The sequence below is a fragment of the Lentzea sp. HUAS TT2 genome (assembly GCF_051853195.1).
Lineage (GTDB): Bacteria > Actinomycetota > Actinomycetes > Mycobacteriales > Pseudonocardiaceae > Lentzea.
In genome coordinates this window covers 9,851,334-9,906,238 of sequence record NZ_CP196667.1, presented here as the reverse complement: position 1 = coordinate 9,906,238, position 54,905 = coordinate 9,851,334, and the positions used below count along the sequence as shown (strand labels likewise).

General features: G+C 69.2%; 55 protein-coding genes (2 of these 55 cut by a window edge). 24 read left to right on the top strand and 31 right to left on the bottom strand.

Going from position 1 to position 54,905, the window contains the following annotated elements; translation table 11 throughout:
• A protein-coding gene (locus tag ACSHWB_RS46885; protein ID WP_439659821.1) for an SRPBCC family protein crosses the window boundary here: on the top strand, positions 1–299 show its final stretch. The gene continues 616 nt to the left of window position 1, outside the view; 299 of the gene's 915 nt are visible here — the last part of the coding sequence; its start codon lies beyond the left edge, outside the window; the stop codon is at positions 297–299.
• Here ACSHWB_RS46885 and ACSHWB_RS46880 read toward each other — a convergent pair.
• Complete coding sequence (locus ACSHWB_RS46880; RefSeq protein ID WP_439659820.1) at positions 290–424, bottom strand: hypothetical protein; 135 nt, start codon at positions 422–424, stop codon at positions 290–292. The genes ACSHWB_RS46885 and ACSHWB_RS46880 overlap by 10 nt on opposite strands.
• A gap of 13 nt (positions 425–437) precedes the next feature.
• A complete protein-coding gene (locus ACSHWB_RS46875) occupies positions 438–740 on the bottom strand; it encodes a hypothetical protein (protein ID WP_439659819.1) in 303 nt (100 codons plus the stop codon).
• Between the two features lie 180 nt (positions 741–920).
• Between ACSHWB_RS46875 and ACSHWB_RS46870 the strand changes: the two genes are divergently transcribed.
• Positions 921–1,745, top strand: coding sequence for an extensin family protein (locus ACSHWB_RS46870; protein WP_439659818.1), 825 nt, complete (start codon positions 921–923; stop codon positions 1,743–1,745).
• Positions 1,746–1,837: 92 nt separating this feature from the next.
• On the opposite strand, the gene ACSHWB_RS46865 is transcribed toward ACSHWB_RS46870, so the two are convergent.
• The 6 genes from ACSHWB_RS46865 to ACSHWB_RS46840 form a co-directional block, all read right to left on the bottom strand.
• Positions 1,838–2,464: a DUF4360 domain-containing protein gene (locus ACSHWB_RS46865; RefSeq protein ID WP_439659817.1), complete on the bottom strand. Its 627-nt coding sequence runs from the start codon at positions 2,462–2,464 to the stop codon at positions 1,838–1,840.
• A 276-nt stretch (positions 2,465–2,740) separates the two neighbouring features.
• Positions 2,741–3,253, bottom strand: a complete 513-nt coding sequence (locus tag ACSHWB_RS46860) for an ATP-binding protein (protein WP_439659816.1) — start codon at positions 3,251–3,253, stop codon at positions 2,741–2,743.
• 201 nt (positions 3,254–3,454) lie between these two features.
• Entirely contained in the window at positions 3,455–4,078 is a 624-nt protein-coding gene (locus tag ACSHWB_RS46855) for a DUF4360 domain-containing protein (RefSeq protein WP_439659815.1), read from the bottom strand.
• A 424-nt stretch (positions 4,079–4,502) separates the two neighbouring features.
• Positions 4,503–5,783 carry an ATP-binding protein gene (locus tag ACSHWB_RS46850; protein WP_439659814.1) on the bottom strand — a complete coding sequence of 427 codons (1,281 nt, stop codon included), beginning with the start codon at positions 5,781–5,783 and terminating at the stop codon, positions 4,503–4,505.
• Positions 5,780–6,445, bottom strand: a complete 666-nt coding sequence (locus ACSHWB_RS46845) for a response regulator transcription factor (RefSeq protein ID WP_439659813.1) — start codon at positions 6,443–6,445, stop codon at positions 5,780–5,782. Before ACSHWB_RS46845 ends, ACSHWB_RS46850 begins: the two co-directional genes overlap by 4 nt.
• Before the next feature lie 6 nt (positions 6,446–6,451).
• Positions 6,452–6,700 (bottom strand): hypothetical protein, encoded by a 249-nt coding sequence (locus ACSHWB_RS46840; protein ID WP_439659812.1) that lies wholly within the window; start codon positions 6,698–6,700, stop codon positions 6,452–6,454.
• A 139-nt stretch (positions 6,701–6,839) separates the two neighbouring features.
• On the opposite strand from ACSHWB_RS46840, the gene ACSHWB_RS46835 reads away from it, so the two are divergent.
• A complete protein-coding gene (locus ACSHWB_RS46835; RefSeq protein WP_439659811.1) occupies positions 6,840–7,025 on the top strand; it encodes a hypothetical protein in 186 nt (61 codons plus the stop codon).
• A 63-nt stretch (positions 7,026–7,088) separates the two neighbouring features.
• Here ACSHWB_RS46835 and ACSHWB_RS46830 read toward each other — a convergent pair whose 3' ends face one another.
• The 3 genes from ACSHWB_RS46830 to ACSHWB_RS46820 form a co-directional block, all read right to left on the bottom strand.
• Positions 7,089–8,294, bottom strand: a complete 1,206-nt coding sequence (locus ACSHWB_RS46830) for a glycoside hydrolase family 88 protein (protein ID WP_439659810.1) — start codon at positions 8,292–8,294, stop codon at positions 7,089–7,091.
• A gap of 212 nt (positions 8,295–8,506) precedes the next feature.
• The gene (locus ACSHWB_RS46825; protein ID WP_439659809.1) at positions 8,507–9,436 is read right to left on the bottom strand and encodes a GNAT family N-acetyltransferase; all 930 of its coding nucleotides are present in this window, start codon (positions 9,434–9,436) and stop codon (positions 8,507–8,509) included.
• Positions 9,437–9,497: 61 nt separating this feature from the next.
• Positions 9,498–10,481, bottom strand: coding sequence for an alkaline phosphatase family protein (locus ACSHWB_RS46820; RefSeq protein ID WP_439659808.1), 984 nt, complete (start codon positions 10,479–10,481; stop codon positions 9,498–9,500).
• Between the two features lie 109 nt (positions 10,482–10,590).
• Between ACSHWB_RS46820 and ACSHWB_RS46815 the strand changes: the two genes are divergently transcribed.
• A complete protein-coding gene (locus ACSHWB_RS46815) occupies positions 10,591–11,475 on the top strand; it encodes a Ppx/GppA phosphatase family protein (RefSeq protein WP_439659807.1) in 885 nt (294 codons plus the stop codon).
• On the opposite strand, the gene ACSHWB_RS46810 is transcribed toward ACSHWB_RS46815, so the two are convergent.
• The gene (locus tag ACSHWB_RS46810) at positions 11,472–11,822 is read right to left on the bottom strand and encodes an STAS domain-containing protein (RefSeq protein ID WP_439659806.1); all 351 of its coding nucleotides are present in this window, start codon (positions 11,820–11,822) and stop codon (positions 11,472–11,474) included. The genes ACSHWB_RS46815 and ACSHWB_RS46810 overlap by 4 nt on opposite strands.
• Before the next feature lie 67 nt (positions 11,823–11,889).
• On the bottom strand, positions 11,890–12,276 hold the full coding sequence (locus ACSHWB_RS46805; protein WP_439659805.1) for an ATP-binding protein: 387 nt from the start codon (positions 12,274–12,276) through the stop codon (positions 11,890–11,892).
• A 126-nt stretch (positions 12,277–12,402) separates the two neighbouring features.
• On the opposite strand from ACSHWB_RS46805, the gene ACSHWB_RS46800 reads away from it, so the two are divergent.
• Positions 12,403–12,750, top strand: a complete 348-nt coding sequence (locus ACSHWB_RS46800) for an STAS domain-containing protein (RefSeq protein WP_439659804.1) — start codon at positions 12,403–12,405, stop codon at positions 12,748–12,750.
• A 40-nt stretch (positions 12,751–12,790) separates the two neighbouring features.
• Here ACSHWB_RS46800 and ACSHWB_RS46795 read toward each other — a convergent pair whose 3' ends face one another.
• Complete coding sequence (locus tag ACSHWB_RS46795; RefSeq protein ID WP_439659803.1) at positions 12,791–16,936, bottom strand: HAMP domain-containing protein; 4,146 nt, start codon at positions 16,934–16,936, stop codon at positions 12,791–12,793.
• 137 nt (positions 16,937–17,073) lie between these two features.
• On the opposite strand from ACSHWB_RS46795, the gene ACSHWB_RS46790 reads away from it, so the two are divergent.
• The 3 genes from ACSHWB_RS46790 (at position 17,074) to ACSHWB_RS46780 (ending at position 20,793) form a co-directional block, all read left to right on the top strand.
• Complete coding sequence (locus tag ACSHWB_RS46790) at positions 17,074–18,462, top strand: PP2C family protein-serine/threonine phosphatase (protein ID WP_439659802.1); 1,389 nt, start codon at positions 17,074–17,076, stop codon at positions 18,460–18,462.
• Positions 18,463–18,560: 98 nt separating this feature from the next.
• A complete protein-coding gene (locus tag ACSHWB_RS46785; protein WP_439659801.1) occupies positions 18,561–20,192 on the top strand; it encodes a PHP domain-containing protein in 1,632 nt (543 codons plus the stop codon).
• A gap of 31 nt (positions 20,193–20,223) precedes the next feature.
• Positions 20,224–20,793, top strand: a complete 570-nt coding sequence (locus ACSHWB_RS46780; protein ID WP_439664795.1) for a TMEM175 family protein — start codon at positions 20,224–20,226, stop codon at positions 20,791–20,793.
• Here the strand turns inward: ACSHWB_RS46780 and ACSHWB_RS46775 are convergent.
• Positions 20,765–21,610: a helix-turn-helix transcriptional regulator gene (locus tag ACSHWB_RS46775; RefSeq protein ID WP_439659800.1), complete on the bottom strand. Its 846-nt coding sequence runs from the start codon at positions 21,608–21,610 to the stop codon at positions 20,765–20,767. The genes ACSHWB_RS46780 and ACSHWB_RS46775 overlap by 29 nt on opposite strands.
• 132 nt (positions 21,611–21,742) lie before the next feature.
• Here ACSHWB_RS46775 and ACSHWB_RS46770 point away from each other — a divergent pair, with 132 nt between their 5' ends.
• Positions 21,743–22,687 (top strand): SDR family oxidoreductase, encoded by a 945-nt coding sequence (locus tag ACSHWB_RS46770; RefSeq protein WP_439659799.1) that lies wholly within the window; start codon positions 21,743–21,745, stop codon positions 22,685–22,687.
• On the opposite strand, the gene ACSHWB_RS46765 is transcribed toward ACSHWB_RS46770, so the two are convergent.
• Both ACSHWB_RS46765 and ACSHWB_RS46760 read right to left on the bottom strand, forming a co-directional pair.
• On the bottom strand, positions 22,653–23,261 hold the full coding sequence (locus tag ACSHWB_RS46765) for an alpha-ketoglutarate-dependent dioxygenase AlkB (RefSeq protein WP_439659798.1): 609 nt from the start codon (positions 23,259–23,261) through the stop codon (positions 22,653–22,655). The two genes, ACSHWB_RS46770 and ACSHWB_RS46765, sit on opposite strands and share 35 nt — an antisense overlap.
• 37 nt (positions 23,262–23,298) lie before the next feature.
• On the bottom strand, positions 23,299–23,838 hold the full coding sequence (locus ACSHWB_RS46760) for a TetR/AcrR family transcriptional regulator (protein WP_439659797.1): 540 nt from the start codon (positions 23,836–23,838) through the stop codon (positions 23,299–23,301).
• A 50-nt stretch (positions 23,839–23,888) separates the two neighbouring features.
• On the opposite strand from ACSHWB_RS46760, the gene ACSHWB_RS46755 reads away from it, so the two are divergent.
• Positions 23,889–25,487: an AMP-dependent synthetase/ligase gene (locus ACSHWB_RS46755; RefSeq protein WP_439659796.1), complete on the top strand. Its 1,599-nt coding sequence runs from the start codon at positions 23,889–23,891 to the stop codon at positions 25,485–25,487.
• A 56-nt stretch (positions 25,488–25,543) separates the two neighbouring features.
• Here the strand turns inward: ACSHWB_RS46755 and ACSHWB_RS46750 are convergent, their stop codons facing one another.
• Complete coding sequence (locus ACSHWB_RS46750; protein WP_439659795.1) at positions 25,544–26,341, bottom strand: DUF2382 domain-containing protein; 798 nt, start codon at positions 26,339–26,341, stop codon at positions 25,544–25,546.
• 128 nt (positions 26,342–26,469) lie between these two features.
• Positions 26,470–27,171 (bottom strand): SDR family oxidoreductase, encoded by a 702-nt coding sequence (locus ACSHWB_RS46745; RefSeq protein WP_439659794.1) that lies wholly within the window; start codon positions 27,169–27,171, stop codon positions 26,470–26,472.
• A gap of 84 nt (positions 27,172–27,255) precedes the next feature.
• On the opposite strand from ACSHWB_RS46745, the gene ACSHWB_RS46740 reads away from it, so the two are divergent.
• Positions 27,256–28,086 carry a LysR family transcriptional regulator gene (locus ACSHWB_RS46740; RefSeq protein WP_439659793.1) on the top strand — a complete coding sequence of 277 codons (831 nt, stop codon included), beginning with the start codon at positions 27,256–27,258 and terminating at the stop codon, positions 28,084–28,086.
• Between the two features lie 210 nt (positions 28,087–28,296).
• Here the strand turns inward: ACSHWB_RS46740 and ilvD are convergent, their stop codons facing one another.
• From ilvD to ACSHWB_RS46720, 4 genes are all read right to left on the bottom strand, one after another.
• Positions 28,297–29,985, bottom strand: coding sequence for a dihydroxy-acid dehydratase (ilvD, locus tag ACSHWB_RS46735; RefSeq protein WP_439659792.1), 1,689 nt, complete (start codon positions 29,983–29,985; stop codon positions 28,297–28,299).
• Between the two features lie 19 nt (positions 29,986–30,004).
• Positions 30,005–31,174 carry an alginate lyase family protein gene (locus ACSHWB_RS46730; RefSeq protein ID WP_439659791.1) on the bottom strand — a complete coding sequence of 390 codons (1,170 nt, stop codon included), beginning with the start codon at positions 31,172–31,174 and terminating at the stop codon, positions 30,005–30,007.
• 152 nt (positions 31,175–31,326) lie between these two features.
• Complete coding sequence (locus tag ACSHWB_RS46725) at positions 31,327–32,796, bottom strand: DUF1996 domain-containing protein (protein ID WP_439659790.1); 1,470 nt, start codon at positions 32,794–32,796, stop codon at positions 31,327–31,329.
• A 93-nt stretch (positions 32,797–32,889) separates the two neighbouring features.
• Complete coding sequence (locus ACSHWB_RS46720; RefSeq protein ID WP_439659789.1) at positions 32,890–33,789, bottom strand: DUF4142 domain-containing protein; 900 nt, start codon at positions 33,787–33,789, stop codon at positions 32,890–32,892.
• 137 nt (positions 33,790–33,926) lie between these two features.
• Between ACSHWB_RS46720 and ACSHWB_RS46715 the strand changes: the two genes are divergently transcribed.
• The 7 genes from ACSHWB_RS46715 to ACSHWB_RS46685 all read left to right on the top strand — a co-directional run bounded on the left by ACSHWB_RS46715 (position 33,927) and on the right by ACSHWB_RS46685 (position 40,921).
• Entirely contained in the window at positions 33,927–34,685 is a 759-nt protein-coding gene (locus tag ACSHWB_RS46715; RefSeq protein WP_439659788.1) for an SGNH/GDSL hydrolase family protein, read from the top strand.
• Between the two features lie 142 nt (positions 34,686–34,827).
• The gene (locus ACSHWB_RS46710; RefSeq protein WP_439659787.1) at positions 34,828–36,222 is read left to right on the top strand and encodes an ABC transporter substrate-binding protein; all 1,395 of its coding nucleotides are present in this window, start codon (positions 34,828–34,830) and stop codon (positions 36,220–36,222) included.
• A complete protein-coding gene (locus ACSHWB_RS46705) occupies positions 36,219–38,036 on the top strand; it encodes an ABC transporter permease (RefSeq protein WP_439659786.1) in 1,818 nt (605 codons plus the stop codon). Before ACSHWB_RS46710 ends, ACSHWB_RS46705 begins: the two co-directional genes overlap by 4 nt.
• The gene (locus ACSHWB_RS46700; RefSeq protein WP_439659785.1) at positions 38,033–38,725 is read left to right on the top strand and encodes an ABC transporter ATP-binding protein; all 693 of its coding nucleotides are present in this window, start codon (positions 38,033–38,035) and stop codon (positions 38,723–38,725) included. The genes ACSHWB_RS46705 and ACSHWB_RS46700 overlap by 4 nt, the downstream gene beginning before the upstream one ends.
• Complete coding sequence (locus ACSHWB_RS46695) at positions 38,722–39,375, top strand: ABC transporter ATP-binding protein (protein ID WP_439659784.1); 654 nt, start codon at positions 38,722–38,724, stop codon at positions 39,373–39,375. The genes ACSHWB_RS46700 and ACSHWB_RS46695 overlap by 4 nt, the downstream gene beginning before the upstream one ends.
• On the top strand, positions 39,372–40,622 hold the full coding sequence (locus ACSHWB_RS46690; protein ID WP_439659783.1) for a choice-of-anchor P family protein: 1,251 nt from the start codon (positions 39,372–39,374) through the stop codon (positions 40,620–40,622). The genes ACSHWB_RS46695 and ACSHWB_RS46690 overlap by 4 nt, the downstream gene beginning before the upstream one ends.
• The gene (locus ACSHWB_RS46685) at positions 40,619–40,921 is read left to right on the top strand and encodes a hypothetical protein (protein ID WP_439659782.1); all 303 of its coding nucleotides are present in this window, start codon (positions 40,619–40,621) and stop codon (positions 40,919–40,921) included. Before ACSHWB_RS46690 ends, ACSHWB_RS46685 begins: the two co-directional genes overlap by 4 nt.
• Here ACSHWB_RS46685 and ACSHWB_RS46680 read toward each other — a convergent pair.
• Positions 40,908–41,675, bottom strand: coding sequence for a methyltransferase domain-containing protein (locus ACSHWB_RS46680; protein WP_439659781.1), 768 nt, complete (start codon positions 41,673–41,675; stop codon positions 40,908–40,910). The two genes, ACSHWB_RS46685 and ACSHWB_RS46680, sit on opposite strands and share 14 nt — an antisense overlap.
• A gap of 127 nt (positions 41,676–41,802) precedes the next feature.
• Between ACSHWB_RS46680 and ACSHWB_RS46675 the strand changes: the two genes are divergently transcribed.
• Both ACSHWB_RS46675 and ACSHWB_RS46670 read left to right on the top strand, forming a co-directional pair.
• Positions 41,803–43,140: a cellulose binding domain-containing protein gene (locus ACSHWB_RS46675; RefSeq protein WP_439659780.1), complete on the top strand. Its 1,338-nt coding sequence runs from the start codon at positions 41,803–41,805 to the stop codon at positions 43,138–43,140.
• A gap of 154 nt (positions 43,141–43,294) precedes the next feature.
• Positions 43,295–44,311 carry an MFS transporter gene (locus ACSHWB_RS46670; RefSeq protein WP_439659779.1) on the top strand — a complete coding sequence of 339 codons (1,017 nt, stop codon included), beginning with the start codon at positions 43,295–43,297 and terminating at the stop codon, positions 44,309–44,311.
• Here the strand turns inward: ACSHWB_RS46670 and ACSHWB_RS46665 are convergent.
• From ACSHWB_RS46665 to ACSHWB_RS46655, 3 genes are read right to left on the bottom strand one after another with little or no spacing between them, the layout of a single operon-like run.
• A complete protein-coding gene (locus ACSHWB_RS46665) occupies positions 44,305–45,249 on the bottom strand; it encodes a DUF1152 domain-containing protein (protein WP_439659778.1) in 945 nt (314 codons plus the stop codon). The genes ACSHWB_RS46670 and ACSHWB_RS46665 overlap by 7 nt on opposite strands.
• Complete coding sequence (locus ACSHWB_RS46660; RefSeq protein WP_439659777.1) at positions 45,189–45,887, bottom strand: LLM class flavin-dependent oxidoreductase; 699 nt, start codon at positions 45,885–45,887, stop codon at positions 45,189–45,191. Before ACSHWB_RS46660 ends, ACSHWB_RS46665 begins: the two co-directional genes overlap by 61 nt.
• A complete protein-coding gene (locus ACSHWB_RS46655; RefSeq protein WP_439659776.1) occupies positions 45,859–46,659 on the bottom strand; it encodes an NmrA family NAD(P)-binding protein in 801 nt (266 codons plus the stop codon). The genes ACSHWB_RS46660 and ACSHWB_RS46655 overlap by 29 nt, the downstream gene beginning before the upstream one ends.
• Positions 46,660–46,798: 139 nt before the next feature.
• On the opposite strand from ACSHWB_RS46655, the gene ACSHWB_RS46650 reads away from it, so the two are divergent.
• On the top strand, positions 46,799–47,656 hold the full coding sequence (locus ACSHWB_RS46650; RefSeq protein ID WP_439659775.1) for a bile acid:sodium symporter family protein: 858 nt from the start codon (positions 46,799–46,801) through the stop codon (positions 47,654–47,656).
• A 218-nt stretch (positions 47,657–47,874) separates the two neighbouring features.
• Here ACSHWB_RS46650 and ACSHWB_RS46645 read toward each other — a convergent pair whose 3' ends face one another.
• The gene (locus tag ACSHWB_RS46645) at positions 47,875–49,389 is read right to left on the bottom strand and encodes a M28 family metallopeptidase (RefSeq protein ID WP_439659774.1); all 1,515 of its coding nucleotides are present in this window, start codon (positions 49,387–49,389) and stop codon (positions 47,875–47,877) included.
• Positions 49,390–49,487: 98 nt separating this feature from the next.
• Here ACSHWB_RS46645 and ACSHWB_RS46640 point away from each other — a divergent pair, with 98 nt between their 5' ends.
• Positions 49,488–50,231 (top strand): RIO1 family regulatory kinase/ATPase domain-containing protein, encoded by a 744-nt coding sequence (locus tag ACSHWB_RS46640; protein ID WP_439659773.1) that lies wholly within the window; start codon positions 49,488–49,490, stop codon positions 50,229–50,231.
• Here the strand turns inward: ACSHWB_RS46640 and ACSHWB_RS46635 are convergent.
• Positions 50,148–50,936, bottom strand: a complete 789-nt coding sequence (locus ACSHWB_RS46635; protein ID WP_439659772.1) for an ABC transporter permease — start codon at positions 50,934–50,936, stop codon at positions 50,148–50,150. The genes ACSHWB_RS46640 and ACSHWB_RS46635 overlap by 84 nt on opposite strands.
• Positions 50,933–51,877, bottom strand: coding sequence for an ATP-binding cassette domain-containing protein (locus ACSHWB_RS46630; protein WP_439659771.1), 945 nt, complete (start codon positions 51,875–51,877; stop codon positions 50,933–50,935). The genes ACSHWB_RS46635 and ACSHWB_RS46630 overlap by 4 nt, the downstream gene beginning before the upstream one ends.
• Positions 51,878–51,975: 98 nt before the next feature.
• Here ACSHWB_RS46630 and ACSHWB_RS46625 point away from each other — a divergent pair, with 98 nt between their 5' ends.
• Together ACSHWB_RS46625 and ACSHWB_RS46620 are read left to right on the top strand one after the other, a co-directional pair.
• Positions 51,976–52,725 carry a TetR/AcrR family transcriptional regulator gene (locus tag ACSHWB_RS46625; protein WP_439659770.1) on the top strand — a complete coding sequence of 250 codons (750 nt, stop codon included), beginning with the start codon at positions 51,976–51,978 and terminating at the stop codon, positions 52,723–52,725.
• 207 nt (positions 52,726–52,932) lie between these two features.
• Positions 52,933–53,691, top strand: a complete 759-nt coding sequence (locus ACSHWB_RS46620) for an anti-sigma factor family protein (protein WP_439659769.1) — start codon at positions 52,933–52,935, stop codon at positions 53,689–53,691.
• A 67-nt stretch (positions 53,692–53,758) separates the two neighbouring features.
• Here the strand turns inward: ACSHWB_RS46620 and ACSHWB_RS46615 are convergent, their stop codons facing one another.
• Positions 53,759–54,905, bottom strand: the 3' portion of a protein-coding gene (locus tag ACSHWB_RS46615) for a nickel/cobalt transporter (protein ID WP_439659768.1). Its footprint extends 245 nt past the window's final position; the window shows 1,147 of its 1,392 coding nt (coding positions 246–1,392); the start codon falls outside the window, past its right edge; the stop codon is at positions 53,759–53,761.

Here is a 54,905-nt window from a genome sequence, read left to right as displayed (position 1 = left end):
GCAACGTGTCGTCGTTCCTCGGCCGCAAGACCGAGCTGGTCTACGAGCTGACCCGGGACGACCCCAGCGGGCTGCAGTTCGTGGGGCGCAACGACACCGCCACCTCGACCGACGACATCTCGATCAGCGCGGGACCGCAGCCCGGCACGGCCAGGATCGCCTACCGCGCGCACGTCGAGTTCAACGGGCTGGCGAGGTTCGGGGCGCCGGTCGCGAAGCTCGCGCTGGAGAAGCTGGGCAACGACACCGAGAGGAGCCTGACCCGCGTGCTCGGGCCCGTGCACGCGACTCAGTCGTAACGGATCGCGTCGAGCCAGGCCTGGTCCGGCTGCGCCGTCATGCCGAGGTGCTCGCCGCAGGACGTGCAGCCGCTCTCCCCCAGGCTGACCGGGTCCAGTGGATCACCAGCCGCCAGGGGACGCACTCGGTCCGGAACGTCACCGGCGACAGCACGACCCGCTCCGCCCGGCGCGCCTCCACGGTGAGCCGGGCGGGTTCGCGAGCCCGTTCGCCGTCGGGAGCAGAGCCTCCGGCCGCAGCGCCCGCAGGACCACCCTCCTGCGGCTGCGGCTCTCCACGACCAGGCGCAGCAGGAGCGCCACGACGATCCACACCGTCAGCGGCCACCAGCGCCACGAGACCTGGACGGTGTTCGTCGCGAGGTTCCCGAGCAACGCCAGAGCCGGTGCGAGCAGCGCCACCGAGACCGCGGACAGCCCTCCACGCCGCGCACCAGCCAAGATCGACCTCTCCCGCGCGGCGGTCTGGCACGCGCCGACCGCGCCGGTAAAGGCAAAGGAAAAACGCAGGTCAGGCCCGATTCCACCGTTCGGCCGCTGTCCCTAGACTCCGTCGGGCCGATGGGTGAGACAGGCTCTTCCCCCTGCCGCCCCCGGCTTGGACACAGAGGGAGTACTGGGGTGTTCGAGAACAACGTCACCAGGCGCGGCTTCGTCACGGGCGCGGCGGCGGTCGCCGGTCTCGCCGGCCTGTCCACCATCGCTCCGGGCCTGGCCAGTGCCGCCCCCGAGACCAACGACCAGCACCGCGAGTCCGAGTTCGCACCCGCGGTGGGCGCACTCGCGTTGATGACGTTCCAGAAGATCGACGGCACTCCCGTCTACTACTGGCGTTCCAACCGAGGCAACACGACCGCGCGCAACTGGCAGGCCACCGACGCGTTCTACAACGCGCTCGTCGCCTGGGTCCGCGACCTGCGCTCGCTCTCGTCGAGCTACGGCTCGATCAGCTACATCGTCTCGGCGGGCTTCTACGTCGACAAGCCCGGCCAGCACGGCGCCGGCACCGCCATGGACCTCGACCACGTGCGCTGGTCCAACGGCAACGTCACCTCGCCACTCGACCAGCACCACGCCTCCGGCACCGCGGCATTGCGCAAGCGCTACCTCGCAACGGAAGCCGTGTGCCGCCGCCGGTTCCGCTACGTGCTCGACGGCTGGTACAACGCCGACCACCGCGACCACATCCACTCCGACTTCGGCGGCATGCCGGTCCGCGTGCTCAAGGACTCCGAGGCGGACACGAAGTTCGTGCAGGGCACGTGCAACAACTTCCGCGGCTCCGGCCTCGCGATCGACGGCATCTGGGGCCCTGCCACGACGAGCGCGTTCAACGGTCTCAAGTCGGCGCTCGGCGTGACCGGCGACCCGCACACCAGCACGTCGGTGTGGCAGGGGATGTTGTCGAAGATCGCGACGAAGGGGTTCGCGAACCAGAACATCTGATCTGGGAAGAGGGAACGGCAAGGCCGGAGCCCATGCCTCCTGGGCTCCGGCCTTGCCGTGCGAGGACGCCGTCTACCTCCGGACCACCGGACCTACTTCGGGCACTTCTTCCACGCGAAGTGGTAGATGGTCTCGATCGACCCATCGGTCGAGTCCATCGCCATGAAGCTGGTCTTCTTCGGGTCGGACGTGCCCTTGTCCACCCGCAGCTCCGTGTTGATGTTGAAGTTCCGCTTCGCCCCGCACGGGTGGTAGATGATCGAGGCGACGTCGGTCTTGTGGGTGACCTGCCAGTCGTCGCTCAGCGCGCCGTTCCAGGTCTTGGACCGCTGGTCGTTGTCCGACATTCCCTGGAAGTAGTAGCTCGCTTTCTGTGTTCCCTTCGCGCCCTTTTCCAGGTGGGCGAAACCTCTGTAGTCGGCCTGTGCGATGCCGTAGGTGAAGCCGCCGGGAACGTTGACCTTGAGGTTCAGCTGGCAGTTCTTCCGGAAATCGGTCGGCGCCGAGGTCGGGCCCACCTGCGCCAGGTAGTCGCTGTAGGTGACCGTGAACGCCTTGTTGTCCGGGGAGACGGCGATCGCGGCGGTGCCGATGCGGCAGCCGGAGCCGTTCACGGTGACGACGTCGATGGTGATCTGGCCCGTCGGGGGCGGGTCGGCGACCGGGGGAACGACGATGGTGGACAGAGCCAGGCCGGCTGCGGCCAGCGTGCTAATCATGGGACACCTTTCCGAATGTGCAGGACAGTTCGGGCGGCGTGGTACGAGACCGTATCGGAAAGGATGTTGACGAACCGTCCGCCAACCAGAGCAACATTGACGCGTGAAAGCGCTCTCAAATATTCCGAGCTGCCGTGGGTGAATTGCCGTCCACTTGCAGGGAACGCTGTTCAGGAACCCGGAAAACAATTCGTGAAGCGTTTACGTCGGGAACCTGACGAAAACGCGACAAGGGCGCGTCCACTGACGGACGCGCCCTTGCGGGTGAAGTTCGAGTCAGCGCTGGTGGCCGTTGCCCATCGAGCCGCCGAGGCCGAACAGGATGCGCTGGATGAGCTCGGGATCGACGTCCGGCTCGTCGCCCAGCGCCTCGGCCGCGGGGGAGCGGCGCTTCTCGCGCCTGGGCAGCGGTACCGCGTTGGCGTTCACGCCGGTCGGCAGCTGCATCTCGCACCAGATCAGCTTGATGCCACCGCCGAGCTGGAGCTCTCCTGTGCGCAGGTCGGGCGAGGTGGGCGGCATGATGAACCTGGCTGCCTCCAGCTCGACGACGAGGTAGTCGCCGCTCAGTCGCAGTCGCAGCGTGATGAGCCGCGAGGTCTTGGGGTCTGCCGATTCCACGGCTGCCTCGACCAGTGCGCAAGCGACGGCCGAGCACTCCGCGGTCATGTTGCGCAGGCGCCACTCCCCGAGAGTGAAGCGCACGAACAGATCCGCGCAGTTCACCGCGGTGGGCAGCGCGATGAGTGTCAGGTCGTCGACCTGGGCGGTCTGGGCGTTCGCCTGCATGCTGCCTCCGTTTCGCGTGCGGCGCGCGAGTCCGCGACAGTCACCCGAATGGCCGTCACGGTGAGCGGGAATCTACATGGGTATACGCGGGAAGCAATGGTCCGGTTGACTCACCCGTCAAAAGTCACGTGTGGGTCACGAGAAGAGGGCCTGATGCTCACTGTGAGTATAGCGTCAGGCCCCCTCCGTGATCATTTCGGGTCAGCATCGCTTCCAGGCGAACTGGTAGCGGGTGCGGACGCTCCCGTCGGTGGAGTCCATCGACACGAACGCGGGCTGGTTCGACGCGTTCGTGAATGCTCGGACCTCGGTGTTCACGTTCAGGTGCCGCACCGCGCCGCACGGCGCGAAGACGATCTCCGCGACGTCGGTGGAATCGGTGAACTGCCAGTTGTCGCTCGTGGGGGCCGCGATGTTGTGCGTGCTCGTGACCGTCGACGACTGGCCGGCGAAGTAGTAGCTCGCGCGCTGCGTCCCGCGCGCGCCTCCGGGTAAGTGCGCGAACCCGCGGTAGTCGGCCTTCGCGATCCCGAACGTGAAGCCCTGCGGGTAGTGCACGCGCAGGTTCAGCTGGCAGTTCTTGCGGAACTGCGTCGGTGTCGATCCGGAACCGGCCTGCGCGGTGTAGTCGCTGTAAGTCACCGTGAATGACGTGTTGTCGTCCGAAACCGCCACCGCGGCCGTTCCGGCGGGGCAACCGGAACCGTTCACCGTGACTACGTCGACCGTGATTTTTCCGGGCGGAACGACATCGGCCGTGCTGGACGCCTCGGGGGCGAAGAGGAGAGAGAGTGTCAAACCCGTAGCTGCCATCGCGCTGAGCATGAGTGGCCTTTCACATTCGAACGGGGATGGCGGCGTGCGGATGACGTTATCTTAAATTCACTTAAGTCGCGGACGACCGACCGGGCGAACTTAAAAATATTTAAAACGGATTAATCGTCTGAACGGTGGATTGGCGACGATCAGCGGTCGGCTAACTTCATGTCAGATCGCAAAAAACGATCGGCCAAGCCTCACTGAATACGCCGGTCCCCACACCTGGAGCCGAGAGCCCCGGCAGATCCACCTCGTTACACCGGTGTGGGAAGGCAAGCGCGCACTGCTCATCGGGTTCCTTCCTCCTGCTCGGGACTCGGTGGTGCGGCAGCGGTGCCGCGCAGCCGGCCGGTGCCCGCCGGCGGCGCTGGACCCGTCCCACGGTCCGCGCCGCCGGCGGCGTTCGTCGTTTCCCGACCCAGAAGGGGTCCTAGAGCCTCCGGAGCCTCAATTGCACGCGTGCACCGCCCAACGGACCGCGGTCGACGTGGAGAGAACCTCCCGTGCGTTCCGCGGCACGGCGGGCGATGTCGAGCCCCAGCCCGGTGGACCCGCCACCGCTGGCCCCGCGCCGCACGGCCCGTTCGGTGTCCGCGATGCCGGGCCCCGCGTCCTCGACCACCAGCGCCACCAGGTCGGCCTGGTGCACGAGCGTCACGGCGAACCGCGTGCCCTCCGGCGTGTAGCGGAAGACGTTGCCCAGCAACGCGTCCAGCGCAGCCGCGAGATCGGTGCGGGCGAGCGGCACGGGCGCGGGCTTGTCGGCCCCGCGGACCGTCCACGGTCGTTCCTGGTCGTCGGCGAGCGCGGACCAGAACACCAGCCGGTCGCGCACCACGCCGGCCGCGTCGGTGCCGCTGTCGTCGGGCTGCAGGCCGGAGCGGGCCGCCTTGATGATCTCGTCGACCTCCCTCTCCAGTCCCTGGACGGCCTCACGGACCCGGTCCGCCCCTGGACCACTCCCGAGGGTGTCCGCGTCCAGGAGAAGGGCCGTGAGAGGCGTTCTCAGGCGGTGCGAGAGGTCGGCGACCACCTCGCGTTCGGCGGCGAGCAGGTGCCGGACGCGTTCAGCCATGGCGTTGAAGGCCTTGCCGACCTCTTTGAACTCGGTCGGCCCCTTCACCGGCACACGGGCCGTGAGGTCGCCCTGGCCCATCCGGCGCGCACCTTCGGCCAGCGCGCGCGTGGCTTTCACGGCCCGTGCGCCCAGCCGGTCGGCCACGAGCACCGAGCCGGCGACCAGGCCGACCGCGACGCCCGCCAGCACCCACCAGGTGCCGATCACGCCGCGGGTGAGCTGCTCGTGCGGTACGAACGCCTCGACGATGGCGATCCCGCGCTCGCTGGTGAACAGCGGCTGCAGGTAGGCCACGCCGTCCGGCCTCTCGACCGTGGACGCCGTCGCGCGGTTGCGGGCCTCCTGCAGGTCCACCGCGGTGATGTGCGAGTAGCCGTAGGTGTTGGACGGGGCGTTCAGGTGCACCGCCAGCCGCTGCTGACCGCCGTACCGGGTGCTCCTGATCACCTGGCGGATCTCCTGCGGTTTGAGGGTGATCAGCAACGTCCGCGTCATCGCGTTGGCCTCGGTCTCCGCCTCGCTCAGGGCGCGGGTGTACGCGGAGCTCTTCACGATGATCGCCAGCGGGACGAGGAACGCCAGCGCCACCATGCTGGTCGCCGCGAGAGCGACCAGCACCAGTGAACGTCTCATCGCGGGTCGACCAGACGCACGCCGACCCCTCGAACCGTGTGCAGATAACGGGGCTGCGCGGCCCGCTCACCGAGTTTGCGGCGCAGCCAGGACAGGTGGACGTCGAGCGTCTGGTCGTCCCGGTTGGACGGCCAGAGACTCGACAGGATCTCCGCCCGCGGCACCACTTCCCCCTGCCGTGCCGCGAGGTAGGAGAGCAGCTCGAACTCCTTGTGCGTCAAGGAGAGCTCCTGGCCGTCCACAGTGGCCCTGCGGAGGTTCACGTCGATCTCCAGGCCGCCGATGACGAGCTGCTTGCTGTCGCGGGCGCGCCGGAGCACCGCCTGCAGGCGGGCTTCGAGGTGCTCGGCCGCGAAGGGTTTGACGAGGTAGTCGTCCGCGCCCGCGTTGAGCAACCGGATGATCTCGGTCTCGTCGTCGCGGGCGGTCGCGATGACCACCGGGGTGTTCGTGACGCCTCGGATCATCCGCAGCGCGTCGCCACCGTCGAGGTCGGGGAGCCCGAGGTCGAGCACCACGACGTCGTAGGAGTTGGCGGTGACTTCGCGCAAAGCCTCGATCGCGAGCGCGACACCGTGCACGATGTGGCCCTGGCCGGTGAGAGCGCGTGTGATCGCGGCCCGCACCACCGGGTCGTCTTCGACGAGCAGCACTGATGCCATGAGCCGCTACAGGAGGATTGTCGCAGTGAGACGGTCGGTCGGATACCTGGTCGCCTGGGCTTTGGTGACCACGGTCGCTATCGGCCTGTCCTGGTTCGGGATCCGATGGGCGATGGAACCCGCACCGGTCGCCGCGCTGGAGTCCACGACGAGCTCGGCCGTCCTGCCCATGCCGACCATCACCTCGGTCAGCGTCCCGGTGCCCGCAGAACCCGGGCCCTCCATCGACACTCCGCCTGTCACGCCTTCGTCCACCAGGGCTCCTGTCGTCACGTCATCCGTTCCGGTTCCTCCCAGTAGTACGGATGCGCGCCCCTCCCCGGCTCAACTTCCGCAGGGGGAATGGCAGGCGGACGGTTCCTACGTCCACGCGTTCCACCTGCGCGGAGGGGACGTGGTCGTGCGTTACCGCCCGTCAGGGGTGGAGGCGCTGTCGGCCACACCCGCCGACGGGTACTCGGTGCGCGTGGAACAGCCAGGCGGGCCGCTGGTGGTGAACTTCCGCAACGCCGCCGGCCGGTTGTCCAGGCTGGAAGCCACCTGGAACGACGGCCCGACGGCGAAGGTGATCGAGCAGTAGCACGCGGGGACCTTTCGTACTGTCTGACAGTACGAAAGGTCCCCGCGTGCCGTTGAAAAGGGATTACAGGGCGATGGCCTTGGCGATCTGCGTGGGCTTGAGAACGCGCAGGATCGCCTCGTACAGGTAGTAGTCGCCGTACGGCAGCGAGACCTCCACGCCGTCCTCGGACGGCCGGTTGCGGGTGCCGCGGGCCATGATGGCCTCTGCCCGCGTCGACTTGGTCGTCAGACACGTGCCGATCAGGCCGTCGAGGACCTTCAGCGCCCGGTCGCGGTAGCGGACCGTGCCGGTGGCCTTGGCCAGGTCGAGCAGGCCGCACGCCATGATCGCGCCCGCCGACGAGTCCTTGATGTCGTTGACGCCCAGTGGCGAGCGGTAGTCCCACACCGGCACGCTGTCCGGCGTGAGCACCGACAGCGCGTAGTCGGACAGCTTGCGCGCGGTGTCGCGGAACTCGCGCAGGCCCGTGCGGCGGTACATCGTCGTGAAGCCGTAGATGCCCCACGCCTGGCCGCGCGCCCAGCACGACGTCGGGCTGTAGCCCTGCACGGTGTTCGGGCCGATGGCCGCGCCGGTGTCCGGGTTGAAGTCGAACACGTGCGGGGTCGAGCCGTCCTGGCGGACGAAGTGCGTCTGGGTGGTCCTGGCGTGGGCGATCGCGATGTCGAGGAACTTGCGGTCGCCGGTCTGCTCGGTGGCGAACGCGAGCAGGTCCAGGTTCATCATCGTGTCGATGATGACGCGGCCCGCGTTGCCCGGCGTGCCCAGCGCACCCCACGCGCGGATGTACTTGCCGACCGGGTTCCAGCGCTGGATCAGCGTGTTCGCGGCGTCGATCGCGCCGTCACGCCACTTGGTGTCACCGGTGAGCCGGTACGCCGTGACCCAGGACGGGTAGAAGAGGAAACCCAGGTCGTGGTCGCGCGGCTGGAGCCGGCGCGGTGCCAGCCTGTCGTTGGCGGCCTCGGCGAGCGCGCGGAACTGCGCGTCGCCGCTGTCGAGGTGCGCGAGCCACAGGGTGCCCGGCCAGAAACCGCCGATCCAGCCGCCGTCGGCGACGTAGGTCCACTTCTCGGCCCTGGTGATCTCCGGGAACGAAGTGATGCCCGGTGCGACCGCCTTCAGCTTGGTGTTGCCGTAGTCGAGCGCGGCACGGAGGGTGGCGGGCGAAGCGGCGGCTTCTCCCGCACCGATGGAGACTCCTGCTCCGGTGAGCAGGGGAGTGGCGGCTGCGGACGCCAGAAGGGTGCGTCGAGACAGATTCACGAGACCGTCCAGTCCCTTTCTCGTATTGCGCCCGGAGTCACCCTGCCAGATCGGATCAACGCGTGTAAAGGTGCGTCAAAAATTGATTCCCTTGTCTTGTCCTGGGCTGCTGAACAGCGTAAAGGGTGTGGTTCGGCACTGATCAGATATATGAACTTCCTGGACTTCGACGTTGTAGAACGAATTGTTCACAAGGATGAACAATGCACCGTTCAGACGCGGTGCAGAACCGCGTCCAGATGGCGGGGGCTCAGGCCGTGCCGCCGCTTGAAGGCCGCGTTGCCCCTGCCGCCCTCGAGCGTGGACTTGCCCAGGCGGATCGCGAGCCGGACCGACTCGGCGAACAGCACGCCGTACGGGCTGTAGTTGCCGTCCACCGCGTAGTCCACGCCGCACGTCCAGGTGTGGAAGCGGCTGGTGTCGGTGAGGCAGACGCCGGCCGCGACGAGCCTGCCGTGCTGGCGCACCTCGATCACGTGCGCCAGGTCGCCCAGCGCCGTCACGAACCGCGCGAAGGCCGGGCCGGGGTGGTACCGGTTGTTCTCGAAGCGGCTGGCGGTCTTGACGCACAGCAGCGTGATCTCGTCGAGCGACGCGTGCTCGACGGGGAGCGTCTCGACGGTGACGCCGGACTCGGCCGCTCTGCGCTCGTTGCGCCGCAGGTTCGCCCTGGCGCGCGGGCTCAGGCCCGCGAGGTAGTGCTCGTAGGTGCTCAGGCCGGCGGCCCACCTGTCGGTGAGGTGCCGCGCCGGCAGGCCCGCCGCCCGCAACGCCTGCGACAGGTCGTTGCCGCGCTGGACGTTCATGAACCCGCACCAGCGCGCGCCGAGCATCGACGCCGTGCGGATCATGGCGTCCAGCAGCCTCGGCAGGACCTCCGCGGTGGCGGGCACGTGCGCGTCGTAGCAGTGCCAGGTGTGGCTGAGCAGCGCGGGCTCACCGGCCGCCTCCGGATAGACCTCGTACATGCGGCGCAACGGGTTCACGGCCGTCTGGAGGTAGGCGGGCATGACGGCGATCGGCTTGTCGCCCGCCCGCGCCACGAAGTACGCGAACGCGTCGACCGTCGTCAGCGGCGACTGCTCGTAGGCGCTGACGTACGCGTGCCGGTAGAAGACGGGAGCACCCGCGTCGCGGACCACCGCGTCCCAATCGGCAGCATCGATTTTCCTTATGCTGCTGGAGAATTCGACGCGCACGCACTCACTGTACGGCTTGCCACACGGCGAAGGGGACGTCGATCTCGTCGAGGCTCAGGCCGCCGTGCTCGAAGCGGACCGACGGGTCCGGAACGGGGAACCGGGGCGACGCGGCCACCGCGACGACGGGGCCCGCCTCCGGCTGCGGCAGCCCGAGGTCGGTGGCGTGGTGCACCGTCGCCGAGTCGCCCAGAGTCGTTGCCACGCGGTCGAAAACGGCCTCCAGGCGGTCCGCCTTCGGGTAGAGCCACCGGGTGCGGCCCGCGCCGCCGGACGGGATCACGCACTCCTCGCGCACGATCGCGTCCCACGCCTCGACGAGCTCCGGGTCGGGGTCGACGGGGACCATGCCGTGGTCCGAATGCGCCACGACGGTCCAACCCTGTGCGGCCCAACGGGAAGCGTGCGCGTCCAGACGGAGCATGGCCTCGTGCACCGACTCGTCGTACCCGTGGCGGTGCACGTGGTCGCCGACGTTCACGTACGTCCAGAGGAACCTGGCGTCCTTGAGCGCCTTGTCGAGATCGGCCACGACGTTCGCGACGAGCAGCGGCGGGTCCTCTGCCTGGGCGGCGAGTTTGTGCTTGGCCTGCGCGGGTATCCGGGTGCACCCCCGCAGCAGCGCCTGCGCCCAGGTGCCCTCCAGCAGGTCGAGCTCGCGGGCCAGCACCGTCGCGCCGTGCCGCTCCAGCACGGTCGTCAGTGCCGGGATCGCCGGCATGCCGTTGATGGCGTGCACGAGGCCGGAACCGTTGCGGTACACCGTTCCCGGCACGCGGTGGACGTCGGCGGGAACGCCGGTCAGCGCGGTCAGCAACGCCGTCGCGGTCGTCGAGGGGACCGTCGAGGACAGCGTGGAGACGGAGGCGGACAGCCAGGACTGTTTGGCCACGTCCGAGGAGAGACCGTCCACGGCCAGCACGATCACGCCGGAATGTGCCGTGCCGAGGGCGTGTTCGAGCCGGGAAGGGATCTCCGCCAGTGACATTCGGTGACTGTAACGCATCTCATCGGGTCAAGATTGCCTGTTCGGGGGCTGAGTTCCGCACAATGGCTGCCGATGGGGTAAAGAAGACTTGATGAAGGGGAGGTGGCGGATGCCGGTCGGAGTTCTGGACGTCGGGTGCTTCAGCGCACACCTGGTGGTCGTGGAACGAGACCTGATGCGTCCGCTGGTGTCCCACAAGGTCCGGCTGCGGCTGGACCGCGAGCTCGACTCCACCGGGGCGATCAGCGACGCCGGTGTCGAGTCGCTCTGCGTCGCCGTCCGCGCCGCCCGCAAGAAGGCGCGCGACGTCCCGTTCCTGTCCTTCGCGACGTCCTCCGTGCGCGACAGCTCGAACTCCGCCGAGGTCATCCGCAAGGTGGCCAGACGCACCGGTGTCGACCTGAAGGTGTTGTCCGGCAAGGAGGAAGCGCGTCTCTCGTACGCCGCGGCCCGGCACTGGTTCGGCTGGAGCGCGGGTCCCATGGTCGTGCTGGACGTCGGCGGCGGCACCGTCGAGCTGGCCGCCGGTTCCGAGGCCGAACCCGAGCGCGCGGTCTCGTTGCCTTTGGGGGCAAGGACTTTGACCCGCACCGGGCTCACCGTCACGGACATGCGCGCCGAGGTGGCGCAGCGGCTGGAGACGGCGTTCCCCTGGGGTGAGAGCGCTCGCGCGGTCGGGTGCTCGAAGGTGTTCGAGCAGCTGGCCCGCCTCGCCGGCGCGCGCAACGGTGCCTACGCGCCGCGTCAGTTGCGGCTCAAGGACCTGGAGAAGTGGATCCCGCGGCTAGCGAAGCTCTCGGTGCGCGAACGCGCGGCCCTGCCGGGGATCTCCCGCCACCGGGCCCAGCAGTCGCTGGCGGGCGCGGTGGTCGCGGAGGGGTTGATGAAGGTGTCCGGCCACGACGTCGTGGACATCTCGCCGTGGTCCACCAAGGAAGGTCTGTTGCTCTCGCTGGTGGAGCGCTCTCGCGCGCGGAGCTCGTCGGCCGCCTAGCAGGCGCTCAGTGCCGTGACCGCGTCGTCAACGTCGTTGAACAGCAACAACAACTGGTCGACCGCCGTCATCTCCAACGGCCGCAGCACGATCCTGCTGTCGCTCACGACGCCGAACTTGACGCCGAGCTCGTCGGCCTGGGCCTGGGTCTCCACCAGCGCCCGGATCCCCTCGGATCCGAAGAAGCGCACTTCCCGCAGGTCGATCACCAGTGCGGGTGGCTTGTGGTCGAGCAGCTCGGCGAGTCTGCTGGTCACCGGGGCCGAGGACATCATGTCGATCTCGCCGGTCACAGCGACGATCGGAATGGACTGGACATAGGTAGTTCTCTGGCGAAGTTGGTTCATGAAGACTCCCGTCCGAACCGACCGTACGCGCCCTCGTGCAACGTCCACAACCTGAAGCGGGGCGTGGTCAGGACTCCAGCTGGGCCCACACGACCTTGCCGTCGGTGCGCGGCGTGGTGCCCCAGCGCACGCTCAGCGCCTGCACGAGCTGCATTCCGCGCCCGCGCGCGCTGCTCGGATCCACCGGTCTGAGCTGAGGCATTCTCGGCGACTTGTCGTGCACCTCGACGAGCATTCCGGCCGCCTTCCGGCTCACCGTGAGTGTGATCGGTCCCTCACCGTGGTCGATGCCGTTGGACACGAGCTCGGTCACGACGAGCTGCGCGTCGTCGGTGAGGTCCTCCGACAACTGCCACGAGGCAGCCGCCTCGCGCACCACCTGACGTGCGCGAGCGCACGAACCGCCCTCGGCGGTCAGGATCACCCGCACCTCTGCCAGTGGGTCGTTCAACACAAGGCGCATCGTCGCACATCCGGCGCGTCGTTCGGATCTTTCAGCCCCCCGGTGGTCGCATGGTCGGACGTCGTGCTGCACGATTTGGGTCGCACGAGTCGGGCGTGGCGGAAGGAAACGGCGACGATGGAGCTCAACGTCGGCAGCGAGATCCAGCGGGGATGGCGAGTGCTCGCCGTCGCCGGGGAGCTGGACATCGACACCGTCCCCCTGCTTGCTGCCCGGCTCGACGCGGACGTGACCGGGTCGCACGCCGTGCTGGACCTGGCCCAGCTGGCCTTCATGGACTCCACGGGGCTCGCGCTGGTGCTCGACTGGCACCGCAGGCTCGCGGAGGCCGGCGGGCAGCTGCGCGTCGCGGCCGCCCAGGGGCCCGTGCGGCGGCTGTTCGAGCTCGCCGACGTGGCCGAGGTGCTGAGCCTGCACGAGACGGTGGACGTGGCCGTTCAGGAGGCCGTGGACTCGGCCCGCTGAGACCGCAGGGCCGGGCAACGGCGCCCGGCCCTGCCTCTGATCAGGCCTCTCCGGACACACCCAGGTAGTAGGCGATCAGCCGGATGAGGTGTTCGGTGTCGACCGGCTTCGTCACGTAGTCGGTGGCGCCCGAGGCCAGTGACTTCTCGCGGTCGCCCTTCATGGCCTTCGCGGTGACGGCGATGACCGGGAGATCCGCGTAGCGCTCCATCGCGCGGATCGCCGAGATCGTGGCGTTGCCGTCCAGCTCGGGCATCATGATGTCCATCAGGACGATGGCCACGTCGTCGTACTGCTCCAGGGCCCGCACGCCCGTGATGCCGTTGTCCGCGAAGATCGCTTCCAGGCCGTGCAGCTCCAGCACGCTCGTCAGCGCGAAGACGTTGCGCAGGTCGTCGTCCACCACGAGCACCTTCTCGCCGTGGAAGCGCATCGAGGTGGACGAGGCGAGCACGGGAGCGGGCGTGACGATGGGCGTCGGCTCGGGCAGGACGATGGCGTCCGACACGACCTTGCCCAGCGGCAGGCACAGGGTGAACGTCGACCCGATGCCCGGTTCGGAACGCACGCGCAGAGCACCGTTGAGCAGCTGAGCCAGCTCACGGCTGATGGACAGGCCCAGGCCCGTGCCGCCGTACTTGCGCGACGTCGTGCCGTCCGCCTGCTGGAACGCCTCGAAGATGACGGCGAGCTTCTCGGCCGGGATGCCGATGCCGGTGTCGTGCACGTCGAACGCCACGGTGGACGGGTCGTCCATGCGCACGTGCAGGCGGATGCCGCCGTCGTGGGTGAACTTCACGGCGTTGGACAGCAGGTTGCGCAGGATCTGCTGGAGGCGGTGCTCGTCGGTGTGCAGGGTCTCCGGCACGTTCGGGTCCACGCGGACGGAGAACTCGAGGTTCTTCTCGGCCGTCAGCGGCAGGCACAGGGTCTCGACGTAACGCACCAGCTCGTCGAGGCGCACCGGGTCCTCATGCAGCTGCATGTGGCCCGCCTCGACCTTGGTGAGGTCGAGGATGTCGTTGATGAGCTGCAGCAGGTCCGAACCGGACGAGTGGATCGTGCGGGCGAACTCGACCTGCTTGGGGTTGAGGTTGCCGTCGAGGTTGTCCGCGAGCAGCTTGGCCAGGATCAGCAGCGAGTTCAGCGGGGTCCGCAGCTCGTGGGACATGTTGGCCATGAACTCGGACTTGTACTTCGAGGCGGTCTGCAGCTGCCGCGCCCGGTCCTCCAGCTCCTCGGAACCGGCGCGCAGCTCGGTCGTGAGGCGCTGCGACTCGACCAGCAGGGCGTCGGTGCGGGAGTTGGCGAGCAGCGTGTTCACGTTGACGCCGATGGCCTCCTTGAGCTGGTCCAGGAGGTCGAGGTGGACGTCGGAGAACTCGTTGAGCGACGCCAGCTCGATCACGCCCAGCGTCTCGCCCTGGAACAGGATCGGCAGGATCACCAGGTTGACCGGGGTCGACTCGCCCAGCGCGGAGGAGACCGTCAGGTAGCCGCCGGGGACGTCGGTGACCAGGATCGTCTTCTTCTCGACCGCGGACTGGCCGACCAGCGACTGGCCCATGGCCACGCGGGTCGTGCGGGCGGAGTCCAGGCGGAAGCCGTAGGAGGCGGTGAGCTCCAGCGTCTGCTTGGACTCGTCCTCCTCGATCTGGAAGAACGCGCCGTGGTGGGCGCTGACCAGCGGCGTCAGCTCGCTCATGATCAACGACGCCAGAGCGCGCAGGTCGCGGTGACCCTGCATGAGACCCGAGAGCCTGGCCAGGTTCGTCTTGAGCCAGTACTGCTCGCGGTTGGCCCGGGTGGTCTCCTTCAGGTTCGCGATCATCTGGTTGACGTTGTCCTTGAGCTCCGCGAGCTCACCGGACGCGTCCACGGTGATCTGCCTGGTCAGGTCGCCCGCGGTCACGGCGGTGGCGACGGCGGCGATCGCGCGGACCTGGGTCGTCAGGTTGGACGCCAGCTGGTTCACGTTGTCGGTCAGCTTCGACCACGTGCCGGCCACGCCGTCGACCTCGGCCTGGCCGCCGAGCTTGCCCTCGGTGCCGACCTCGCGGGCGACACGGGTGACCTCGTCGGCGAACGATGACAGCTGGTCGACCATCGTGTTGATCGTGGTCTTGAGCTCCAGGATCTCGCCGCGCGCCGAGACGTCGATCTTCTTCGTCAGGTCGCCCTGCGCGACGGCCGTGGTGACCTGGGCGATGTTGCGGACCTGGTTGGTCAGGTTGTCCGCCATGAAGTTCACCGAGTCGGTGAGGTCCTTCCACGTGCCGGCGACGCCGGACACGCGCGCCTGGCCGCCCAGGATGCCCTCGGTGCCGACCTCGCGGGCGACACGGGTGACCTCGTCGCCGAACGCGCGCAGCGTGTCGACCATGCCGTTCAGGGTCTCGGCGAGGGCCGCGACCTCGCCCTTGGCCTCGACGGTGATCTTCTTCGAGAGGTCGCCGGTCGCGACGGCGGTGGCGACGGCGGCGATGTTGCGGACCTGGTTGGTCAGGTTGTCCGCCATCAGGTTGACGTTGTCCGTCAGGTCCTTCCACGTGCCGGCGACGCCCTGCACGCGCGCCTGACCGCCCAGCCGGCCGTCGGTGCCGACCTCGCGGGCGACGCGCGTGACCTCCTCGGCGAAGCTCGACAGCTGGTCGACCATGACGTTCAGCGTGGACTTGAGCTCGAGGATCTCGCCGCGCGCGTCGACGGTGATCTTCTGCGACAGGTCGCCGTTCGCGACGGCCGTGGCGACGTGCGCGATGTTGCGGACCTGGTTGGTCAGGTTGTTCGCCATGAAGTTGACGTTGTCGGTCAGGTCGCGCCAGGTGCCCGCGACGCCTGGCACCGTCGCCTGGCCGCCCAGCCGTCCCTCGGTGCCGACCTCGCGGGCGACACGCGTGGCCTCGTCGGCGAAGCTCGACAGCTGGTCGACCATCGTGTTGATCGTGGTCTTCAGTTCGAGGATCTCGCCGCGGGCGTCGATCGTGATCTTCTGCGTCAGGTCGCCCCGCGCGATGGCGGTGGTCACCGAGGCGATGTTGCGGACCTGGGTCGTCAGGTTGTTCGCCATGACGTTCACCGACTCGGTGAGGTCGCGCCACGTGCCCGCGACGCCCGGCACCTGCGCCTGACCGCCGAGGCGGCCGTCAGAGCCGACCTCGCGGGCGACGCGGGTGACCTCGTCGCCGAAGCTCGACAGCTGGTCGACCATCGTGTTGATCGTGGTCTTGAGCTCGAGGATCTCGCCGCGCGCGTCGACGGTGATCTTCTGCGTCAGGTCGCCGAGCGCCACGGCGGTCGTGACCTGCGCGATGTTGCGGACCTGGGTCGTCAGGTTGTCCGCCATGAAGTTCACGTTGTCGGTCAGGTCGCGCCACGTGCCGGCGACACCGGGCACCTTCGCCTGACCGCCGAGCTTGCCGTCCGTGCCGACCTCGCGGGCGACGCGGGTGACCTCGTCCGCGAACGACGACAGCTGGTCGACCATCGTGTTCAGCGTGTTCTTCAGCTCCAGCATCTCGCCGGAGACGTCCACGGTGATCTTCTGCGTCAGGTCGCCGTTCGCCACCGCCGTCGCGACCTGGGCGATGTTGCGGACCTGGTTGGTCAGGTTGTTCGCCATCGAGTTGACGTTGTCGGTCAGGTCGCGCCACGTGCCGGCCACGCCGGGCACCTTCGCCTGACCACCCAGGCGGCCGTCCGTGCCGACCTCGCGGGCGACGCGGGTGACCTCGTCCGCGAACGACGACAGCTGGTCTACCAGGCCGTTCACCGTCGAGCCCAGTGTGGCGAACTCACCGCGCAGCGTCTGGTCCGACATGCGCTTGGTCAGGTCGCCCTCGGCGACGGCGGCGAGCACGCGGCTCAGCTCGCTCGTCGGCCGCATCAGGTCCTCGACCAGGCCGTTCACCGAGTCCGCGATCAGCGACCAGCCACCGGCGGTGCCCGCGGGTGCCACCCGTTCGGTCAGCCTGCCCTCCTGGCCCACCGCCTGGCGGACCCGGCCGAGCTCACCGGCCAGCCACTGGTTGCGTTCCGCGATCTCGTTGAAGACGTCCGCGAGCGCGGAGACCGGCCCGTTCCCCGGCACGACGAGCCTGCGGCGGAAGTTGCCGTCACGCAGGTCTCTCATGGCGGAGAGAACCCGATCGAGGGTCGCGTCCGTCTCTTCGTTGGCCGTGGTCACTCCAAGCCTCCGTGCCTCGGTGGTCGCAGCCAAGCCTGCCACGTTAGGTTGGGAGCGAGGTAACTTGATGCCGCGATGCACGCCAACTACCCGCAGGAGGCCGTGATGATTCGGCCGGCCGCGCTGGGCACCTGCTGATGAGCAGCACCACGGGCATCGACCTCGACGGCTGGCAGCGCCTGGTGGACGGGCTGCGCGAGGCCGTGTTCGTCGTGGACCCCGCCGGGATGGTGCGGGTGCGCAACGCCGCGGCCGCCGACCGGTTCCCCCGCCTGACCCTCGGCGGGCACTTCGACGTGCACGTCGCCGGTCGCCAGCACGACCTCGGCGAGGGCTGGAGTGCCTGGTACTTCACGGACTCCACGCTCGACCACGCCCACCTGAGGCTCGCCGGCGGCACGTCGAGGGAACTGACCCTGAAGACGATCGTGCAGCTCGCGGCCGAGCTGCTGGGCGAGCACTGCGTCGCCGTGGTGCCCGCCACGCGCGACCGGCTCGAGTGGTGGCGGTGCAGCGGCGGCGAGCCGACGGTCGCCCGCGCGCCTCGTCGGGCATCGGCGATCTCCGAGGTGCTGACCGGCACGTCGAGCCTGGCCAGGATCACCTCTTTGGGTGAGGGCAGCTGGGGCGTGCCGGAGGACTTCGACGGCGGCGCGCTGGCCGTGCCGCTGGGGGTCGGCGGCGCGCTGGTCGTGCTGCGCAAGGGCGACTTCGCGCCGAGCGACGTGGAACGCATCCGGTTGTTCGGCAAGCACGCGGCCGTGGCGCTGGAGTCGGCGTCGAAGCTGACGGAGCAGCAGCGGACGATCGAGGTGCTGCGTTCCGCGCTGCTGCCGCTGCCGTTGCCCGAGCTGCGCGGTGTGACGTTGGCCTCGGTGTTCATCCCCGCCCACCAGCGGGCGATGGTCGGCGGCGACTTCTACGACGTGCACCCGCGCACGGACGGCTCGGTGACGTTCGCGCTGGGCGACGTCTGCGGTCACGGCCTGGAGGCAGCGGTCCACAGTGGACGTGTCCGGCAGTCGCTGCAGGCGCTCTCGCTGGTCGAGACGAACCCGGTGCGGCTGCTGCACCTGCTGAACACCTCGTTGCGCGCCACCGGGTCGAAGCTCTTCACCACGATCGTCGTCGGCGAGCTGGTGCCGCTGGCCAACGGGGGAGCGCGGCTCTCGCTCGCGTCCGGCGGCCACCCGGCGCCGATGATCCTGCGGGCGGACGGCAGCGTGCACGAGGTGAGCGCGCCCGGTGCGATCGTCGGCATCCTGTCCGACGTCCGGTTCTCCGGCGAGCAGGTCACGCTCGCGCCGGGGGACACGCTGGTGCTCTATTCCGACGGGTTCACCGAGGCCCGCGCGCACACCGACCGCACGGAGCTGTTCGGCGAACATCGCCTGAAGGCGCTGCTGAAGGAGTGCAAGGGGCTTTCAGCGGAGGAGATCGCCCGGCACTGCGAGAAGGCCGTGCTCAAGTGGCTGGACCAGGACGACCACGACGACCTCGCGTTGCTCGCTGTTCAAGCCCAGTGATGCAAGTTGCTGGCAACAGGCTTGTGAGTGAAATTCCCGGTACAAGGGTTCATCGTCCGTTCGTTTGCCACGCAAGGTCGACCGGTTGAGATCTGCGCATGTCCCACTCTCACGATCACTCGCACGGTGATCACACGCACCACCACCACGAGGTAGAGCCGGTCGAGGGCAGCTGGCTCGACCCCGAGGACGACCGCCCGTCGTCGGTCGAGCGCCGCAAGTTCCTGGCAGGCCTGGGAATCGCGGCGGGTGCCGTCGGAGCCGTCGCCGCCGGTACCGGCAAGGCAGAGGCGCACGTGCCCGTCAACCCGTGGGGCGGGGGCGACCGCTGGTACGCCGGCGACCACCACATCCACACCCAGTACTCCGACGACGGCCAGTACACGATCGCGCAGCAGGTCGGGAAGGCGCACGAGTTCGGCCTCGACTGGGTCGTCATCACCGACCACGGTGGCGTCGCGCACCAGAAGTTCTCGATCGACCAGATCACGCCGGACATCGAGCGCGTCCGCCGGTCGCAGCGCGACGTGCTGGTCTACCAGGGCCTCGAGTGGAACATCCCGGGCGCCGAGCACGCCACCGTGTTCATGCCGCCCGGCAAGAACACCGTCGACATCCTCAAGGCGTTCGAGCTGTCCTACGACGGCCGCATCGCGAACAACACCGAACCGCTCGCCCTGGCCGCGCTGCGGTACCTGGAGGCGCAGGTCCTCTCCGGACGGACCGAGATCGCCCTGATGTTCGCGAACCACCCGTCACGGCGCGGCGTGGACAGCCCGCACGAGATCCGCGGCTGGCGAGACGCGGCCCCCGGCGTCGCGGTCGGCATGGAGGGCGCGCCCGGCCACCAGGCCGCCGGCCTGCCGAAGTCCGCGGGCGGCCCCGGCCGTGCGCGCGGCTACTACGACACGCCCGCCCCGCTGCCGGAGTCGTTCCCCGGCTACCCGGCGGAGTCCTACCGCACGCACGGCGGTTTCGACTGGATGACCGCCAAGGTCGGCGGCCTGTGGGACTCCCTGCTCGCCGAGGGACGGCCTTGGTGGATCACCGCGAACTCGGACGTGCACCAGGTGTTCGGCGACACCCTCACGCCCGGCAAGCAGGACTACGCCACGACCGGGTCGAAGGGCGCGCCGATCGACTCGGGCGTCAAGCAGACGAACTACGGCGACTTCTTCCCCGGCCAGTACGGCGCGAACATCGTCGGCTCCCGGACGAAGTCCTATGTGGACATCATGCGCGGCCTGCAGGCCGGCAAGGTGCTGACCGTGCACGGCCGCCTGATCGACGGCCTGGAGCTGCGCGTGCGATCGCGCGACGACCTGCGCGGCGTGACGCTGGGCGGGCGGACGTTCGTGCGCCGCGGCGGCGACGTCGAGGTGACGATCGAGATCGACCGTGCCTCCGGACCGAACTTCTCGGGTGCGAAGCCCGTGCTGGCCAAGGTCGACCTGATCTCGGGTCCGGTCACCGGGCCGTCGGTGGACCGGGACCTGTTCCTGGCGCCGGAGACGGCCGTCGCGAAGACGTTCGAGGTGCCGCGGACCGGCAAGATCCGGTTCACGCACACGTTCAAGAACGTCGAGCGGTCGTTCTACCTGCGGTTGCGGGGGAGTGACGGCAAGCGGCTCACCTCGTCCGGTGACCCGGTGGTGGACGAGCTCGCGAACTCGGACCCGTGGGCGGACCTGTGGTTCTACGCCAACCCGGTGTTCGTGGACGTGATCTGAGTCCTCTCAGGACTACGGTGGTCGGGTGTCCATGAAGCGCGAGCCCGACCGCCTGGTCCTCTTCACCGACGCCGTCGTCGCCATCGCGATCACCCTGCTGGTGCTGCCGCTGGTGGAGATCACCTCGGAGCCGGGCACCGAGTCCGCCCAGGAGCTGGTCTCCCACCACTGGCCGCAGATCTTCAGCTTCCTGCTGAGCTTCGCGGTGATCGCGCACCTGTGGTTCACCCACCACCGGCTGTTCGAGAACGTGAAGCAGTACAACTCGCTGCTCGTGTTCCTGAACATGGCCTGGCTGTTGACGATCGTCGTGCTGCCGTTCCCGACGGAGCTTGCCGGACGGCCGGGAGTGGACCACTTCACCCAGTACTTCTACATCGGCACGATCACCGTCAGCAGCGCGTTGCTGACCGCGATCACGCTGCTCGTGCACGGCACCCCGGCGCTGGCCGTGGAGGCGCGCGGGCTCTCGCGGCCGGTGGTGCTGCGGGCCGTCGTGCCGACGGTGGTGCTGCTGATCGCCCTCGTGCTGTCGCCGTGGATCAGCTACTGGGGACTGCTGCTGTTGCTGGTCAGCCCGCTGGCGCAACGGATCCGATGACGGACAGCAGCTGCAGCTTCTCGTAGCTCTCTGTGCCGGGCGTCGCGGTGTAGACCAGCAGGAAGTGGTTCTGGTCGGGGTCGAGCAACGTCTGGCACTGCAGTTCCAGCGCGCCGACGCTCGGGTGGACGTACCGCTTGAACTCCTTGGGGCGCAGGCCGATCTCCTGGGCGGCCCACACGGTCCGGAACTCCTCGCTGCGCGCGAGCAGGAGGTCGGTGTAGTGCGCGGCGCGCGAGCCGGGGCCGTGGCGGGTGAGGGCCTCGCGCAGCCCCGAGGCGAACATCCTGCCGAGGAACTCGTGGTCGGCCGGCTCGTACAGCGCGCGGGAGTCCGGATCGGTGAACCACCGGTAGCCGATGCTCCTGGCCGGGCCGGTGTGCCGGGTCGCGTCGCCGGTGAGCGCGATGCCGAGCGCGGTCTGGCGGAGGGTCTCGCCGAGCTCCGTGACGATCTCGGCCGGGGTGTCGTGCAGGCGGTCGAAGATCCGCGCGAGGCCGGGGCTGACGTGTTCGCTGATCGCGCCGCGGGACGGCGGGCTGTGGCCGGCGAGCCGGAACAGGTGGTCGCGCTCGTCCAGCGACAGGTGCAGGCCCGCCGCGATCGCCGCGATCATCTGCTCGGACGGGTGCGTGCCGCGTTCCTGTTCCAGGCGCGCGTAGTAGTCCGTGGACATGTTGCAGCGGGCGGCGACCTCCTCGCGGCGCAGGCCGTTGGTCCGACGCCGCGGGCCGCGCCTCAGGCCGATGTCCTCCGGCTGCAACGCCTCCCTGCGGTTGCGCAGGAACGCCGCCAGGCCTGCCCGGTCGATCGCCATGCCGGCTCCTCTCGTCCCCTCGATCCTCCCGCGTGCGCGCCGCCGTAGCCACGGAGCGAGAGGTCCTGGATACGGGCATGCTGGTCCGGCCACTGTGGAGGAACAACACCACCACGAGCAGGGGAGTGCACGATGACCAGGAAGTTCGACGTCGAGGTCCCGGACCTGTCCGGCAAGCGCGCCGTCATCACCGGCGCCAGCGACGGTGTCGGACTCGGCATCGCCGGGCGGCTCGCGGCGGCAGGGGCCGAGGTCGTCATGCCCGTCCGCAACCCGCGCAAGGGCGAGGCCGCGCTCGCCGCGATCCGCCGGCAGACCCCGGACGCCGACGTGTCGCTGCGGTCGCTCGACCTCTCCTCACTGGCCTCGGTCACCGCGCTCGGCGAGACGTTGCTGGCGGAGGACGAGCCGGTCCACATCCTGATCAACAACGCGGGTGTCATGACCCCGCCCGAACGGCAGACGACCGCGGACGGGTTCGAGCTGCAGTTCGGCACCAACCACCTCGGCCACTTCGCCCTGGTTGCTCAACTCCTGCCGCTGCTGAAGGCCGGTCGCGCCCGCGTGACCTCGCAGATCAGCATCGCCGCCAACCAGAACGCCATCAACTGGGACGACCTGAACTGGGAGCGTTCCTACAGCGGCGGCAAGGCCTACAGCCAGTCGAAGATCGCCTTCGGGCTCTTCGGGCTGGAACTGGCGAGGCGCAGCGAGGCGGGTGGCTGGGGCATCACGAGCAACCTCGCCCACCCCGGCGTCGCGCCGACCAGCCTGCTCGCCGCCCGTCCCGAGGTCGGCCGCGCGAGCGACACCGTGGGCGTGCGTGCGATCCGGGTTCTGTCCTCGGTGGGTGTCCTCGGCACGGTCGAGTCGGCTCAGCTGCCGGCACTGCTCGCGGCGACGTCACGCGAGGTCGGCACGTTCTACGGCCCGACCCGCTTCGGGCACCTGAGCGGCCCGCCCGCGCCGCAGGCCCTCTACAGCCGCCTGCGGGACGCCGACGAGGCCCAGCGCGTGTGGCGGGTGTCCGAGGAGCTGGTCGCTAGCGGACTCCGTGCGGGCGGAACTGGACGCTGATCCGCGGCCCGACGACCTTCGAGGTCTTCGGGATCGCGTGCTCCCACGTGCGCTGGCACGAGCCGCCCATCACGAGCAGGTCGCCGTGCCCGAGCGCGTACTTGTGGGTCTCACCGCCACCGCGCGGCCGGAGCAGCAGCGCGCGTGGCGTGCCGACGGACAGGATCGCGACCATCGTGTCCTCGGTCTGGCCGCGGCCGATGGTGTCGCCGTGCCACGCCACGCTGTCCCGCCCGTCGCGGTAGTAGCAGAGCCCGGCGGTGGTGAACGGCTCCTGGAGCTCGGGCAGGTAGTGCCGCGACAAGGCCTCACGGGCGGTGGTGAGGACGTCGAACGGCAGCGCGCCGCTGTAGAAGCAGAGCAGGCGCGGCACGTCGACCACGGTGTCGTACATCTGGCGGCGTTCGGCCCGCCACGGCACCTCGTCGACGAGCTGGTCGAACAGCGCGTCGGCGCCCGCGAGCCAGCCGGGCTGGACGTCGATCCAGGCGCCGTGGCCGAGTTCGGTGCGGCGCGGGGCGAGCGGGGCCAGTTCCGGCTCCGTCTCCAGGTCGAACAGCGATCCCTGGCGCATGAACCGCAGGATAATCGAACGTGTGTTCTAAGGCCAGTCAGGGCTTGAGCACGGCCCACACGGCGTCCGCGACGAGCTCGCGCGCCTGCTCCAGCTCGAACACCCCGAGCAGGAACCGGCGCACCGACTCGTGCGCCGGTCCCATCGCCACGGGTTCCAGCGCCCACGGCGGGACCGTGCGCAGCTCACCGGCCGCCATCCGGTCTAGGAACCAGGCCAGCACCGGCGCGAACTCCGCCGTCTTCGCCGCCGGGTCGGCGTGGTCCGGTGCGGCGTAGAGGAAACGCGCCCGGCTGGGGTTCTCGACGACCCAGTCGAGGTAGCTCAGCGTCAGGCCGCGCACGCCCTCCTCGGCCGAGCCGGCCTGCAGCGCGGGCAGCATCGCGGCGACACAACGGGAGTAGCTGTCGGCGTAGAGCTGCGCGAACACGCCCGCGCGGCTGCCGAAGTGGTGGTAGATGCTGCCGTTCGACATGCCGGACCGCTCGGTCAGCGCCGCGATCGTGACGGCGTCGAGGCCGCCTTCCCCGACGAGCTTGAGCGCCGCGTCGAGGAGAGACTGTCGTCGGTCGGACATGAGGGTTAGAGTACCGCTCTGGAGCGACGCTCCAGAGAAGGGGAGAAGCAATGGCGCTGTCGATTCCCGGCCTGCTGCGCGACCGGGTCGCCCGCACGCCCGACGCCGAGGCGATGCGGTACCGCGACAACGGTGGCTGGGTCTCGCTCACGTGGGCCGAGCTGCAGGAACGGGTGGCCGCGGAGGCGTTCGGACTGGCCGGGAGGGGCCTGCGCAAGGGCGACCGCGTCGCGTTGATGGGGCCCACGACGATCGAGTGGATCGTCACCGACCTCGCCGTGCTCGCCGCGGGTGGCGCCACCACGACGATCTACCCGAACAGCACGGCCGCGGAGGTCGCGCACATCATCGGCGACTCCGGCAGCCGGATCGTGGTCGTGGAGACCGACGAGCACGCCGCGATGATGCCGGACGGCGTCGAGGTGCTGCGGTTCGGCGCGATCCCGCGGGACTCGGGTGACTACGACGCGCTGATCGGTGAGCTGGGACCGGACGACCTGGCGACGCTGATCTACACCTCGGGCACGACCGGCACGCCCAAGGGCGTCGAGCTGACCCACGAGAACTGGCTGACGACGGCGGAAGCCGTTGCCTCCCTGGGCATTCTGCAGCCGACGGACCTGCACTTCCTGTGGCTGCCGCTGTCGCACGCGTTCGGCAAGGTGCTGACGATGGCGATGATCGCCGCGGGCGTGCCCACCGCCGTCGACGGCAGCGTCGAGCGGATCGTGGACAACCTCGGCGAGCTGCGGCCGTCCATCGTGGCCGCCGCGCCGCGCATCTTCGAGAAGATCCACGGCCGGATCGTCGCGGGGGCGCGGGAGAAGGGCGGCGTCACCGAGAAGATCTTCCGGTGGGCCGACCGCGAGCACGGCCCTGTGACGCGCTGGCTCGCGGATCGCCTGGTGTACCGCAAGTTGCGCGACCGCGTGGGCGGCCGGATCCGCTACTTCGTGTCGGGCTCGGCACCGCTCGCGCCCGAGATCGCGGAGTTCTTCGCGCGCGCCGGCATCACGATCCTGGAGGGCTACGGGCTCACCGAGTCGTCCGCGGCGACGTTCTTCAACCGGCCGGGCATGATCGCGATCGGCACGGTCGGGCCGCCGATCCCCGGCATGGAGGTCAAGATCGCCGACGACGGCGAGGTGCTGCTGCGCGGCCCCGGCGTCATGCGCGGCTACCACAACCGGCCGGACGCGACCGCCGAGTCGCTGGTAGACGGCTGGCTGCACACCGGCGACATCGGCGAGCTCGACGACGCGAGCCGGTTGCGGATCACCGACCGCAAGAAGGAGCTGATCAAGACCTCCGGCGGCAAGTACGTGGCGCCGACCAGGATCGAGAGCATGATCAACGCCGCGTCGCCGTACATCAGCAACGTGATCGTGCACGGCGACCGGCGCAAGTACTGCGTGGCGCTCGTGACGCTCGACCCCGACACCGCGGCGGGACTCACGGACGCCGAGACCGAGGTCGGCAACGCGGTCAGGACCGTCAACGCGCAGCTCGCAAGGCACGAGACGATCAAGCGGTTCGCCGTGCTGGAGCACGACTTCAGCGTCGAGGACGGGTTGCTGACCGCGTCGCTGAAGCCGCGCCGCCGCGAGATCGAGAGGCGCTACAAGGACGTTCTCGACAGCCTGTACTAGCGGGCACCAGTGAGCCGCCCACCGACGGAAGTGGTGGGCGGCTCACTGGAGGTTCGTCAGCGGCGGCCGCGCGGTTCGTCGTCGCGCTCGACCTCGACGCGTTCCTTGCGGACCTCGCCCTTGATGTCCTTCTGCTCGGTGACGGAGTCCTTCTCCAGCCGCACCCGTTCGACGGCCTCGGTGCGCTTCTGCACCACCGGTTCCTCGCGGTGCAGCGTGACCTCGGCCTGTTCGTCGGTGAACGCCCTGCCGGTGTTGCCCTGCGCGGGCTCGCGGACGACCCGGACCTCCTCGTGCGTCACGGGCACGGTGATGTTGCGCTGCTCGGTGACCGTGTGCTTGACCAGCCGCACCCGGCCCGTCTCGACGCTGCGCGTGCCGACGTCGAGCTTCTCCTCCGAGAGCGTGACCTCCGCCGCGTCACCACGGCCGGTGGCGCGCTGCCCGGAACCCTGCTGCCCTGAACCCTGCTGCCCGGCGGCCTGCTTGCCGTTGCCGCCCTTGCCACCGAGCCGGTCGTGCTCACCGGTCTTCGCCTGCGGGATCATCCCGTAGTGCCGGTAGAGCGCCTCCTGCTCCTGGTCCGACATGTGGTCGCCCGAGGTGTGCATGCTCGGCGACTCCTTCACCTGCTCCTTGGTGACGGGGACGGTGATCGCGCCGCCCGCCACCTGTCCCTGCTGGATCGGCACGAAGCTCTCCTTCATGCCGAACAGTCCGGTGTGGACCTCGGCCCACATCGGCTTGCCGGTGCCGTCCTCGAGCCACACCCGTTTGACCGAACCGATCTTCTCGCCCCGGTTGTCGATCACGTCGCAGTCGTACAGAGCCTCAACGTGCGTCTGATCGATCATCGTGTCGTCCCTCCGCGTTGGCCGTTGCCTGTGAACGCGAGGTACCCACCACTGTGGACTCAATCGCAGGGCACCACCGACCGGGTGACCGCGCCCGCCTGGCGGTTCAGCCGACCGGGCGACCCCGGTCACCAGGCGATGACGCCCTCGTCGTCGAAGAAACCACCGCGCGGCCCGTCGTCGGGCAGGGTCGCGAGCCGGAGCGCGATCGCGGCGCCCTGCTCGGGCGTCCGCGGTGAGGCGAAGCCGGTGAAGTCGGTCGCGACGTAGCCGGGGCAGCAGGCGTTGACGATGACGTTCGTGCCGTCGAACGCCCGCGCGTACTGGACGGTGATGCTGTTGAGCATCGACTTCGACGGCGCGTACGCGGCCATGATCGGGCCGGTCCGCAACGCGAGCGAGCCCATGTTGCTCGACACGTTGACGATCCGCGGCGAGGGGGAGCGGCGCAGCAGCGGGAGCATCGCGTTCGTGACGCGGACGACCCCGAACACGTTGGTGTCGAGGACGGTCCGGACGACGTCGAGGTCGAGCGTCGTCGGGTCCTGGGCTCCCGAGTCCGTCCGGCCGCCGATGCCGGCGTTGTTGACGAGCACGTCGAGCCGTTCGATGGTGGCGGCGGCCTCCGCGACGCTGTCGTCGGAGGTGACGTCCAGCGCGACGCCGAACGCGTCGATCCCGTTGGCGCGCAGGTGTTCGACGGCGTCCTTGCGGCGGACGTCGTCGCGCGCGCCCACCCCGACCCGGAAGCCGAGCGCTCCGAGCCCTTCGGCGATGGCGAGGCCGATTCCCTTGTTCGCGCCGGTGACCAGCGCAGTCTTCTTGTCCACGTCCTCATGCTCGGTCTGCCGCGCGGTCGCTGTCCAAGATCGATTCAGTAAGCTGTGATACCTCACGGGTATTAGGCTCGGTCCGTGGACGATCTGGAGACCCGCGAGCTCAGGTACTTCGTGGCCGTCGCGGAGGAGCTCCACTTCGGCCGTGCCGCCACCCGTCTCGGCATCGCCCAGCCGCCCCTCTCGCGGGCGATCCACCAGCTGGAACGACGCCTCGGCGTCCAGCTGCTCGACCGGGACCGCCGTGGCGCCGCGCTCACCGGCGCGGGCCAGGTGTTGTTGCGGGAGGCCAGAACGGCACTCGACGCGGTCGCTGCCGCCGCCCGACGCACCCGCCGCGCCGGGGACCCCGCGAGGCCGTTGGTGCTCGTGACGAAGGCAGGGGCGTCGCACGAGCTGTTGCGGACGCTGCTCGACGCGCTGGCGGACCCGGTCGAGGTCCTGCTGTGCGAGGTGGGGGAGCAGGCCCACCGGCTGCGCGACGGGCAGGCCGACATCGCGCTGATGCACCGGCCGTTCGACGACCTCGCCGGGTTCGACACCGCCGACCTGCACACCGAGAGCCAGGTGGCGATCGTCCCTGCGGCGCACCCGCTCGCGGCCCGCGAGAGCGTCACGCTGGCGGAGGTCAGCTTTGTACCGGACCTGCCGATCGCCCGCTGGCCCCGGCTAGACGGCACCTACCCGGACGGGCCGGGACCCGAGGTGCGCACCCAGTCGCAGCTCGCCCAGCTCGTGGCGCTCGGCAGGACCCTGCTCGTCATCCCCGCCTCCAGCCGCGCCTGGCAGTGGCCGGAGCACGTCGCGGTGCCCGTGACCGACGCGCCGGACGTGACGACGGTGCTCGCCTGGCCGCCGGGCTCGCCAGTGGAGTCACTGGTCCGCTCGGCGGCCGGGCTTCGCGTCTGAGCATCTGGCCGGCACAGCCCGTTGCACCCAGTCCCCGAAAGTGCCCCAGGGGCCTTCGCGCGCTCTCTTTTCTGCGGCACGCGGGGGCCCCGCGTGTGTTCTGAGAGTACGTAGGGTCCCCGCGTGAGGTTCTAGAGTTGAGCCGGGTGTGCTCAAGTTCTGGGTTGGGGGCGTAGCCTGCCGGTTCGGGCAGGGCTTCTGAACAGGTGCTTAGTCGCAGACCGCGCCGCGTGAGGCGGAGCCGACCAGCTTGGCGTACTTGGCGAGCACACCGCGTTCGTACCGCGGGGGCAGCGGCGCCCAGCCCTCACGGCGGCTGTCCAGGTCGGCCTCGACGTCGAGCGTGCCCTTGGCGACGTTCAGCGTGATCTGGTCGCCGTCGCGCACGAACGCGATGGGCCCGCCGTCGACGGCCTCCGGTGCCACGTGCCCGACGCAGAGTCCGGTCGTGCCACCGGAGAACCGGCCGTCGGTGAGCAGCAGGACGTCCTTGCCGAGGCCCGCGCCCTTGATCGCCGCGGTGATCGCGAGCATCTCCCGCATGCCGGGCCCGCCCTTGGGGCCCTCGTAGCGGATGACCACGACATCTCCGGCCGTGATGGTGCCGTCCTCCAGCGCGTCCATCGCGGCGCGTTCGCGGTCGAACACCCGCGCGGTGCCGGTGAAGACGTCCGAGTCGAAGCCCGCGGACTTGACCACGGCGCCGTCCGGGGCGAGCGAGCCCTTGAGGATCGTGATGCCGCCGGTGTGGTGGATGGGCTTGTCGAGCGCGCGCAGCACCAGGCCGTCGGGGTCCGGCGGGTTGATGTCCGCGAGGTTCTCGGCGACCGTGCGGCCGGTGACGGTGAGGCAGTCGCCGTGCAGCAGACCGGCGTCCAGCAGCGCCTTCATCACCACGGGCACGCCGCCGATGCGGTCGACGTCCGTCATCACGTGCCGCCCGAACGGCTTCACGTCCGCGAGGTGCGGCACGCGCTCGCCGATGCGGCTGAAGTCGTCCAGCGACAGTTCGACGCCGGCCTCGTGCGCGATGGCGAGCAGGTGCAGCACCGCGTTGGTGGAGCCGCCGAACGCCATGACGACGGAGATCGCGTTCTCGAACGCCTCGCGCGTCATGATCTGCCGCGCCGTGATGCCCTTGCGCAGCATCTCGACCACGGCCTGCCCTGACCGTCGCGCGAACCCGTCGCGGCGGCGGTCGGTGGCCGGGGGAGCGGCACTGCCGGGCAGCGACATGCCCAGCGCCTCGGCCGCGCTGGCCATGGTGTTCGCCGTGTACATGCCACCGCACGCGCCCTCGCCGGGGCAGATCGCGCGTTCGATCAGGTCGACGTCCTCACGGCTCATCAGTCCGCGCGCGCAGGCCCCGACGGCCTCGAACGCGTCGATGATCGTGACCTCCTTCTCGGTGCCGTCGGTCAGCGTGACCCTGCCGGGCAGGATCGACCCCGCGTAGAGGAACACGCTGGCCAGGTCGAGCCGCGCCGCCGCCATCAGCATGCCGGGCAACGACTTGTCGCAGCCCGCGAGCAGCACCGAACCGTCCAGCCGCTCGGCCATCATCACGGTCTCGACGCTGTCGGCGATCACCTCGCGCGAGACCAGCGAGAAGTGCATGCCCTCGTGGCCCATCGAGATGCCGTCCGACACCGAGATCGTGCCGAACTCCAGCGGGTACCCGCCCGCCGCGTGCACGCCGTCCTTCGACGCCTTCGCGAGCCGGTCCAGCGACAGGTTGCAGGGCGTGATCTCGTTCCACGACGAGGCGACGCCGATCTGCGGCTTCTCCCAGTCCTCGTCACCCATGCCGACGGCCCGGAGCATGCCGCGCGCGGCGGTGCGCTCCAGGCCGTCGGTCACGTCGCGGCTGCGTGGCTTCACGTCCGGTGTCTCGGTCATGAGGGCACGCTAGTCGCTCCTAGGAGGGGTTGGCTGCGTGAGTCAGCGTCTCCCAGGCGATGAAGAGGTTGTCGGTCCCGTGTGGACGATTCGACTCCGTGTAGATCTTGGTGTTCGCCATCGCGATGCCGAGCCTGGTGTTCAGCGCGTTGTAGCTGACCTCCGGCGTCGGCCCGAGCTCACGGCTGAGCGTGCCGCCGCACAGCCACGACGGCATCGGCTCGCCGTTCTGGTACTTGCTGTGCAGGCCCCACGCGTGCCGCATCCGGTCCTTGATCTCACCCCAGATGTCCTGGCCCTGGATCCACGCGGTCTCGGCGAGGTGCGAGGCCGCTGAGAGTCCGTACGCCGTGTGGGCGAAGTCCCGGCAGGTCTCCTGGGTGAGACCGTCGACGAACGTGGACTGGTTGTGCCAGTACGAGATGATCTCGGCCCTGGTGTCGATGCCACTGCCCGGCGGCGTCTTCGGCAGCGCCCCGTCGGTCGTCAGGTAGATGAACGCCTGGATGCGCGTCCGGAAGATGCCGATGGCCTTGTCGTAGGCGGCCCTGTCCTCCAGGAACACGGAGATGCCGATCGACGCCTCCATCATGCTGAGTTCCCAGTTGCCGTTGGTGTTCGCGCGGCCGTTCTGGATCTCCGGCAGGTAGACGGTGCGCAGCATCGTGCCGAACCTGGCGCTGCCCGGCCAGTTCCCGTGGACGTGCTTGATGATCTCGGCTGCCTTGGGCCAGCTCGACGCCGACCACGCGGTCTGCAGCGGGGCGTTGGAGTTGGTGTGGTCGCGGATGGTGCTGGACCAGGCGTCCATGATCTGGATCGCCTTGGTCGCGTACCTCGCGTCGCGCGTGACGTACCAGGCCAGGGAGAGCGTGTACGCGGCGAGCGCGTCCTCACGTTCGTCGGTGCAGCCGTTGTTGGGGTTGCTGACGGGACCGCACTCCACGACGGCGCGGGGCTTCGGCGTGCGGTTCAGGTCGGCGTACTTGGTCGTCATCATGCGGTCGTAGGCGGTCTTCCACGGCTGTGCGCCGGCCAGGACCTTGGTGCGCATGAAGTCGAGCTGGGGCCGGGAGACCACGACTCCCGGGTGGACGAACGTCGCCGGTGCCGCCTGGGCTGAGCCGGTGACCGGGACCAGAAGGGATGCGAGCAGTGCGATCAGCACCGTGCAGGAGCGGGTGACCATGCGGCCAGTGTTAGTGGTCTATACCTTTGTGGTCAACCATCCCGGCACAAGATTCACGGTGGTGAACAAACTCAAGCGGGGCAACGGAAATCCCCCGGTGCGCGGGAGGTGCACCGGGGGATTTCGCCTATCTGAACTGCGAGGTCAGCAGGTCACTCGCGGCACTTCTTGCCGGTGTTGACGCAGTTGACGAGGCGGTTCATGATCTTCTGCGACATCACGTTCGCGAAGTCGTCGTGGTCGGTGAGCGGGTTGTGCTCCTCCTCGGGGAAGGAGTCGACCAGGTACCGGCCGTCCTTCTGGACGTCCAGCGGGATGTTGTAGGTCAGCGAGATGCGCAGCTGGGGAACGGCCTTGAAGCCCTGCTTGCACTTGCCGTTGGCGTCGGGGAACACGATGTGGTCCCGGTGGTTGGCCGAGTCGATGTTCTTGCCGTCCCAGCAGCTCGGGAAGTCGTGCACGCGCTTGACCTTCGAGCCCTGCGGGCAGATCGGGTACTTGTCCATCAGGACCTTGTCCTCGAAGCCGGAGCAGGTCCACGAGGCCTTGGCGTTCTTCGGGCCGTTCTGGCCGGCCTTGGCGTCACCGTAGAGAACGCGGAGGAACTTCGGCATCGCGACGACCTTGCCGGTCGGGCTGCCGCGGAACTGGAGGTCGACGACGGCGGGGCGCTGGATCTCGCCCTCGTTGCCCTCGAGCTCGTTGTCGGCGTTCTCCTCGGGGTTCGGCTGGTTCTTCTTCGCCTCGGTGCCCTCTGCCTGGGCGGCGTCGGCGTTCTCGCCACCGTTGTCGAGACCCTGCTCGCCGGCGGCCTTGTCCTTGACCGCACAGGCGGCGGCCGGGTTCAGGTCGGGAGCCTGCTTGCCCTGGCGGCTGAACGCCAGCATCATCCGGTTGAGGATGGCGGCGCGCTTCTCGCGCGTCGGGCCGACGATGATGTTGTCACGGTCCTGGGCCTTGGTGGAGGCGACCTTCTTCTCGGCCTCCTCGGTCACCTTCTCGATGTTCTCGAGTTCCTTGTCGATCTCCGCCTGGGCGGCGTCCGGCACGTCCTCGGGGAGCAGCGACGCGACGTCGGGGCACTCGAGGGCGGGCGCGGCCTTGGCGGCCTTGTCCTTGTCCTGCTGCGCCTTGTCGTCCTTCTTCGGCGGGGCCTGCTCCTCGGCCGGAGCGGCCTCGTCCGGCTCTTCGTCGATGATGCGCACGACGGGCCAGAAGTACGCGGACTTGTCACCGTTCTTGCAGGTCGTGCCTGCCGCCTGCAGTGACTGGTTGTTGGAGTCCGCGTTCGTGGAGAGGTTGCCGACGTAGTCGTGCAGGTGCTGGGCGCCGTTGCGGACACCAGGCTGTGCGATGAAGTTGTCCGGGTTGAAGTGCCCGTTCTCGTTCCGCCCGCAGTTCACGGTGAACGTGCCTGTGGTGGCGTCGTTCTCCGGCTTCGGTTTTTTGACGTTCGGCTTCACCTTGGTGATGTCGACGAACAAGCTCTTGTCCGCACCGTCGGCGAGCGCGGAGCCATCAGAAGAACTGATGGCCACCACCGCGGCACCGCCCGCGACCACGGCCATCGCCGCAGCCGCGGCGGTGAGCCAGATCGTGGATTTCCTCCGGTGAATAGCCATTTGCCACCTCGTGGTAGTCCGATAAAACGGCATGGTGAAGCTGACGGCGGTATGAGGCCGCTATCTTCGGGATGAACCTGGGTGTGCTGTTTTTTAGAACGAACGAGATTTCCGCCGTGTTTTCTTCGATCGGGATATCATTCGCATCCCCACCAACGCGAGCGCGAGCACTCCGATGGCCGCGAAGAAGACGCCGTTGTTGTCACCGAACACGCCTTGCTCGGCGGTGCGGGTGAACCTGGTGCCCTCCGGCACCGTCGGGATCACGCCGTCGGTCGGGTTGGCCGCCTGGTCCGCCTGGTCGCTCGTCGTGTCCGGAGCCCCGGTGCTGTCTGCGGGCGGCGGAGGCGCGAGCGGTTGTGGTGACTCCAGTCCGGCGAAGTCGACGCGACCCGTTTCCTCGAGCACCTTCATGTGGTCGAAGACGGTGATCATCGCTTGCGTGGAAAGGATGCGGATGAGCTCGTTCTTGGTGCCGGCCCTGATCTGTGCGGCGTAGGCGTAGACCTTGCCGTGGGCCGCGCGGAGCCGGTTGGCGAAGACGGCGTCGAACTCGTCGCCGGTCGCCGCGTCCATCTCGGCGAGCCAGCCCTTCTGCTCGTCCGAGGCCTCGGTGGGCAACGTGTGGCCGAGCAGTACGCCCGCCCGGTTCACCACGTTGTCCAAGAGCGTGTGCCCCTCGATGAGGTGCTTGCAGGCCTCTTGGATCTTGGGCTGGTCGGCCCGCTTGGCCTTGCCCTTCTCGCCTGCGGGCTTCTCCCACAGCCCGGCCTGCTTGACCCGGTTCATGAAGTCCCGGTCAGCCGGCCCGAGCGGCCCCCACTGCGTCTGGACGACCTCGTCGCCCGTGCCGCCGCTGCCGGGCGGCGGGGTGGAGATGGGGGTGGACGGCGTCGTGCTGGGCTGGCCGACAGCGCTCCCGGCGTTCAGGAGCACCGCCAGCGCACAGCCGGCCAGCGCGACCATCAGTCGCGTCGGCTTCGCCAGATCCATGGAGAGTCGCACGACCGGGGATACGGCCAGCAATGCGATGGCGCCTCAGTTCGAGACGTCGCTGTTATCGAAACGTTATCGGCGGCGCCGCAACCCCGGCCGCGTCTGGGCCAAATCCCCCGCATAGGGTCGTGAGCATGAGCAAGCGTTTTGTGGCGTTGGGGGACTCATTCACCGAGGGTGTGGGCGATGACGACGCCAGTCGACCGAACGGTGTCCGCGGCTGGGCCGACCGCGTCGCCGACGTGCTGGGGGCGATGGACCCGGAGTTCACCTACGCCAACCTGGCCGTGCGCGGCCGGCTGATGCCGCAGGTGCTGGGCGAGCAGCTCGACCGCGCCATCGCGATGGAGCCGGACCTCGTCTCTCTCTACGCGGGCGGCAACGACCTCATGCGACCCAAGGTGAACATCGACGCGTTGATGCGTCGATACCGCGAGGCCGTCGCACGGCTCGTGGGCGCGGGCGCGCGCGTAATCCTCTTCACCGGCGTAGACGGTGGTGAGGACCCGGTGTTCCGCAAAATGCGTGGTCGCGTGGCCATCTACAACGAGTACGTGCGCGCGATCGCCGCCGAACACGACTGCGTCCTGGGCGACATGTGGAACATGCGGCAGCTGCGCGACCGTCGCATGTGGTCGCCGGACCGGCTGCACCTGAACTCGCTCGGTCACACCGAGGTCGCGATCTCCGTGCTGGAGGGCCTGGGGGTCGACCACGCGCTGGAGCGGACCCTGCTCGGCGCGGCTCCGCTCATCGACCGCCGCGTCCGGCGCGCGGAGGACTGGAAGTGGGCGCGCGAGCACGTCGTGCCGTGGGTGATGCGGCGGGTGCGCGGGGAGTCGTCCGGTGACGTGATCCGGCCGCGCCGCCCGGAACTACTGCCGCCGTCGTAAGTAGAACGTGTTCCTTGGCGCGGTCGCTTCTAACGAGGTGACCGCGCTTTGGTGACGGCTTTCCGCGTGATTCTTTGCATGTAGAACGCGTTCTAGAACTTGCTTGGGTCTTGATGGATGCAGATCCCTAACGTCTGAACGCATGCGTCGCAGGACCGCACTGATCGCACTCACGATCTGCGCGCTGGTCGCCGGATGCGGAAGCAGGCTCACCGACGAGCAGCGCGCGGCACTCGTCGTGCCCCAGGGAGCCTCCGCCGGCACCCAGGAGGGCGCGGTGACCGGCGAGGACGCCGCGGTGCCCGAGGGGTCCGCGGAACAACCGGGCGCCGCGAACCCGCAACAGCCGAACAAGCAGCCGAACCCGCCCGGCAGCATCGCGGGCGGCTGCCAGGGCACCGGCGGCGCCACGGACAAGGGCGTCACGGCGGGTGAGATCACCATCGCCAACATCTCCGACATCAGCGGCCCGGTCCCCGGCATCTTCCAGTCCGCGCAGCAGGCCACCAAGGCGTTCGTCGAGTACTTCAACGCCACCCAGGGCTCCGTGTGCGGGCGCAAGCTCAAGCTCGTCTCGTTCGACTCGCGCACCGACAGCGGCGGCGACCAGCAGGCCACCTCGCAGGCCTGCGAACAGGCCTTCGCGCTGGTCGGCTCGATGTCGGCGTTCGACCAGGGCGGTGGCCCGGCGGCCGCGGGCTGCGGCATCCCCGACCTGCGCGCCTCGACGGTCACCGCGCAACGCCAGCGCACCCCGGTCAGCTTCGGCGTCGCGTCGAACGTCGTGAACCTCGTGTCGTCCGCCGGCCCCGACCTGGTCAAGTCGAGCTTCCCCGGCGGCATCAACGCGGCGGCGTACCTCTACCTCAACGCCGACGCGAGCGCGCAGAACGCCAAGAGCATGCAGAAGGCGGCGGAGGCGCGCGGGATCAAGTTCGTCTACTCGCAGGCCATCGACATCACCGACGTCAACTACGCGCCGTACGTGGCGAAGCTCAAGGAGACCGGCACCAAGATCGTCTACTGGATCGGGTCGGCGCAGTACGCGGTGCGGCTGCAGCAGGCCATGCGGCAGCAGGGGTACACGCCGGAGGCGTTCATCACGGACCCGTCCGCCTACGACCCGCAGTACATCAAGCAGGGCGGTGCGGCGGTCGACGGCACCGTCGTCTACACGAACGGCGCGCTGTTCGAGGAGTCCAACGCCCAGGTCGCGCTGTACAAGCAGTGGCTCGGCCGGGTGGCGCCCGGTGTGGCGCCCTCGTACTTCGGGATGTTCGCCTGGGCCGCGGCACGGCTGTTCGTGACCACGGCGGCGAAGGTGGGGCCGCAGCTCACGCGCAAGGCGATGCTGGACGCGGTGCGCGGGGTGCACGACTTCACCGCAGAGGGGATGGTCGCGCCGCAGGACGTGGGTGGGAAGCGGACCTCGGCCTGCATGACGCTGGTGCGGCTGAAGGGCGGGGCGTGGTCGCGGCTGGCCCCGGCGTCCGGGTACTCGTGCGGGCAGTTGATCGACACGGGGGTGGGTGGATGACCGCACTCCTGGCCTACACCATCTTCGGGCTCGTCACCGGCGGCGCCTACGCCGTGGTGGCCGGCGGGCTCGTGCTGACCTACAGCACCTCCAAGGTGTTCAACGTCGGCCACGGCGCGATCGGCATGGTCATGGCGTTCCTCTACTGGGAGCTCGCCGAGAACCGCGGCCTGCCCCAGTGGCTCGCGCTGCTGCTCGTGGTCGGCGTGTGCGCGCCGCTGTTCGGGCTGGTGATCGAGCGGTTCATCATGCGACGGCTCGCGGGCGCGCCGGTCGGCATCACCCTGGTGGCCGGGGTCGGCGTGCTGGTCGGGCTGATCGGGGTGGCGCAGGTGATCTGGCCGCCGCAGGCGCGTCCGGTGCGGCCGTTCCTCGACCAGCTGGGCGTCCACATCGGACAGTCCTTCGTCAGCGGGCACGACCTGGTGACGCTGGCCTGCGCGGTGCTCGTCGCGGGCGGGTTGTACGTGCTGCTGAACCGGACGCGGACCGGGCTCGCGATGCGGGCGTGCGTAGACGCGCCGGAACTGGCCTCGCTCTACGGCACGAGGCCGCACCGGCTCTCGGCGCTGAGCTGGGCGATCGGGTCGGCGCTGGCCGCGCTGGGCGGGATCCTGCTGACGCCGGTGGTGCAGCTCGACTACGTGACGATGACGTTGCTCGTGATCACCGCGTACACCGCCGCGCTGGTCGGGCGGTTGCGCAGTCTGCCGTGGACGTTCGCCGGCGCGCTCGGGCTCGGGCTGGTGCAGTCGTACGCGGTGGCCTACCTGCCGTCCTCGCCGTTCTGGATCTCCTTCCGGGCGGCCATTCCGGCGTTGCTGCTGTTCGTCGTGCTGCTCGCGATGCCGCAGTCGCCGCTCAGGATCGGTGGTGTGCGGGGATCTCGCGGCCTGGCGGTGCCGAACGCGGTGACGACCGGGGTGGGGGCCGGGCTGTTCGCCGGAGTGGTCGTGGTGCTGGCGTTGCTGGTGGACTCGGTGGTGGCCGGGCAGCTCGCGCTGGCGCTGGTGTTCGGGATCGTGCTGCTGTCGATGGTGCTGCTCACCGGGTACGGCGGCGTGGTGTCGCTGGGGCAGTTCACGTTCGTCGGCGTGGGGGCGGTGACGGTCGCACGGCTCGGGTCGGCCTCGCCGCTCTCGCTGGTGATCGGGGCCCTCGTCGCGGCGGCGGTCGGGGCGCTGATCGCGTTGACGGTGCTGCGGGTCAGCGGGCTGTACCTGGCGCTGGCGACGCTGGGGTTCGCGCAGCTCATGGACAAGCTCGTGCTGCAGTCGCCGGTCGCGTTCGGGGTGCGGGGCAGTCTGCAGGTGCCGCGGCTGGTCGAGTCCGCGACGGGGCAGATGCTGCTGGCCGCCGGCGTGTTCGTGCTGGTCGGGATCGGCGTGCTGACGATCAGGCGCGGACGGCTCGGACGGCGGATGATCGCGGTCAAGGACAGCTCGGCGGCGTGCGCGACGCTCGGGCTGAACGTGCGCTGGGTCCGGGTCTGGGTGTTCTCTCTGTCGGCGGCGATCGCGGGGCTCGCGGGCGGCTTGTTCGCGCAGCTGCGCGAAACCGTTGCGGCGAGCGACTTCCAGCTGTTCAACAACCTGCCGTTGCTGCTGTTCGCGGTGATCGCGGGCGTGACGTCGGTGTCCGGCGCGCTGCTCGGCGGGGTGCTGCTGATGCTGCTCCCCGTGCTGCAGAGCGGTTTCCCGGCGTTCGCGGGGGTGGCGGTGGTGCTGCTCGGCGTGGCGGCGGCCGGGCTCGCCAGAGATCCGAACGGGCTCGTCAGCTGGGGCTTCCGAGCCTGGTCCTGGCGGCGCGCATGAGCACGTTGCGGGTGGAGGGCGTGACGGTCCGCTTCGGCGAGGTGACCGCGGTCGACGACGTGTCGCTGGTCGTCGAACCCGGCGTCACCGGGCTGATCGGCCCCAACGGCGCGGGCAAGACGACGTTGTTCGACGTGATCAGCGGACTGCGCAAACCGTCGGCGGGGCGGGTGCGGCTGGACGACGAGGACATCACCGCGAAGGGCCCGCACCAGCGGTCGAGGCTGGGTGTCGCGCGGACGTTCCAGCGGCTGGAGGTCTTCGGGTCGCTGACGGTCTGGGAGAACGTCCTGGTGGCGCTGGAGAGCCGGCGCCGGCCCGCGAAGATCGCCGGGGAGCTGCTGGAACGGGTCGGGATCGCGGAGTTCGCGGACAACCAGGCCGACACCGTCCCGACCGGCGCCGCACGGTTGCTCGAACTGGCCAGGGCGCTGGCCACCGACCCGGTGTTGCTGCTGCTGGACGAGCCGTCGTCCGGCCTGGACCGCGCCGAGACCGACGCGTTCGGCGAGCTGCTGCGACAACTGAGCGCGGAGGGCCGCTCGGTCGTGCTGGTCGAGCACGACATGGACCTCGTCATGGGCTACTGCGACCACGTGCACGTGCTGAACCTGGGGCGGCTGCTGGTGTCCGGCACACCGGACGTCGTCCGTGCGCACGAAGGTGTCCGGGAGGCGTACCTCGGATGATCGACCTGATGGACGTCCACGCCGGCTACGGCCGGATCGAGGTGCTGCGCGGAGTGTCGCTGAACGTCCCGCGCGGCACCGTCACCGCACTGCTGGGCCCGAACGGCGCCGGCAAGTCGACGCTGGTCAAGGTCCTCAGTGGACAGTTGAGGGCCACCTCCGGCCACGTCCACCTGGCCGGCGTGCACGTCAACGACGCCGCGCCCGACGAACTGGCCCGCGCCGGCCTGTGCACGATCCCGGAGGGCCGCGCGATCTTCCCGAACCTGACCGTCGCGGAGAACCTGCGGCTGATGCGCGGTGACGCCGACGTGGTCTACGCCCGGTTCCCGAAGCTCAAGGCGCGCCACAAACAACTCGCCGGCTCGATGTCCGGCGGTGAGCAGCAGATGCTCGCGTTCTCCCGCGCGCTGATCACCGACCCGGCCGTGCTGGTGATCGACGAGCTCTCGATGGGCCTCGCGCCGGTGATCGTCGCCGAGCTGTACGAGGTGGTGGGGGAGCTGGCGCGCTCCGGCGTCACGATGCTGATCGTGGAGCAGTTCGCCGAGACCGCCTCCGCCGTCGCCGACCAGGTCGTCGTGATGACGCACGGCGAGATCTCCGCCGACAACGACCTCGCCACCGTCTACTTCGGAGGGACGTCATGAGGTACGCGCTCGTCCTGCTGCTCCTCCTGCTGTCCCCGGCACCCGCCAAGGCCGACATCGGCGGCTTCACGCTGTCCGCCCACGCCGCGCCGGTCTCCGTGCTGCTGCACACCGACCTCATCCCGGTGCCGGCCGAACCGCAGGGCGAGGTGCATCTCTCCTACACGCAGACCGAACTGGGCTCCGGCCCGATCGGCCGGTCGGTCGCCAGCTCGCTGTGGCCCGGCGCGGCCGTGGGCACCGGACTGCCGCAGCTGCTCGGGTTCGCCTACCCGGTGCAGGCCAACGCGGCCTACCCCGGCGGCCCCGCGGACCAGTCCCAGCCGGGCATGAAAGCCGCCGCGGGAGCTGCGAAGGCCGAGTCCTACGCCGGTGCCAAGCAGGAGGTGCCGTTCCTGCTGACCGCCGACGGCCTGTCGTCGAGCAGCGTCAGCTCCGTCAGCGCGTCCGAGGCCCGGTCCACCGCCGTCACGTCCGCGCAGACGATCTCGGTGCTGGCCGGGCTGGTCGTCCTGTCGGGTGTGAAGTTCGAGTCCGTGGCCGTGAGCGACGGCAGCAAGGGGAGCGGCACCAGCACGTTCTCCGTCGCCGAGTTCACCGTGCTGGGCCAGAAGTTCCCGGTCAAGGCCCCGGACGCGCCGCCGGACGGGCTGCTGAAGGCGTTGGAGCCGCTGGGCATCACCCTCGCCTGGCCCACGGCCGCCACGAAGCTCGAGGCCACGTCCGCGACCTCCTCCAGCCGCGGCCTGACCCTCACCGTGGACGTGCTGGCGTTGCGGACCAAGCTCGGACTCGGCGGCATCCTGGACGGCGTCCTGGCCCCGTTGCTGCCCAAGGAGCTCGTGCCGCTGCTCAACCCGCTGCGCAAGATGGTGGTGGTCGTCGGCGACACCGAGGCCGTCGCGAACGCCTCCGCCTCCTCCGGCTCGCTGACCCCGCCCGACGCACCGGCACCGGTGCTACCGCCGCCACCCGTCGCCGACGAGCCACCACCGGCACTGGGCTCACCCCCGGTCGCGGGTGTGACCCCGCCGTCGAAGTCGGTCACCCCGGTCGCCTCCGCCCGCACCAGGCCTCGCTCCCTGCTCGACTTCCCCGGCGTGCCGGCACTGCTGGTGCTCACCGGGCTCGGGGTCGCCGCCGCCGGGGCGTTCGGCATGAAGTCGTTCGGCACCTTCCTGCTGGGCGGCGCCCCCTGTCCCTCCGGGCACCCCACCGGTGTCCCCGACCTGCGGGTGAACCCATGACGATCCAGGACCGGCGCCGGGCGCGGATGCGCAGCGGGCTAGGACTTGTCGGCACGATGCTGATGACCGCGGGCATCGCGGCGATCCTGTTCGCCTGGTGGGGTGTCGCGCACACCGGCTACACGTTCGAGCAGATCCCGTACGTCGTGTCGGGCGGGATCCTCGGTGTCGGGCTGATCGGTGTCGGCGGGTTCCTCTACTTCGGGTCGTGGCTGACGAAGCTCGTGGAGGAGCAGCGGCAGACGACCTACGCGCTCCTGCAGCTGCTGGAGGAGCGCGAACGATCTAGCGTGCCGTAAAGGCGTAGGCGGGCAACGGCACGTTGCCGCTCTTGCGCGAGGTCTGCCGCAGCAGTTCCTTGGCCAGGCCCTCCGGCGCCTCCTGCAGCGCGATGAAGATCTCCCAGTCGGCGTCCTGCAACGGGCTCGTGTCCACGTCGGACACCCGGTCGACCACCCACCCGGCGCGGTCGAGCGCGGCGAGCAGCGTCGCACGGGTGAGCGGCGCGCGGATGTTGCCGTCGGTCTCGCCCATGCGGTCCTGCGCGAGCACGGCCAGCAGGTGCGGGACCTGCTGTGGGTGCGCCGGTTCCGGGTCCCACTCGGCGAAGCAGAGCCGGGTGCCGAGCTCACGGGCCTTCGTCAGCGTCCGTTCGAGACGGTCGGCTGACGCGAAGTACCAGGAGCAGTGGGCGAGCACGACGAGGTCGTAACCGGTTCCGACGTCATCGGTGAGCACGTCCGTCTCGTAACGCATGTCGATGCGCGAGCCGAGCGGTCCGTCGAGCAGATGCTGCGCGGACTGGCCCACGGTGACCGGTGCGCCGTAGTCTCGCGGCGCGACATCGGTCCCGACCACTGTCCCGTTCGGACCCACCCGGTCCGCGAGCACAGCGGTCATGTCGCCCTGGCCGCAACCGATCTCCAGCACCCTGGCGCCCTCGGGGATCTGCCAGGTTTCGGCCAGTTCGAGTCGGTATTCGGTCTGTGTGACCTGGATGTCCGAATCGTGTGCCGAAGCGGCCATGAGCGAGGCGATCTCCTGAGCGTTCATCGCGTCGCAGGGTAAGAGAGCGTTCTCATCACCGCATCTGATTAGCGGTGTTCACACCCTTGAACCATTGGTTTAGACCAGTTAACGTGCTCGGCATCACGTACCCCCTGCACGTGAATGGAGCACGATGAAGAAGTTTCGCTGGCAGATCCTGACCATTGGTCTGGCTGTGGCCACTGTGGTCGGAGGCGTTCTCGCCGCGCCCGCGAGTGGCGCGTCGGGCGTGACGGCGGCGTTCACGAAGACGTCGGACTGGGGCACTGGCTACGAGGCCAAGTACACGATCGCCAACAGCGGCGGGTCCGCGCTCTCGTCGTGGACCGTCGAGTTCACGCTGCCGAGCGGGCAGTCGATCGCGTCGCTGTGGGACGGCAGTTATGCCGCCAACGGCCAGAACATCACCGTCCGCAGCACCTGGAACGGCAACGTCCCGGTCGGCGGCAGCACCAGTTTCGGTTTCACCGTCAAGGGTTCCGGCGCGAGCCCGTCCAACTGCAAGGTCAACGGCGGTTCGTGCGACGGCACCGGCAACCCGCCGACCACGACCACGACGACCACCACCACCACCACGACGTCGAACCCGCCGTTGCCCGGCACCGGCCGTGGCGCGCCCTACCTGTACCTGGGCTGGGGTGACCCGCAGAACGCCACGCAGGTCATGAAGGACACCGGCGTCAAGTGGTTCACGCTCGCGTTCGTGCTCTCCAGCGGTGGCTGCAACCCGGCGTGGGACGGCCAGCGTCCGCTGACCGGCGGCGCCGACCAGCAGACCATCAACGCCATCCGCGCGGCCGGCGGTGACGTCGTGCCGTCGTTCGGTGGCTGGAGCGGCAACAAGCTGGGCCCGAACTGCTCGACCCCCGAGGCGTTGGCCGGCGCGTACCAGCAGGTCATCAACGCCTACGGGCTCAAGGCGATCGACATCGACATCGAGAACTCCGACGAGTTCGAGAACACCGTCGTGCAGGACCGGATCATCGCGGCCCTGAAGATCGTCAAGAAGAACAACCCCGGCATCCAGACGATCGTCACCTTCGGCACCTCGACCACCGGCCCGAACTTCTACGGCAACCGGCTGATCGACCAGGCCAAGGCGCTCGACGCGAACATCGACGTGTTCACGCTCATGCCGTTCGACTTCGGCAGCTCCAACATCCGCACCGACACCATCGGCGCGGCCACGGGGCTGAAGAACAAGCTCAAGTCGACGTTCGGCTGGAGCGACGCCGAGGCGTTCAAGCACGTCGGCATCTCGGGCATGAACGGCCTGTCGGACCAGCGCGAGCTGACCACGGTCGACGACTGGACCGCGATCCGCGACTGGTCGAAGGCCAACGGCCTCGGGCGACTGGCCTTCTGGTCGGTCAACCGCGACCGCGGCGGCTGCGACGGCCAGGTGTCCGCGAGCTGCTCCGGCATCTCGCAGACCGCGCTGGCGTTCTCGAAGATCACCGCCGGCTTCTAGGCGGCTACGAGCCGTCAGCGCCATTTATTCGGTGGCGCTGACGGCCTACTCTTGTGCCATGCGACGACGACATTGATCTTCAACTGATCTGACCCGAACCGCGACGGCGTGGGCGTGGTGTTCGCACCTCATCCCGATCTACGCGCTGTACGCGTTGCTCTTCGCCGACAGCGGGCTGTCGGACGCCTCCATCTCGGTGCTGCTCGCGATCTGGTCGCTGACCTCGGTCGTGTTCGAGGTGCCGTCCGGTGCGCTGGCCGACCGCTTCTCGCGGCGAAGCTCTCTTGTCGCCTCCGGTGTGCTGCAGGCCTTCGGCTACGCGGCCTGGGTGCTGTTCCCGTCGTTCTGGGGCTTCGCCGCCGGCTTCGTGCTGTGGGGTCTGGGCGGCACGCTGCAGTCCGGCGCGTTCGAGGCCCTGCTGTACGACGGGCTGGCGGCCAACGGTGACGAGGAGCAGTACGGGCGCCTCAACGCCCGCGTCGACACCATCGAGCTGATCGCCCAGGTGCCGGTCGCGATCGTCGCCACCGCGCTGTTCTCCTTCGGCGGCTACGAGCTGGCCGGCTGGGTGTCGGTCGCGATGTGCCTCGCGTCGTCGGTGATCGCGTTGAGGTTCCCCGAACCTGAACGCGGTGACGAGGACGACGACGAACTCGGTTACCTCGCGACTCTGCGCACCGGTCTGCGCGCGTCCGTCCCGATCAAACGTGCTGTGCTCGCAGTGGCCTTCGTGTACGCCCTCGACGCGTTCGAGGAGTACTTCACGCTGCTGGCCCAGGACTGGGACGTGCCGACGGTGTGGGTGCCGATGGCGACGATCGGCGTGCCGCTGATGGGTGCCGCCGGTGCTTCTCTCGCCGGCCGGTTGCCGTTCCGGGGCTGGGTGCTGTTCGCCTCGGGCGTGGTGCTGATCGTGGCCGCGTGGCTGGCCGTGCCGTTCGCGATCGTCCTGTTGGGACTGTTCTACGGCCTGTACCGGTTCGTGCTCGTGCACGTGGAGACCGAACTCCAGCACCGGATCACCTCCGATGCCCGCGCGACGGTCACGTCCGTGGCCGCGATCGGTTCGGAGTTCGTGGCGTTCGCGGTCTACGGACTGTGGGTGCTGGGCTCGGCCTTCGCCATCGGCGTGCTGATCCTGCTGGTGGCGCTGGTGGTCCGGCGTCAGTGAGGGAGAGCGCGCGTGGGACGGCGTTCGTCGGTCGACTCGCGGTAGTCCTCGATCGCGAGCGCCACGTCGAACGCCGTCCGCGTGTTCTCCAGCGCCGGCAGGTAGTGCACGCCGCGGGCCAGCGCGTCCAGGTCGACGCTGAAGTACACGCCCATCAACGGGTTCACGAACAGCTCGCTGCCCTCGGTGCGCGTGGTGAACTGCACGTTCCCGAACTCACCGCGCAACGAGGCGGCGATCTGCCCGTTCACGATGCTGGGAGACAACGGCGTCGCGTCCTGGGCCTGCTGGACCGCGGTCGTGTACGCGCGGGCCTCGTGGCTGTCCGACGGGATCGACAACGCGCCGAGGTAGGCGCCCTGCCGGTCCAGCGCCGCCAGGTTCTCCAGCACGTGCGCGTGACACACGCCGTGGTGCGCGTCGACGCCGAACCCGAGGCTGGTCACGATCTTCACGGGACCGTCGATGCCCGCTACGGCGGCGAGGCTCGTCATGTCCTCGGTGGGCGTGCCGAGATGCTGCTCGTCGCCGCGCAGCAGGATGTCCGTGCCGCCGTCGACGAGCACGATCGCGTCGATGGAGTGCTTCTTGACGATCGTGCGGTACGCGCTGCGCAACGGCCGCACACCCGAGCGCGGGAACGCGTAGACGGTGTCGCCGAGGAACCGCGCGAGCTCGCGTTCGGGGAAGTACGCGTCCTCGCCGGAGGTCTCCGGTTCGACGGCGGCGAGCCCGCGCTCCAGCCACGCGTCGAGGTCGAGGCGTTCGAGGTCGCTGAAGCTGAGGCTCGCGTAGTGCACCCGCTTGCCCTGCCCGCGCAGCGCGACGCCGAGTGGAATGCCCGCGAACACGTCGAAACCGCCGCCCGCCCCGGCGATCAGGACGTTCTGTGCTTTGTGGAGTCTGGCGAAGAGCGGCGGTGTGGCAAGGCTGAACACACCGCCGACCCTAGCTTTTCGACGTCCGCGGGGCTGCTGACTTCGACGAGGAGGCGGTCGGGGTCGTGCGACAGGCCCTCGTCCAGGTCGGTGGCCAGCACGCCGATCCTCGGATGCGCTGCCTGGTCGCGGTATCTGCTCACGTGCTCCGCCTGGCCGGCGAACACGAACAGCCCGTCGTCGTGCTCCGCCGCCAGGTCGGCGATCTCCGGCGAGCGCGTGCACGCGTGCCAGACGTAGGGCCGGTCCGGCCACAAGGATCTGAACGTGGCGTAGTGCTCGATCGTCAGCGGCACGCCGTACTCGATCTCCTTGCCGAACCAGCCGAACACCTTCGCGGTGTTGCCGCGCCCGAGCACCAGGTCGGTCCTGCCAGGGGCGAGCAGTGCGAGCGTCGCGTACTCGGCGGCGAGCCTGGCCGGGTCGTTCGTGGTGATCAGCGTGGTGGCGGTGGAGAGCCGCAGGGTCGTCCTCGCCGCGATGTGGGCGAGGAGCGTGGCGGGCGAGGACGAGTTGTACGGCGGGTTGTGGTGCTCGCCGACCGCGAAGACGTCGAACCCCGCCTCGTCGGCCGCGACCGCCAGCGCGACGATCCCGGCAGGGGAGAGGTCACCCGCCGTGAACACGCCGATCTGCACGGTGCCCAGTGTCCTCCAGGAACTGCGTGAACGTGCGCAGCCCCGGATGCAGAGACCGCAGGGCCTCGATGTCGACGTCCGGTTCGGCGTCGCCGGCGAACACCTTCCGCAGCTCCGGGTCGTCGACCTGGAACTGCTCGTACTCCAGGCCCATCAGCCCGGCGATCTCCACGGGCGTCAGCAGGTCTCCGGCCAGCGTCAGCGACGAGCCGGCGAACCGGCCGGGATCGGCGAAGACCCGTGCGGCGATCGCGCCGATGTCGTCCACCGCGACCAGGTGGTGGCGGACCTCCGGGTGCAGCAGGTGGGTGAGCTTGGGCAGGCCGGGCGCGTACAGGCCGTCCATGAACGTCGTCGGCCGCAGCACGGTCGCAGGCAGGCCGATGGTGGCGATGTGCCGCTCGACCTCCCACTTGCTGTCGAACGACGCGACGCCGGTCTCCTCGACGGCCTCCACCAGCGACGCGTACACGAGGTGCCCGACACCGGCGGTGAGTGCGGCGTCGGCGACGTTGCGGCCCCACCTGGTCTCCACGGCGGGGGAGTAGCCCTGCGGGGAACGGGGGTCGTGCGGTGCGGGCTGGACGCTGAACACCGCGTCGGCACCGGCGAAGGCCTGCTCGAGCGACTCCGGCGAGTCCTGGTCGGCCACCGTGCCGCCGGGGACCTGCGGGTTTCTGGTCACCGCGCGGACTTCCCAGCCCGCCGCCGCGAGGTGCCGCGCCACGGCCCCGCCCTGCTTGCCGGTCGCACCCAGTACCGCCGCAATCATTTCTGCCCCCAGAAGGTCTTCTGCAGAACTATCACAGGTGCGGGTGCCGCCGCCTGGCCGATTCCACTGGCGGGGGAGTAACGCCAGGATCTTCCGAACAGATCAAACTGCACAAGCTGGACATCCGCGGAGGCCGCCCGTGCTAGTCGTACAGATCTTCCTGCCACTGGCGTTGGGCCTGGTCATGTTCGGGCTCGGCCTCACGCTGACCACCGACGACTTCGCCAGGGTCGCGAAGTACCCGAAGGCCGCGGTCATCGCGCTGGTCTGCCAGGTGATCATCCTGCCCGCGATCTGCCTCGGGCTGGTGCTCGCGTTCGGGCTCAAGGGCGTGCTCGCGGTCGGCATGATGCTGCTCGTCGCGTCGCCGGGAGGCACGTCGGCGAACCTCTTCAGCCACCTCGCGGGCGGCGACGTCGCGCTCAACATCACGCTCACCGCGATCAACTCGGTGCTCGCGGTGTTCACGCTGCCGCTGGTCGTCGGCCTGAGCATGGCGCACTTCATGGCGGACAACGCCGAGGTCGGGCTGCAGCCGGCGAAGTTCGTGCAGGTGTTCGCGATCGTGCTGGTGCCGGTGGCGATCGGCATGCTGGTGCGCCGCAGGTTCGAGGCGTGGGCGCTGAAGATGAACGACCCGGTGCGCATCGCGTCCGTCGTGGTGCTGGTGCTCGTCATCATCGCGGCGATCGCGCAGGCCTACCAGCAGCTGATCGACAACATCGGCACGCTCGGCCCGGTGGCGTTGCTGCTGAGCATCTTCAGCCTGCTGATCGGCTACTACGTGCCCAAGGCGTTCAAGGTCGAGCGCAAGCAGGCGATCGCGTCGGCGATGGAGATCGGCATCCACAACGCCACGATCGCGATCACCTTGGCGCTGACCGTGCTGAACGACGAGACCATGGCGATTCCGCCTGCGGTGTACGGGGTGCTCATGTACCTGCCGGCGGCGGTGGCGGCGCGGTTGTTGTCCCGCAACAACAAGGCTGTCGTCTAAAGCGGTTGCGGTGATGGTCGGGTCGAGCGTGACGAGTTCTCGGTGTTCGCCGCGATGCGGTGCGACCTGGGCACCTGGCCGGAGGTTCTGTACGTGACCCGGCCGGTGCCTCGACACCACGTTGATGTTGATGAGGGGGAGCCCTTCCCAACCTGAGGTTGATGAAGGGCTCCCCCTCATCGAACAAAACGGGCCTGTGCGGTTTCTGACAGGGGCACCTAGCTGGCGGACCCCTGCGGCGCGCGTCCGTGCGACTTGCCGGGCGCGCGCACGCCGTTCACCGTCGAGGTGTCGAACGCGAACGTGATCACCGCGGTGGCGATCGCGTCGGCGTTGACGTCCAGTGCGGTCAGGTTCAGGTTCGACCTGTTGTCGCACGGCTGGTGGTAACACGGGTCGAACGCGATGCCCGCGGTGCCGCCGTACCGTGCCGCCTGCTCGGCCGTCTTCACGTCCTCCGCCCCGGTGAACAGGCCGCCGGCCGGGATGTTGACCGCGATGAACGGCCCGTAGTCCGACCGCCCGGAGAAGTCCGTGTCCTCCGACGGCAGGCCGCGGTCGGCGTAGAACTTCTCGAAGACGTCCTCGATCTGCGCCGACCCCGGCGGGATCGGCACGGGCGCGGTGCCGCTCGAGTCGTCACCGTCGTAGATGCCGAAGAAGTGGTTCGGCGAGCCGACCATGTCGAAGTTCAGGTACAGCGCGATCCTGTCCTGGTCCGCCTGCGGCAGCGTGGCGACGTAGTGCTCGGACCCCAGCAGGCCCTCCTCCTCTGCGCCCCACCAGGCGAAGCGGACCTTCGCGTTGGGCTTGACCCTCTTCATGTGGATCGCGGTCTCCAGCAACGCCGCCGAGCCGCTGCCGTTGTCGTTGATGCCCGGCCCGTCCTGGACGCTGTCGAGGTGCGCGCCCGCCATGACGACGTTGTTCGCGTTGCCGTCACGGGTCTCGGCGAACACGTTCCACGCCTGCCGGGTCTCCTCGGTGAAGTCGACCTTCACCCTGACCGTGGCGCCGGGGGTGAGCACGATGAGCTCCTGGGCGGCGGCGAAGGTCGCGAACACCACGGGGATCGCGAGCCCCGGCGTGTCCCCGATCGGCGTCGACAGACCGGTGCGGCCCGGCTGGCCCTCGTTGAACAGGATCACGGCGGACGCTCCCGCGGCCTGGGCGTTCAGCGCCTTGACGCTGAACCCGCAGGTACCGCGCTGGATCATCGCGACGCGGCCGGGGACGAACCCGGCGAAGTCCGCGGCCTCACACCCGCTGGTGCTGGTGTTCGGCACCGGGGCGGGCGGCACGATCACGTCGACCGGCTGGATGACTCCGGTGACGTCACCCTCGAACGTCGGCGTGAACCCGTTGCGGGTGAACTCGTTGTCCCGCTGGAAGATGCGCGGGACGGGCGCGATGCGGTCGAGCCGGGAGTTGTCCTCCACGTACGGGAAGTCGAACGCCTGCACGCTCGGTGAGTAGCCCGCCGCGTTCAGTTGCGAGACCACGTAGTTCACCGAGGCCTGGTATCCAGGACGTCCGGCCGCGCGGTCGCCGTGGGTGTCCGCGATGGACTGGAACGCGTCGAGATGTCGCAGGACGCCGTTCAGCGTCACGGCTTTGGTGAGCTTCGCAGGGGAGTTGTTGTTGGGATCGGCGAGTGCCTGTCCGGTCACAGCCAGTGGTAGAACCAGTGTCAGGACCGACAACAGCGCCAAGCGCCGAGGACGTTTGAACATCGGTGTGCCTCCATGCGTACTTCGCCGCCGAATGCATCCCCCGACGCTTATCTGTCCGAAGTGTCTTGTGTTACACCCTTGCTACGGGAGGTGGGTGTTTGTTCCGGTTGCTGGAGACCGCTCTGCGCGTCGAACCGCTGGAAGGAGACGGTCTCACCAACGTCCTGCACCTCGTCACGCTGGCCGACGGGCGCAAGGCCGTGCTGCGTCAACCGAAGGTCGCGCGCGACCTGCCGAAGTTCGTCGTGCCCGGAGCGCCGGAGGTCCTCGCGCACAACGGCCGCGGTGACGTGCTGGTCGAGTACGTCGAGGGCCGGACGCTCGCGGACGCGCTGCCGGTGTCCGATGTGGTCTGGCAGCGCGTCGGCGAGGCGTTCGCGAAGGTCCACGGGGCAAGGCTGCTGCACAACGACGTGAACCTCTACAACATCATCGTCGGCGACGACCACGCCACGCTGATCGACTGGGACAACCCGGGCCAGGGCAACCCGCTCGACGAGCTGGCGGCGTTCGAGGAGCACCTCTACCTGCACGGGGCCGTGCTGCCGCCGGCGTTCTGGACGGGGTACGGCCACACGCCCGACCTGTTCCTGCTGCGCGTGCACCGGATCGCGGGCTGCATCGGCTGGCTCGCGAGCGAGGACTGGCAGGAGTGGGAGGACGACCGGACGCTGCGGCCGGAACTGCTGGCCAGGGTCCGGAACTGGCGGCGGCTGCTCACGAGCTGGCTCGCCGACCAGCTCCGGACCGATCTGGCTTCAGCGGCTGAGGTTGCGGTACTTCACGACCGACAGCGGCCAGAAGATCGCCACGAACACCGCAGGCCACAGCACAGCCAGTAGCAGCGAGTTCTGCGCTGCCCACGAGTCGCCGCCCACACCGGGGTTGCCGAACAGCTCACGCGCCGCAGCCACTGTCGACGACAGCGGGTTCCACTCCGCGACCACCCGCAGCCAGCCCGGCATGAGCTCCGGCGAGACGAACGTGTTCGCGAACATCGTCAGCGGGAACAGGAACATCCACGACGCCTGCGCGGCCTCCGGCTTGACCAGCAGGCCGAGGTAGATGCCGACCCAGACCAGCGCGAACCGCAGCCACAGGAACAGCGCGAACGCCACCAGCGCGTTGAACAGCCCGGCGTGGAACGACCAGCCGATCGCCAGCCCGCACAGCGCGAGCACCAGCAGTTCCAGCGACGAGTTCACCAGGTCCGCGATGCTGCGCCCGGCCACGACGCCGGTCTGCGACATCGGCGAGGCGCGGAACCGGTCCGTGACGCCCCGGTCGGCGTCCATCGACACCATCGTGATCGTGCTCGCGACGCCGAACGCGATGGTCTGGCCGAACATGCCCGGCAGCAGGAACTCGATGTAGTCGCCGCCGCCGAAGACGTTCATCGCGCTGCCGAACACCAACCCGAAGATCAGCACCGAGATGATCGGGTAGAGGAGGTTCGCGAACACCCTGACCGGTTCGCGCACCCAGTGGATCAGATCCCTCTTGGCGACGATCCACGAGTCGGCCGCCGCGTACTTGACCGCGCTCACGCCTGCACCTCCAGGACGGCCTTGTGGCCGGTGATCGCCAGGAAGACGTCGTCGAGCGTCGGCCGCCGCAACGCGATGTCCTCCGCCTCGACGCCGTGCGCCGCCAGTGCCGCGCTCACCCGCGTCAGCGCCGCCACCCGGTCGGCCACCGCCGCGCTCACCCGGAACGTGTCCGGGTCCACCTCGGCGTCCGGTCCCAGCACGTCCGCCACGACCGGCAGCTCGTCGGCGTTGCGGACCACGACCTCGATCCGGTCCCCGCCGAGCTTGGACTTGAGCTGGTCCGGCGTGCCCTGCGCCGCCACGCGGCCGGTGTCCATCACGACGATCTGGTCGGCGAGCTGGTCGGCCTCGTCCAGGTACTGCGTCGTGAGCAGCACCGTCGTCCCCTCCGCGACGACCCGTTTCACCTCCCGCCAGACCTCGCCGCGGTTGCGCGGGTCGAGGCCGGTCGTCGGTTCGTCCAGGAACAGCACCGACGGGCGCATGATGAAGCTCGACGCCAGGTCCAGGCGCCGCCGCATGCCGCCCGAGTACAGCTTGGCGCGCTTGCCGGCCGCGTCGGTCAGCCCGAACTGCTCCAGCAGCTCGTCCGCCCGGATCTCGGCCTGCCTTTTGGTCAGGTGGTAGAGCCGCCCCCACATGACCAGGTTCTCCTTGCCGGTCAGCACGTCGTCGACCGTGGACTGCTGGCCGTTCAACGCGACCTGCCGCCGCACGGCCGGTGCCTCCCGCGCCACGTCGTGGCCCGCGACCTCGGCGCGGCCGCCGTCCAGGCGCAGCAACGTGGCCAGGATGCGCACCGCCGTGGTCTTGCCCGCGCCGTTCGGGCCGAGCAGACCGCAGACCGTTCCGGCCGGTACGGCCAGGTCGAACCCGTCGAGCGCCGCCTTGCGGTCGAACACCTTCCGCAGGCCTTCCGCGAGCACCGCGTGTCCCACGCCTTCACCCCCGTGATTTAACTGCTTACAACGTACGCAGAGTGTACGTTGTACACGGTTCTAGGATTCACAGCAAGCAGGTATGTGAAGGGGGCTGGGTGAAGAGCGATCGGGACCGGAGCGTGCGGCTGCTGTGGGAGCCGCCGGCCGAGCCGACCAGGGGACCCAGGGCCGCGCTGAGCCAGTCGCGCGTGGTCGAGGCGGCCATCAAGGTGGCCGACGCCGAGGGGGTCGAGGCGCTCACCATGCGCCGGGTCGCCGAGACGCTGGGCAACACCGCGATGTCGCTCTACCGGCACGTGCCGGGCAAGTCCGAGCTGCTGGACCTGATGGTCGACGCGGCGTGGGGCGAGACCGAGCACACGCCGAAGGGCCCGTGGCGCGCCGGGCTGGAGTTCTTCGCCCGGCAGATGTGGGCGATGTACCGCGCGCACCCGTGGATGCTCCAGCTGACCGCCTCGCGCCGGATGCCGGGCCCGCAGGCGATGACCCGGCAGGACGCGGCCTACGCGGTGGTCTCCGAGCTGGGGCTCGCGTCGGAGGAGATCGTGGCGGTGGTGGCGTCGGTGTCCCACTTCGTCCACGGTGTCGGCCGGACGATGGCGGACCGCGTGCAGGCCGAACGGGAGACCGGCGTGTCCGAGGAGGACTGGTGGGACGGCAGGGAGGCGCTCTGGGAGCACTTCACGCCGGACCGGCTGCCGATGACGACGCACATCTGGAACTCGGGCGGCTTCGAGCGGATGCTCGACGACTTCGAGTTCGGTCTCGCGAGGGTCCTGGACGGCCTCCAGGTGTTCATTGAGACGGAGGATCGACCGCTGGTTCGTCCAGAGACGTGCCTGTAGTCGTACGCGGCACCTTGAGTCGTCCGATCGAGTGAAAAGGGCAGCTCAGGCAGGGGTTGAAGGGTAGTTGAGCGGTTACGTAATGCCATTGTTATGCGCAATCAGAATGAACTCGTTCGCAAGCTGAACCGACCACTCCTATCTGCCCGTTTTCCTTCGTGACACCGTTTCGCCGCGGGGGTCGAATCGGGACGACGAGGAGGTCGTATGACAGCTGGCGCGCACGACGCGGTCACCCTTGGCTGCTACGCGCTCGGCGTTCTGGACGCGAACGAGAGTCTTGGTGTGGAGCAGCACCTCCGGGGCTGTACGGCCTGCCGTGCGCAGGTCGCCGACTTCCATCGGATCCGCACGGCGCTCGACGACGTGCCTCGTGAAGCGTTCCTTCATGAGCTCGAGGACGACCTTCCCTTGCCGTCGGACCTGCTGCTGCAGCGCACGCTGCGGCAGATCAGGCAGGAGTCGGCCATCCCGCAGCAGCGGGAGGCCGCCCCACGCCCGAGAGCCAGTCCGCGGCCGGTGGAGGAGCTTCCCGAGCCGCTGCACGCGAAACCCCGGCGCTGGCCGGGCTATCTCGCCGCCGCGGCAGTCGCCGCGGTGGTCGCGTTCGGGGGCGCCGCGGTGTTCATGCAGAACCAGGCACCGGGCACGTCGGTCGCCGGACCTCTCACGGGAGAGGCCACAGCGGCCGGCGGTATCAAGATGGTCGCCGAGATCAAGCAGTCTTCGCAGGACCGCTACCAGGTCAGCGCGAAGATCAACGGTCTGCCGGCGGCTCAGAAGTGCAAGCTGATCGTGATCGGCAAGGACGGCAGCAAGACCGAGGCCTTCGCCTGGACCTCGACCGAGAAGGGCAAGGTCGACGGGTCCGAGGTGTCGGGCATGGTCAGCGTCTCGCCGGACAAGGTGAAGTCGGTCGCCGTCGAGAACGCCGAAGGCAAGGCGTTCGTGGTGGCGAACCTGTAAGGACGCAAAACAAACGGAAGGGCCCGGATTCCTGAGAATCCGGGCCCTTCGTCCTGCATTGGTGTAATTAGACCGCCTGCAATGTCAGCCAGGCGCCGACGACGATGACCGTGGCGGCTGTGCCGACGGGTGCGTAATGCGACAGCAGGCGGGTGGCACGGCCGTCCAGGATTTTCTCGACGCGTTCCCGCGCCTTCACGAGCAGCAGCCCGACCGCGGTGAGCGTGCCGGCCATGCCGATTCCGTAACCGAGGACCAGCAGGACGCCGAACCACGTGCGCCCCAGGGCCATCGCGCCGAGCAGGACCACGAGCGCCGACGGTGAGGGGACCAGGCCGTTGGCCGCGCCCATGCCGATGAGGCTCGCACGGCTGTACCCGTGGCCGTGTCCGTGGCCATGACCGTGCCCATGGCCGTGGCCGTGACCATGTCCGGTCAGGGCGCCGGCGAGCACGGGCCGGCGGGTCGTGGACAGGGCCGAGCGCAGCAGCATCACGCCGATGATCGTGATCAGCACGCCGCTGACCAGCCCGAGCCAGCGCAGCACCTGCTCACCGGCGAGCGCGCTGGAGGCGCTGATGATCAGGCCGAGCACCAGCACGCCACCGGTGTGCGTGGCCGTGACCGACGCACCGACGATGAACGCGTCCTTCGGCGTGCCCTGACGGCCGGCCAGATAGGCGGCGATGAGCGTCTTGCCGTGACCGGGCAACGCGGCGTGCGAGGCGCCGAGCACCAACGACAGCAACAACGCCAGGAACCCGAGCCACGGCGTGAGGTCGTCGCTGCCCAGGATGTCGTTGAGCCTGGCCGCCGTGACGCTGAAGGACTGGCTCGGGGAGCCGGTGGCGATCTTCGGCTCTGACCCGTTGCCCGGTTCGGCGTTGAACGCGACCGAGCGGACGTCCATCGGACTGCTGAGCAGGTCCTCCGGGTACGTCCGCAGTTCGCCGCTGATGCTCTCGGTGGGCACCTGCGAGCCGGTGAGCCTGATGCCGGTGCCGGCGGCGGTGATCTCACGCCAGCCGACCCTGTCGGCGTTCGACTCGTCGCGGAACTCGAACCTGGCGGCCCGGTCCAGGTCCATCCTGGCGGTGAACTCGCAGACCAGCCGGGTCGTGCTGAGATCGGCCTGGCCGACCGGGTGTTCCTTGGTGGAGCTGGAGAGCGTCCAGGAGATCCGCCGCCCGTCCACAGTGGAGCGATCGGTCCTG

Excerpts from the sequence above, each read along its gene's own strand:
- ilvD (WP_439659792.1), bottom strand. The coding sequence starts at position 29,985 with ATGACCGAGACACCGGACGTGAAGCCACGCAGCCGCGACGTGACCGAC.
- ACSHWB_RS46700 (WP_439659785.1), top strand. The coding sequence starts at position 38,033 with ATGAGCACGTTGCGGGTGGAGGGCGTGACGGTCCGCTTCGGCGAGGTG.
- ACSHWB_RS46850 (WP_439659814.1), bottom strand. The coding sequence starts at position 5,783 with ATGAGACGTTCACTGGTGCTGGTCGCTCTCGCGGCGACCAGCATGGTG.
- ACSHWB_RS46760 (WP_439659797.1), bottom strand. The coding sequence starts at position 23,838 with ATGTCCGACCGACGACAGTCTCTCCTCGACGCGGCGCTCAAGCTCGTC.
- ACSHWB_RS46695 (WP_439659784.1), top strand. The coding sequence starts at position 38,722 with ATGATCGACCTGATGGACGTCCACGCCGGCTACGGCCGGATCGAGGTG.
- ACSHWB_RS46820 (WP_439659808.1), bottom strand. The coding sequence starts at position 10,481 with ATGTCACTGGCGGAGATCCCTTCCCGGCTCGAACACGCCCTCGGCACG.
- ACSHWB_RS46865 (WP_439659817.1), bottom strand. The coding sequence starts at position 2,464 with ATGATTAGCACGCTGGCCGCAGCCGGCCTGGCTCTGTCCACCATCGTC.
- ACSHWB_RS46785 (WP_439659801.1), top strand. The coding sequence starts at position 18,561 with ATGTCCCACTCTCACGATCACTCGCACGGTGATCACACGCACCACCAC.
- ACSHWB_RS46855 (WP_439659815.1), bottom strand. The coding sequence starts at position 4,078 with ATGCTCAGCGCGATGGCAGCTACGGGTTTGACACTCTCTCTCCTCTTC.
- ACSHWB_RS46770 (WP_439659799.1), top strand. The coding sequence starts at position 21,743 with ATGACCAGGAAGTTCGACGTCGAGGTCCCGGACCTGTCCGGCAAGCGC.
- ACSHWB_RS46800 (WP_439659804.1), top strand. The coding sequence starts at position 12,403 with ATGGAGCTCAACGTCGGCAGCGAGATCCAGCGGGGATGGCGAGTGCTC.
- ACSHWB_RS46680 (WP_439659781.1), bottom strand. The coding sequence starts at position 41,675 with ATGAACGCTCAGGAGATCGCCTCGCTCATGGCCGCTTCGGCACACGAT.
- ACSHWB_RS46655 (WP_439659776.1), bottom strand. The coding sequence starts at position 46,659 with ATGATTGCGGCGGTACTGGGTGCGACCGGCAAGCAGGGCGGGGCCGTG.
- ACSHWB_RS46765 (WP_439659798.1), bottom strand. The coding sequence starts at position 23,261 with ATGCGCCAGGGATCGCTGTTCGACCTGGAGACGGAGCCGGAACTGGCC.
- ACSHWB_RS46845 (WP_439659813.1), bottom strand. The coding sequence starts at position 6,445 with ATGGCATCAGTGCTGCTCGTCGAAGACGACCCGGTGGTGCGGGCCGCG.
- ACSHWB_RS46810 (WP_439659806.1), bottom strand. The coding sequence starts at position 11,822 with ATGAACCAACTTCGCCAGAGAACTACCTATGTCCAGTCCATTCCGATC.
- ACSHWB_RS46705 (WP_439659786.1), top strand. The coding sequence starts at position 36,219 with ATGACCGCACTCCTGGCCTACACCATCTTCGGGCTCGTCACCGGCGGC.
- ACSHWB_RS46815 (WP_439659807.1), top strand. The coding sequence starts at position 10,591 with ATGCCGGTCGGAGTTCTGGACGTCGGGTGCTTCAGCGCACACCTGGTG.
- ACSHWB_RS46790 (WP_439659802.1), top strand. The coding sequence starts at position 17,074 with ATGAGCAGCACCACGGGCATCGACCTCGACGGCTGGCAGCGCCTGGTG.
- ACSHWB_RS46730 (WP_439659791.1), bottom strand. The coding sequence starts at position 31,174 with ATGGTCACCCGCTCCTGCACGGTGCTGATCGCACTGCTCGCATCCCTT.
- ACSHWB_RS46645 (WP_439659774.1), bottom strand. The coding sequence starts at position 49,389 with ATGTTCAAACGTCCTCGGCGCTTGGCGCTGTTGTCGGTCCTGACACTG.
- ACSHWB_RS46620 (WP_439659769.1), top strand. The coding sequence starts at position 52,933 with ATGACAGCTGGCGCGCACGACGCGGTCACCCTTGGCTGCTACGCGCTC.
- ACSHWB_RS46720 (WP_439659789.1), bottom strand. The coding sequence starts at position 33,789 with ATGGATCTGGCGAAGCCGACGCGACTGATGGTCGCGCTGGCCGGCTGT.
- ACSHWB_RS46690 (WP_439659783.1), top strand. The coding sequence starts at position 39,372 with ATGAGGTACGCGCTCGTCCTGCTGCTCCTCCTGCTGTCCCCGGCACCC.
- ACSHWB_RS46675 (WP_439659780.1), top strand. The coding sequence starts at position 41,803 with ATGAAGAAGTTTCGCTGGCAGATCCTGACCATTGGTCTGGCTGTGGCC.
- ACSHWB_RS46715 (WP_439659788.1), top strand. The coding sequence starts at position 33,927 with ATGAGCAAGCGTTTTGTGGCGTTGGGGGACTCATTCACCGAGGGTGTG.
- ACSHWB_RS46775 (WP_439659800.1), bottom strand. The coding sequence starts at position 21,610 with ATGGCGATCGACCGGGCAGGCCTGGCGGCGTTCCTGCGCAACCGCAGG.
- ACSHWB_RS46750 (WP_439659795.1), bottom strand. The coding sequence starts at position 26,341 with ATGATCGATCAGACGCACGTTGAGGCTCTGTACGACTGCGACGTGATC.
- ACSHWB_RS46685 (WP_439659782.1), top strand. The coding sequence starts at position 40,619 with ATGACGATCCAGGACCGGCGCCGGGCGCGGATGCGCAGCGGGCTAGGA.
- ACSHWB_RS46725 (WP_439659790.1), bottom strand. The coding sequence starts at position 32,796 with ATGGCTATTCACCGGAGGAAATCCACGATCTGGCTCACCGCCGCGGCT.
- ACSHWB_RS46860 (WP_439659816.1), bottom strand. The coding sequence starts at position 3,253 with ATGCAGGCGAACGCCCAGACCGCCCAGGTCGACGACCTGACACTCATC.
- ACSHWB_RS46710 (WP_439659787.1), top strand. The coding sequence starts at position 34,828 with ATGCGTCGCAGGACCGCACTGATCGCACTCACGATCTGCGCGCTGGTC.
- ACSHWB_RS46780 (WP_439664795.1), top strand. The coding sequence starts at position 20,224 with ATGAAGCGCGAGCCCGACCGCCTGGTCCTCTTCACCGACGCCGTCGTC.
- ACSHWB_RS46755 (WP_439659796.1), top strand. The coding sequence starts at position 23,889 with ATGGCGCTGTCGATTCCCGGCCTGCTGCGCGACCGGGTCGCCCGCACG.